This window comes from Streptomyces cyslabdanicus (genome assembly GCF_052663305.1).
Genome location: NZ_JBQRUW010000045.1, coordinates 1 through 55714 on the forward strand (window position 1 = coordinate 1; position 55714 = coordinate 55714).

At 71.3% G+C, this 55714-nt stretch carries 50 protein-coding genes and 4 pseudogenes (1 of these 54 cut by a window edge); 24 read left to right on the forward strand and 30 right to left on the reverse strand.

Annotated features, from left to right (window positions below):
- Window positions 1-43: 43 nt before the first annotated feature.
- The 3 genes from ACTYVM_RS26315 to ACTYVM_RS26325 are packed head-to-tail and all read right to left on the reverse strand — an operon-like array spanning window position 44 to window position 3728.
- The gene (locus tag ACTYVM_RS26315) at window positions 44-1369 is read right to left on the reverse strand and encodes a M20/M25/M40 family metallo-hydrolase (protein ID WP_445528337.1); all 1326 of its coding nucleotides are present in this window, start codon (window positions 1367-1369) and stop codon (window positions 44-46) included.
- Window positions 1366-2772, reverse strand: a complete 1407-nt coding sequence (locus ACTYVM_RS26320) for a cytosine permease (RefSeq protein ID WP_400037705.1) — start codon at window positions 2770-2772, stop codon at window positions 1366-1368. The genes ACTYVM_RS26315 and ACTYVM_RS26320 overlap by 4 nt, the downstream gene beginning before the upstream one ends.
- 2 nt (window positions 2773-2774) lie before the next feature.
- Window positions 2775-3728, reverse strand: a complete 954-nt coding sequence (locus tag ACTYVM_RS26325; protein ID WP_445528338.1) for a DUF1177 domain-containing protein — start codon at window positions 3726-3728, stop codon at window positions 2775-2777.
- Window positions 3729-3839: 111 nt separating this feature from the next.
- Between ACTYVM_RS26325 and ACTYVM_RS26330 the strand changes: the two genes are divergently transcribed.
- On the forward strand, window positions 3840-4700 hold the full coding sequence (locus tag ACTYVM_RS26330) for an IclR family transcriptional regulator (RefSeq protein WP_445528339.1): 861 nt from the start codon (window positions 3840-3842) through the stop codon (window positions 4698-4700).
- 29 nt (window positions 4701-4729) lie between these two features.
- Entirely contained in the window at window positions 4730-5458 is a 729-nt protein-coding gene (gene pepE, locus ACTYVM_RS26335; RefSeq protein WP_445528340.1) for a dipeptidase PepE, read from the forward strand.
- 38 nt (window positions 5459-5496) lie between these two features.
- Here the strand turns inward: pepE and ACTYVM_RS26340 are convergent, their stop codons facing one another.
- From ACTYVM_RS26340 to ACTYVM_RS26370, 7 genes are all read right to left on the reverse strand, one after another.
- Complete coding sequence (locus tag ACTYVM_RS26340; RefSeq protein WP_445528341.1) at window positions 5497-6261, reverse strand: ABC transporter ATP-binding protein; 765 nt, start codon at window positions 6259-6261, stop codon at window positions 5497-5499.
- Window positions 6258-7058: an ATP-binding cassette domain-containing protein gene (locus ACTYVM_RS26345; protein WP_445528342.1), complete on the reverse strand. Its 801-nt coding sequence runs from the start codon at window positions 7056-7058 to the stop codon at window positions 6258-6260. The genes ACTYVM_RS26340 and ACTYVM_RS26345 overlap by 4 nt, the downstream gene beginning before the upstream one ends.
- On the reverse strand, window positions 7055-7933 hold the full coding sequence (locus ACTYVM_RS26350; protein WP_445528343.1) for an ABC transporter permease: 879 nt from the start codon (window positions 7931-7933) through the stop codon (window positions 7055-7057). The genes ACTYVM_RS26345 and ACTYVM_RS26350 overlap by 4 nt, the downstream gene beginning before the upstream one ends.
- Complete coding sequence (locus ACTYVM_RS26355) at window positions 7930-8895, reverse strand: ABC transporter permease (RefSeq protein ID WP_445528344.1); 966 nt, start codon at window positions 8893-8895, stop codon at window positions 7930-7932. The genes ACTYVM_RS26350 and ACTYVM_RS26355 overlap by 4 nt, the downstream gene beginning before the upstream one ends.
- Entirely contained in the window at window positions 8895-10415 is a 1521-nt protein-coding gene (locus ACTYVM_RS26360; protein ID WP_445528345.1) for an ABC transporter substrate-binding protein, read from the reverse strand. Before ACTYVM_RS26360 ends, ACTYVM_RS26355 begins: the two co-directional genes overlap by 1 nt.
- 45 nt (window positions 10416-10460) lie before the next feature.
- Window positions 10461-11189, reverse strand: a complete 729-nt coding sequence (locus ACTYVM_RS26365) for a DUF1684 domain-containing protein (RefSeq protein ID WP_445528346.1) — start codon at window positions 11187-11189, stop codon at window positions 10461-10463.
- 179 nt (window positions 11190-11368) lie between these two features.
- Window positions 11369-11920, reverse strand: a complete 552-nt coding sequence (locus ACTYVM_RS26370; protein WP_445528347.1) for a DoxX family protein — start codon at window positions 11918-11920, stop codon at window positions 11369-11371.
- A gap of 205 nt (window positions 11921-12125) precedes the next feature.
- Here ACTYVM_RS26370 and ACTYVM_RS26375 point away from each other — a divergent pair, with 205 nt between their 5' ends.
- From ACTYVM_RS26375 to ACTYVM_RS26385, 3 genes are all read left to right on the forward strand, one after another.
- The gene (locus ACTYVM_RS26375) at window positions 12126-13382 is read left to right on the forward strand and encodes an amidohydrolase (RefSeq protein WP_445528348.1); all 1257 of its coding nucleotides are present in this window, start codon (window positions 12126-12128) and stop codon (window positions 13380-13382) included.
- Window positions 13383-13588: 206 nt separating this feature from the next.
- A complete protein-coding gene (locus ACTYVM_RS26380) occupies window positions 13589-13963 on the forward strand; it encodes a VOC family protein (protein ID WP_445528349.1) in 375 nt (124 codons plus the stop codon).
- A 343-nt stretch (window positions 13964-14306) separates the two neighbouring features.
- Window positions 14307-16697 (forward strand): ATP-binding cassette domain-containing protein, encoded by a 2391-nt coding sequence (locus ACTYVM_RS26385; protein WP_445528350.1) that lies wholly within the window; start codon window positions 14307-14309, stop codon window positions 16695-16697.
- Between the two features lie 198 nt (window positions 16698-16895).
- Here ACTYVM_RS26385 and ACTYVM_RS26390 read toward each other — a convergent pair.
- The 3 genes and pseudogenes from ACTYVM_RS26390 to ACTYVM_RS26400 form a co-directional block, all read right to left on the reverse strand.
- Window positions 16896-17009 (reverse strand): annotated as a pseudogene (locus tag ACTYVM_RS26390) (L-lactate permease); the annotation flags it as partial.
- A 15-nt stretch (window positions 17010-17024) separates the two neighbouring features.
- The gene (locus ACTYVM_RS26395; RefSeq protein ID WP_445528351.1) at window positions 17025-17198 is read right to left on the reverse strand and encodes an NAD(P)(+) transhydrogenase (Re/Si-specific) subunit beta; all 174 of its coding nucleotides are present in this window, start codon (window positions 17196-17198) and stop codon (window positions 17025-17027) included.
- A 257-nt stretch (window positions 17199-17455) separates the two neighbouring features.
- The gene (locus tag ACTYVM_RS26400) at window positions 17456-18217 is read right to left on the reverse strand and encodes an acyl-CoA dehydrogenase family protein (RefSeq protein ID WP_445528352.1); all 762 of its coding nucleotides are present in this window, start codon (window positions 18215-18217) and stop codon (window positions 17456-17458) included.
- Between the two features lie 231 nt (window positions 18218-18448).
- Between ACTYVM_RS26400 and frc the strand changes: the two genes are divergently transcribed.
- The gene (gene frc, locus ACTYVM_RS26405; RefSeq protein ID WP_445528353.1) at window positions 18449-19678 is read left to right on the forward strand and encodes a formyl-CoA transferase; all 1230 of its coding nucleotides are present in this window, start codon (window positions 18449-18451) and stop codon (window positions 19676-19678) included.
- 3 nt (window positions 19679-19681) lie between these two features.
- Window positions 19682-21837, forward strand: a pseudogene (locus ACTYVM_RS26410) (acetate--CoA ligase family protein).
- A gap of 126 nt (window positions 21838-21963) precedes the next feature.
- Here ACTYVM_RS26410 and ACTYVM_RS26415 read toward each other — a convergent pair.
- Both ACTYVM_RS26415 and ACTYVM_RS26420 read right to left on the reverse strand, forming a co-directional pair.
- Window positions 21964-22327: pseudogene (locus tag ACTYVM_RS26415) on the reverse strand (transposase); the annotation flags it as partial.
- 5 nt (window positions 22328-22332) lie between these two features.
- Window positions 22333-23034, reverse strand: coding sequence for an Lsr2 family DNA-binding protein (locus ACTYVM_RS26420; protein WP_445528354.1), 702 nt, complete (start codon window positions 23032-23034; stop codon window positions 22333-22335).
- Window positions 23035-23148: 114 nt separating this feature from the next.
- On the opposite strand from ACTYVM_RS26420, the gene ACTYVM_RS26425 reads away from it, so the two are divergent.
- Window positions 23149-24038, forward strand: a protein-coding gene (locus tag ACTYVM_RS26425; RefSeq protein WP_445528443.1) for an IS5 family transposase whose coding sequence is annotated in 2 segments (ribosomal slippage) — window positions 23149-23497 and window positions 23497-24038 — 891 coding nt in all. Because the reading frame shifts where the segments join, the coding sequence is not laid out codon by codon here.
- A gap of 265 nt (window positions 24039-24303) precedes the next feature.
- Here the strand turns inward: ACTYVM_RS26425 and ACTYVM_RS26430 are convergent.
- Complete coding sequence (locus ACTYVM_RS26430; protein ID WP_445528355.1) at window positions 24304-24987, reverse strand: GntR family transcriptional regulator; 684 nt, start codon at window positions 24985-24987, stop codon at window positions 24304-24306.
- A 290-nt stretch (window positions 24988-25277) separates the two neighbouring features.
- On the opposite strand from ACTYVM_RS26430, the gene ACTYVM_RS26435 reads away from it, so the two are divergent.
- Window positions 25278-25856, forward strand: a complete 579-nt coding sequence (locus tag ACTYVM_RS26435) for a flavodoxin family protein (RefSeq protein WP_445528356.1) — start codon at window positions 25278-25280, stop codon at window positions 25854-25856.
- Between the two features lie 287 nt (window positions 25857-26143).
- On the opposite strand, the gene ACTYVM_RS26440 is transcribed toward ACTYVM_RS26435, so the two are convergent.
- Window positions 26144-26512 (reverse strand): hypothetical protein, encoded by a 369-nt coding sequence (locus ACTYVM_RS26440; RefSeq protein ID WP_445528357.1) that lies wholly within the window; start codon window positions 26510-26512, stop codon window positions 26144-26146.
- Between the two features lie 282 nt (window positions 26513-26794).
- On the opposite strand from ACTYVM_RS26440, the gene oxc reads away from it, so the two are divergent.
- From oxc to ACTYVM_RS26465, 5 genes are all read left to right on the forward strand, one after another.
- Window positions 26795-28531 carry an oxalyl-CoA decarboxylase gene (gene oxc / locus ACTYVM_RS26445; protein ID WP_445528358.1) on the forward strand — a complete coding sequence of 579 codons (1737 nt, stop codon included), beginning with the start codon at window positions 26795-26797 and terminating at the stop codon, window positions 28529-28531.
- Window positions 28532-28680: 149 nt separating this feature from the next.
- Window positions 28681-29583 (forward strand): aminoglycoside phosphotransferase family protein, encoded by a 903-nt coding sequence (locus ACTYVM_RS26450; protein WP_445528359.1) that lies wholly within the window; start codon window positions 28681-28683, stop codon window positions 29581-29583.
- A 159-nt stretch (window positions 29584-29742) separates the two neighbouring features.
- Window positions 29743-29976, forward strand: coding sequence for a metallothionein (locus ACTYVM_RS26455; protein WP_400035879.1), 234 nt, complete (start codon window positions 29743-29745; stop codon window positions 29974-29976).
- 124 nt (window positions 29977-30100) lie between these two features.
- Window positions 30101-31228 (forward strand): CapA family protein, encoded by a 1128-nt coding sequence (locus tag ACTYVM_RS26460; RefSeq protein WP_445528360.1) that lies wholly within the window; start codon window positions 30101-30103, stop codon window positions 31226-31228.
- Between the two features lie 103 nt (window positions 31229-31331).
- A complete protein-coding gene (locus ACTYVM_RS26465) occupies window positions 31332-31529 on the forward strand; it encodes a hypothetical protein (RefSeq protein ID WP_400035875.1) in 198 nt (65 codons plus the stop codon).
- Between the two features lies 1 nt (window position 31530).
- Here the strand turns inward: ACTYVM_RS26465 and ACTYVM_RS26470 are convergent, their stop codons facing one another.
- From ACTYVM_RS26470 to ACTYVM_RS26480, 3 genes are all read right to left on the reverse strand, one after another.
- Window positions 31531-32994, reverse strand: a complete 1464-nt coding sequence (locus ACTYVM_RS26470; protein WP_445528361.1) for a dihydrolipoyl dehydrogenase family protein — start codon at window positions 32992-32994, stop codon at window positions 31531-31533.
- Between the two features lie 251 nt (window positions 32995-33245).
- The gene (locus tag ACTYVM_RS26475; RefSeq protein WP_445528362.1) at window positions 33246-34253 is read right to left on the reverse strand and encodes a 1-aminocyclopropane-1-carboxylate deaminase; all 1008 of its coding nucleotides are present in this window, start codon (window positions 34251-34253) and stop codon (window positions 33246-33248) included.
- A 63-nt stretch (window positions 34254-34316) separates the two neighbouring features.
- Window positions 34317-35033, reverse strand: a complete 717-nt coding sequence (locus tag ACTYVM_RS26480; RefSeq protein WP_445528363.1) for a GntR family transcriptional regulator — start codon at window positions 35031-35033, stop codon at window positions 34317-34319.
- A gap of 380 nt (window positions 35034-35413) precedes the next feature.
- Between ACTYVM_RS26480 and ACTYVM_RS26485 the strand changes: the two genes are divergently transcribed.
- The 3 genes from ACTYVM_RS26485 to ACTYVM_RS26495 all read left to right on the forward strand — a co-directional run bounded on the left by ACTYVM_RS26485 (window position 35414) and on the right by ACTYVM_RS26495 (window position 38664).
- Window positions 35414-36619 (forward strand): cytochrome P450, encoded by a 1206-nt coding sequence (locus ACTYVM_RS26485; protein WP_445528364.1) that lies wholly within the window; start codon window positions 35414-35416, stop codon window positions 36617-36619.
- 159 nt (window positions 36620-36778) lie between these two features.
- The gene (locus ACTYVM_RS26490) at window positions 36779-37399 is read left to right on the forward strand and encodes an isochorismatase family protein (RefSeq protein ID WP_445528444.1); all 621 of its coding nucleotides are present in this window, start codon (window positions 36779-36781) and stop codon (window positions 37397-37399) included.
- Complete coding sequence (locus ACTYVM_RS26495; RefSeq protein WP_445528365.1) at window positions 37396-38664, forward strand: MFS transporter; 1269 nt, start codon at window positions 37396-37398, stop codon at window positions 38662-38664. Before ACTYVM_RS26490 ends, ACTYVM_RS26495 begins: the two co-directional genes overlap by 4 nt.
- Before the next feature lie 123 nt (window positions 38665-38787).
- Here ACTYVM_RS26495 and ACTYVM_RS26500 read toward each other — a convergent pair whose 3' ends face one another.
- The 3 genes from ACTYVM_RS26500 to ACTYVM_RS26510 form a co-directional block, all read right to left on the reverse strand.
- Window positions 38788-39744, reverse strand: coding sequence for a LysR family transcriptional regulator (locus ACTYVM_RS26500; RefSeq protein ID WP_445528366.1), 957 nt, complete (start codon window positions 39742-39744; stop codon window positions 38788-38790).
- Window positions 39745-39876: 132 nt separating this feature from the next.
- Window positions 39877-40512, reverse strand: coding sequence for a hypothetical protein (locus ACTYVM_RS26505; RefSeq protein WP_445528367.1), 636 nt, complete (start codon window positions 40510-40512; stop codon window positions 39877-39879).
- Window positions 40509-42248 (reverse strand): PHP domain-containing protein, encoded by a 1740-nt coding sequence (locus ACTYVM_RS26510; RefSeq protein ID WP_445528368.1) that lies wholly within the window; start codon window positions 42246-42248, stop codon window positions 40509-40511. The genes ACTYVM_RS26505 and ACTYVM_RS26510 overlap by 4 nt, the downstream gene beginning before the upstream one ends.
- 381 nt (window positions 42249-42629) lie before the next feature.
- Between ACTYVM_RS26510 and ACTYVM_RS26515 the strand changes: the two genes are divergently transcribed.
- Window positions 42630-44057, forward strand: a complete 1428-nt coding sequence (locus ACTYVM_RS26515; protein ID WP_445528369.1) for an alpha/beta hydrolase — start codon at window positions 42630-42632, stop codon at window positions 44055-44057.
- Between the two features lie 72 nt (window positions 44058-44129).
- Here ACTYVM_RS26515 and ypfJ read toward each other — a convergent pair whose 3' ends face one another.
- Both ypfJ and ACTYVM_RS26525 read right to left on the reverse strand, forming a co-directional pair.
- Entirely contained in the window at window positions 44130-45014 is an 885-nt protein-coding gene (gene ypfJ / locus ACTYVM_RS26520) for a KPN_02809 family neutral zinc metallopeptidase (protein ID WP_445528370.1), read from the reverse strand.
- A gap of 178 nt (window positions 45015-45192) precedes the next feature.
- A pseudogene (locus ACTYVM_RS26525) lies at window positions 45193-45747 on the reverse strand (DoxX family protein); the annotation flags it as partial.
- 243 nt (window positions 45748-45990) lie between these two features.
- On the opposite strand from ACTYVM_RS26525, the gene ACTYVM_RS26530 reads away from it, so the two are divergent.
- Window positions 45991-46188, forward strand: coding sequence for an antitoxin (locus ACTYVM_RS26530; RefSeq protein ID WP_445528371.1), 198 nt, complete (start codon window positions 45991-45993; stop codon window positions 46186-46188).
- A 62-nt stretch (window positions 46189-46250) separates the two neighbouring features.
- Window positions 46251-47837, forward strand: a complete 1587-nt coding sequence (gene dacB, locus ACTYVM_RS26535; RefSeq protein ID WP_445528372.1) for a D-alanyl-D-alanine carboxypeptidase/D-alanyl-D-alanine endopeptidase — start codon at window positions 46251-46253, stop codon at window positions 47835-47837.
- A gap of 85 nt (window positions 47838-47922) precedes the next feature.
- Here the strand turns inward: dacB and ACTYVM_RS26540 are convergent, their stop codons facing one another.
- Window positions 47923-48438 carry a GNAT family N-acetyltransferase gene (locus ACTYVM_RS26540; protein WP_445528373.1) on the reverse strand — a complete coding sequence of 172 codons (516 nt, stop codon included), beginning with the start codon at window positions 48436-48438 and terminating at the stop codon, window positions 47923-47925.
- Between the two features lie 160 nt (window positions 48439-48598).
- Complete coding sequence (locus tag ACTYVM_RS26545) at window positions 48599-49825, reverse strand: MFS transporter (protein WP_445528374.1); 1227 nt, start codon at window positions 49823-49825, stop codon at window positions 48599-48601.
- Between the two features lie 77 nt (window positions 49826-49902).
- On the opposite strand from ACTYVM_RS26545, the gene ACTYVM_RS26550 reads away from it, so the two are divergent.
- Window positions 49903-50454, forward strand: coding sequence for a CGNR zinc finger domain-containing protein (locus tag ACTYVM_RS26550; protein WP_445528375.1), 552 nt, complete (start codon window positions 49903-49905; stop codon window positions 50452-50454).
- Window positions 50455-50795: 341 nt separating this feature from the next.
- Here ACTYVM_RS26550 and ACTYVM_RS26555 read toward each other — a convergent pair whose 3' ends face one another.
- The gene (locus ACTYVM_RS26555) at window positions 50796-51992 is read right to left on the reverse strand and encodes a LysR family transcriptional regulator (RefSeq protein WP_445528376.1); all 1197 of its coding nucleotides are present in this window, start codon (window positions 51990-51992) and stop codon (window positions 50796-50798) included.
- On the opposite strand from ACTYVM_RS26555, the gene thmT reads away from it, so the two are divergent.
- Window positions 51970-52167 carry a 2-hydroxymuconate tautomerase gene (gene thmT / locus ACTYVM_RS26560; protein WP_445528377.1) on the forward strand — a complete coding sequence of 66 codons (198 nt, stop codon included), beginning with the start codon at window positions 51970-51972 and terminating at the stop codon, window positions 52165-52167. The genes ACTYVM_RS26555 and thmT overlap by 23 nt on opposite strands.
- Window positions 52168-52197: 30 nt before the next feature.
- On the forward strand, window positions 52198-52329 hold the full coding sequence (locus ACTYVM_RS26565) for a hypothetical protein (RefSeq protein WP_445528378.1): 132 nt from the start codon (window positions 52198-52200) through the stop codon (window positions 52327-52329).
- A 51-nt stretch (window positions 52330-52380) separates the two neighbouring features.
- Here the strand turns inward: ACTYVM_RS26565 and paaK are convergent, their stop codons facing one another.
- Both paaK and paaI read right to left on the reverse strand, forming a co-directional pair.
- Window positions 52381-53727, reverse strand: coding sequence for a phenylacetate--CoA ligase PaaK (gene paaK / locus ACTYVM_RS26570; RefSeq protein WP_445528379.1), 1347 nt, complete (start codon window positions 53725-53727; stop codon window positions 52381-52383).
- On the reverse strand, window positions 53724-54209 hold the full coding sequence (paaI, locus tag ACTYVM_RS26575) for a hydroxyphenylacetyl-CoA thioesterase PaaI (RefSeq protein WP_445528380.1): 486 nt from the start codon (window positions 54207-54209) through the stop codon (window positions 53724-53726). The genes paaK and paaI overlap by 4 nt, the downstream gene beginning before the upstream one ends.
- A gap of 95 nt (window positions 54210-54304) precedes the next feature.
- On the opposite strand from paaI, the gene paaN reads away from it, so the two are divergent.
- Window positions 54305-55714, forward strand: partial view of a phenylacetic acid degradation protein PaaN gene (gene paaN / locus ACTYVM_RS26580; RefSeq protein WP_445528381.1) — the 5' portion only. Its footprint extends 303 nt past the window's final position; 1410 of the gene's 1713 nt are visible here — the first part of the coding sequence; its start codon is at window positions 54305-54307; its stop codon lies beyond the right edge, outside the window.

The following is a 55714-nucleotide window of genomic DNA, read 5'->3' on the forward strand; positions in this document are numbered from 1 at the left end:
CTCACCGAGCCGCACGGGGCGACGCGAAGGTGCGGTGGGCCGGTCAGCAGCTCTGCCACAGGCGGGTCATCACCCGGACGCCGAAGCGCAGGCCCTCGAGGGGGACGCGTTCGTCCACGCCGTGGAAGAGGCGGCTGTAGCCGAGGTCGTGGGGCAGTTTCAGGCCCTTGAAGCCAAAGCAGCGGATGCCGAGCTTCGTGAAGGCCTTCGCGTCGGTGCCGCCCGGGTTGCAGTACGGCACCGGATGCCCGTCCGGGTCCTCGGCGCGTACGGAGGCGCACATCGCGTCGACCAGGGCGCCGTCGAAGGAGGTCTCCATGGCGATGTCGTGGTTGACCCACTGCCGGGTGACCGACGGCAGGAGCAACGCGTCGATGGTGTCGACGAGTTCCTGCTCGTGCCCGGGCAGGAAGCGGCCGTCGACGCGGGCGGTGGCCCGGCCCGGGATCACGTTCGTCTGGTAACCGGCCGAGAACATGGTGGGGTTGGCGGAGTTGCGCAGCACCACCTGCATGAAGTCGGCGACCGGACCGAGCTTGGCGAGTTCCTTGTCGAGGTCCTCGGCGTCGAAGTCCATGTCGACGCCCTTCAGTCGTGCGGCCTCGGCGAGCAGCGCGCGCACCGGTTCGATCAGGCGGATCGGGAAGGTGTGGCGGCCGATGCGGGTGAGCGACTCGGCGAGGTCGGTAACCGCGTTCTCGTCGTTGGGCGAGGAGCCGTGGCCCGCGCGGCCGGTGGCCGTCAGTTCCATCCAGGCCATGCCGCGCTGGGCGTTCTCGATCGGGTACAGGCGCCGGGTGTCGTCGAGCGCGTAGCTGAACCCGCCGCCCTCGCCGATCGCCTCGGTGACACCGGCGAACAGCTCGGGCCGGTGCTCGACCAGCCAGTGCGCGCCGTACCTGCCGCCCGCCTCCTCGTCGGCGAGGAAGGCCAGGACGATGTCGCGGGACGGGCGGGTGCCGGTGCGGGCGAAGTGCCGGGCGGTGGCCAGCATGACCGCCACCGTGTCCTTCATGTCGATGGCGCCCCGGCCCCACAGGTAGCCGTCGCGGATCTCGCCGGAGAAGGGCGGGACCTGCCACTCGTCCGGGTCGGCCGGTACGACGTCCAGATGGCCGTGGACGAGCAGGGCCCCGCGGTCCGGGTCGCTGCCGGGGATGCGGGCGACGACGTTGGCGCGGCCCGGGGCGCTCTCCACCAGTTCCGAGTCGAGGCCCGCCTCGGCCAGCCACTCGACGACCCGGTCGGCGCAGGCCCGCTCGTTGCTGGTGGGGTTGGAGGTGTCGAAGCGGATCAGTTCCGCGCACAGTTCGATGACCTCGCGCTGGGCCTCCTCGGAGGCGGCGACGAGTGAGGGGGTGGTGCTCATGACGCTCCTACGGGGGCCGTGCCGGTGACGGCCGGGGGCTGCCCGGAGCCGTCGGCGGGTTCGTCGTCGAGGGTGGTGGTGCCGTACGTCCTGATCCAGCCGGCGAGCCCGAGCACGCAGTAGAGGACGAAGGCGGTCAGCAGGGAGTTGAGGGCGGGGATGCCGCCGTCGTAGAACTTGCCGACGCAGAACGCCGCGGCCCAGATGACCAGGGACATCGGCACCCAGACCGGTGAGGTGGCGGGCAGGGTCTGCGCCTCGCGGGTGGCGTCCAGCGGTCCGCGCATGCGGCGCACCACCCAGTACTCGGCGACGATGATGCCGCCGACCGGCGGGATGGCCACGCCCAGGACCGACAGGAAGTCGGTGAAGTGGGTCATGATGCCGACCGCGGACAGGAGGGTGCCGGCGAGGCCGAGGACGATGGTGACCGCGCCGCGGCGCAGGCGCTTGCGGAAGACGACCTGGAAGAAGTTCACGACGCCGAGCGAGGAGCCGTACAGGTTCCAGTCGTTGATCTTCGCCGTGGACATCAGGACGACCAGCACACCGAAGACGCCGGAGGTGGAGAGCACGATCTGGGAGACCTGGTTGCTGCCCACCAGGTGGCCAAGGACGACTCCGGTCATGCCGACGATGTACTCGGACAGGATCATGGACGAGGCGCTCTGCACGAAGACATGCGTGCCCTTCCTGTTGTAGCGGGTCATCTCGGGTGCGACGATCGCGCCGGTCATGAAGCCGCCCGCGATGGCGGTCGCGGCGACGGACAGCGGGACCGCCGGGCCGGGGGCCGGCGAGTGGATGAGGTCGGAGATCGAGTGCTTGCTCAGGGCGTCGGTGACGGACCAGGCGACCATCGCGAAGAACAGCGGGGTGACGATCTTCGCGAAGACCGCCATGTACCGGAAGCCGAAGACCACCAGGACGGTGATGGCCAGGCCCGCGACGACGCACCACAGCCAGGAGGGGCCGCCGACCAGCGCGGAGACGCTGTTGCCGAAGATCGTGTTCTGCACTCCGAACCAGCCGACGAGGCTGATCGAGATGACGAGGCTGACCAGCGCGGAGCCGTTGCGGCCGAAGCCGACCCAGCGGGTCAGCAGGGGGGTGGCGAGGCCCTCACGCATCCCGGCCAGGCCGATCGCGAAGATCACGACTTCCAGGATCACGGCACCGAGGGTGAAGGCGAGGAAGGCATTGCCGAAGGACATGCCGACGCCGATGGTGGCGCCGAGCGTGAACTGCGAGATCGATCCGGACTGGGCGAGCCACTGGAGCAGCATCGTCCAGAAGCCGAGCCGTTCGTCGCGCGGGACGCGGGCGAGGGAGTAGTCGTCGCTGCCCAGGGTTCTGTTCCCGGCGGTGTCCGGGGTGGCGGCGGTGTTCTGGTGAGCGGCCATGATCACGACTCCCTGGGTGCGCGGCCGAGGGTCTGCAGGTGCGCCAGCGAGCCGTAGCGGGACACGAGCTGGTCGAACTCCACGTCGTCGTGGAAGTCCAGGCGTCCGCCGCCGTAGGCCTTGGCGGTCTCGACGGCAAACCGGGCGGCGGCCGCGATGTCGGTCTCGTGGCTGGCGCCCGTCTGGCAGCCGGGCACCGCCGCGGCCGAGGTGACCGCGAGGCCGACGACCGGGGCGGCCGTCGCCGTGGCCGGCTGAAGGATCGAATTGATGTGGTGTACACCGTTACCGTACGGGGTGATGTCCTGCGTGGTCACCGGGTACGTGACCAACGGCTCACCGGTGACGACGGCCAGCAGCTCCCCCAGCCGCTCGCTGACCTTGAGCACCCAGCCCTCCTTGACGGTGGGCGACAGGGCCAGGCCCTTGTGGTTGATGATCCGGTTGCCCTTGGTGGTGTCGATGGAGAGCACCGCGTCCATCTCGTCGGTGACCTCGTGCCGGTTCATGGTGGCGATGTCGACCGGCGAGTCCATGAACGGCACCGGGTCGTGCGGCGCGGTCGGGGCGTTCGGGCAGATGTGGGTGGCCACGATCACGTCGCCGTCCAGCACGTCGCCGCGGCGGCGCATGTCCAGCAGCTTGGCGGCGGTGGCGAGCGCGGCGATCGCGCCGTCCGCGTCGGAGACCAGGCCGGTGATCTCCGGGCGGGCGCCCACACCGCCGAGCCGTCCGACCACGCCGAGGGTGCGCGAGGTGCCGCCGCCGCTGCGGCCGGTGCGGCCCGGCACACGCACGAGGACGAAGTCCGTGGCGCCCCGCTCACCGGTGACGGTGGTGACCTGGGCGCCGGAGCCGGCGGGGCCCGCCACGGAGTCGAGGTAGGCGGCGACTCGCTTGCCGTCGGCATCGGGATCGTCCAGCAGATCCACGATGTCCAGGACGTACTTCAACATGGGCAGCTTCTCCTGATCCGCACCTCGGGCGGTGCTGACAGAAGATTCGGGATCCGTTAACCTTCTTCGCAACTGTTTCCCGTTATCTGCAATTCAGGTCTGAATGGCGAGATGGGTGGAGAGACGGTCGTCCTGCGGAGAGGAGTTGCCGTGCCTGACATCCCCGTCGACCGGAAGACCCCGGCCGGGGCACTGCAGACGGTCGACCGGGCCCTGCTGGTGCTGCTGGCGTTCGAGCGCACACGGCCCGACTGGGGCGTGACGGAGGTGGCCACCGAGTTCGGCTGGGACACCTCGGTCGCGCAGCGGCTGCTGTCCACGCTGGCCGGGCGCGGCTTCCTGGTGTCGGATCCGGCGACCCGCCGCTACCGGATCGGTCCCGCCGCGCTGCGGCTGGGCCGTCTCTGGGAACGCTCCGGCTCGCTGGAACTGCTCGCGGAGCCCGTCCTGCAGGAACTGCGCGCGGCGACCGGGGACACGGTCCTGTTCTGTCTGCCCGACAGCTTCCACATGCGGTGCGTGGCGGCGGTCGAGGGCGAGGAGGGGCCGCTGCGGTACTACCCTCTGGTCGGCGAGCTGTACCCGGCGCACGCGGGGGCGACCAGCAAGTCGTACTACGCGTTCCTGGCCGACGAGCAGCGCCACCGGCTGTTCCGCAGCCGGCCCATGGCCCGGTTCACCGACCGCACGGTCACTGACCCCGACCAGCTGGAACGCGAGTTCCGCCAGGTGCGGGCGCAGGGGTACGCGTGGACGGTCGGCGAGTACGACGCGGGCATCGGCACCGTCGCCGTGCCGGTCTTCCTCGGCGCCGAGCCCTACGGCAGCCTCAGCCTGGGGGCCGCGAGTGAGCGCTTCCCGGACGGCCCCGAGGACCGGCTCGACGCGCTGCGCAAGGCGGCCCGCCTGCTGGAGCAGCGGCTGACGCACCCGCCCCAGCACCACCGCCGCCCGCGCACCCGCACGGCCTGACGCAACGAACCCATGGTGAGGAATTTCCCTTGAACCTGCTGCTCCTGTCCAACTCCACCCAGTACGGCCGCGGTTACCTGGAACACGCCCTCGACACCGTGACCGCGTTCCTGCCGTCCCAGGCACGGCTCGCGTTCGTGCCGTACGCGCTCGCCGACCACGACGCCTACACCGCCAAGGTGCGCGACGCGCTCGCCGGGGCCGGTATCGACGTGCGCGGGGTGCACGAGGGCGGTGACCCGGTCGGCCGGCTCGCCGAGGCGGACGCCGTGTTCGTCGGCGGCGGCAACTCCTTCCGGCTGCTGAGCGCCCTGTACCGGACGGGCCTGCGGGACGCGCTGATCAAGGCGGTCGGGGACGGGCTGCCCTACATGGGCGCCAGCGCGGGCACCAACATGGCCGCTCCCACGCTGCGCACCACCAACGACATGCCGATCGTCCAGCCCCCGTCCTTCGAGGCGCTGGGTCTTGTCCCGTTCCAGATCAACCCGCACTACCTCGACCCCGACCCGGGCTCCACGCACAAGGGCGAGACGCGCGAGGAACGCCTGACGGAGTTCCTCGAGGAGAACGACGTGCCGGTGCTCGGCCTGCGCGAGGGCTCCTGGCTGCGCGTGGCCAAAACCCGCGCCACGATCGGCGGCGAGAACGACGCGCGCCTCTTCCGCCGCGGCACGGCGCCGCGGGAGGTGCCGGTCGGCTCGGACGTGTCCGAACTGCTCACCGTCACACCGGAGTACGACACACCGGCGCGGTAGGCCGGGGAGACCCCCCGGGGGCGGGACGCGGTGGTGGTTCAGGACGGCAGGCGCGGCACGCTGTCGAGCAGGCGGCGGGTGTACGGGTGCGCGGGTCGGCCCAGAACCTGGGCGGTGTCGCCGTGTTCGACCACGCGGCCGCGTTCCAGGACCGCGGTGCGCTCGCACAGGGAGGCGACGACCGACAGGTCGTGGGAGACCATCACGAGGGTCAGTCCCTGCTCCTGCTTGAGCTCGGCCAGCAGGTCGACGACCTTGACCCGGGTGGTGACGTCGAGCGCGCTCACGGGTTCGTCGGCCAGCAGGATCCGCGGGGTGCAGACCGTGGCGCGGGCGATGGCGATCCGCTGGCGCTGGCCGCCGGAGAACTCGTGCGGATAGCGGTCCGCCGCGTCGGCCGGCAGGCCGACCCGCTCCAGGGCCGCGGCCACCTTCGGCCGGGCCGTGGCGCGGCTGTCGATGCCGAGGGAGAGCAGCGGCTCGGCCACCGTCGCGCCGATCCGGCGGCGCGGGTCGAGCGAGGAGTAGGGGTCCTGGAAGACGCACTGGACGCCGCGCCGGAAGCGGCGCATCTGTTCCCGGCTCCGCGGGGACAGTTCGGCGCCGTCGAAGCGGACCTGGCCCGCCGTGGGGCGGGCGAGGCCGAGCAGCAGCCGCAGCAGCGTGGTCTTGCCGGCCCCTGACTCGCCGACGAGCGCGAGACTGTGTCCGGCCTCGACCTCGAGGGAGACGTCCTCGACCACGTTGGCCGTACTGCCCCGGTAGCGCAGCGCGACGCCGGACAGTTCGAGTACGGGGGTCATGGCGCGCTCCTCAGGTCCAGGGCGGATTCCAGGCGCCGGGCGCTCGCGACGAGGGCCTTGGTGTACTCCTCGCGGGGTGCGCCGACGATGGCGTCGACCGGGCCCTCCTCCACGGCCCGCCCGTCCTTCAGGACCAGGGCGCGGTCGGTCACCTTGGCCACCACGGCGAGGTCGTGGCTGACGAACAGCACCGCCATGTCCCGTTCCCGGACCAGCCTGTCGATGAGTTCCAGCATCTCCGCCTGCACGGACACGTCCAGGGCCGTGGTCGGCTCGTCCGCGATGAGCAGTTTCGGTGCGCAGGCCAGCGCCATGGCGAGGGCCACCCGCTGGCGCTGCCCGCCGGAGATCTCGTGCGGGAACGCGCGGGCGATGCGCTCGGGGTCGGGCAGCCGGACCTGTGCGAGCGTGTCGGCCACGGCCCGCTGGAGGTCCTTGCCCTTCAGGCCGGTGCGCCTGCGCAGGGGCTCTGCGATCTGGCGGCCCACGCGCATCAGCGGGTCGAGCGCGGTGAGCGGCTCCTGGAAGACGACGGCCGCGTCCCGGCCGCGCAGGGAGGTGAGCCGCTTCTCGGGGGCGCCGATCACCTGGGTGCCGGCGAGTTCGACGCTGCCGGTGGCGGTCATGCCGTCGGGCAGCAGACCGAGCACGGCGAGCGTGGTCAGGGACTTGCCGGAGCCGGACTCGCCGATGAGGCCGAGGCGTTCACCGCCGGCCACGGTGAAGGACAGGTCGTCGACCAGGGTCCGGCCGTCGCCGGTGCGGACGGTCAGCCCGCGTACGTCGAGGAGGTTCACGCGCGCCTCCGGCGGGTGGCCGGGTCGAGGGTGTCGCGCAGGCCGTCGGCGACGAGGTTGACGCCGATGACGAGCAGGACGAGCAGGATGCCGGGGGCGAGGGCGCCCGCCGGTGCGGTGGTGAAGGTGGCCTGGGCCTCCTGGAGCATCCGGCCCCACGAGGCGTTCGGCGGGGGCGCCCCGAGCCCGAGGTAGGACAGTCCGGCCTCGGCCAGCACGGCGAGCCCGAACTGGAGGGCGAGGTTGACCACGAGGGTGGGCCAGATGTTGGGCAGGACGTGGCCGACCACGGTCCACGGCCAGGAGGTGCCGGAGGTGCGGGCGGCGGTGATGTAGTCCCGCGCCAGAACGCGTTTGACGAGGATGCGCACCAGCCGGGCGACGACCGCGCTCTGCGCCAGGCCGATCGCGAGGACGGCGGAGCCGAGGGTCGCCGAGCGGGCGGCGACGATGAGCATCGCGAGCAGCAGCGTCGGGAAGGCGATGAGGATGTCGAGGAACGCCGAGAGCGTGTCGTCGAGCCAGCCCTGTGCGAACGCCGCGAGCACGCCGAGGGTGACGCCGATCGCGGCGGCGAGGAGCACCGACCCCAGGCCCGCCTGGACGGCGATCCGGGATCCGGTCATCACCTGGGTGAACAGGTCACGCCCGAGTTTGTCGGTGCCCAGCAGATGCCCGTTCCCAGGACCGGCCAGCCGTCCGCCGGAGGTGTCGTCGGCGGGGTAGGGCAGCCAGAACAGGGAGACCAGGGCGAGCAGGGCGATGAGACCGGCCAGGACGCAGCCGACGACGAGCGTGGCGGAGCGCCGAGAGCCCCGTCCGCGCGCCGACGTCTTCTCCGGGCGGGCGGTGGGCAGCGTGTCCTGCTGGGTCATCGGGCACCTCCGGAGAGTCGGCCGCGCAGGCGCGGGTCGATGATCCGCTGGACGAGGTCGGCGACGAAGCCGATGATCAGCACGGCGAGGGTGGAGACGAACAGCACGCCCTGGATGACGGGGTAGTCGTGCTGCGCGATGGCGGTGGCGAGCAGGGAGCCGAGTCCGGGCAGCGCGTACACCGATTCCACGACGACCGCGCCGAGCAGGGTCGAGGCGAGTTCGATGCCGAGCACGGAGATGACCGGTACGGAGGCGTTGCGCAGGCCGTGGCGCCACATCGCCCCGCCGAAGGACGAACCCAGGGCGCGGGCGGTGCGCAGGTGGTCGCTGCCGAGGACGTCGAGGGTGGCGGAGCGGACGTAGCGGATCAGCGACGCGCTCATCACCAGGGCGATGGTGACGACCGGCAGGACGAGGGAGCGGATCGCCTCGGCGGGCTCCGACCAGCCGTCCGGGGGGAAGCCGCCGGCCGGAAGCCAGCCGGCGTTCAGTGCGAACACGGCGATGAGGATCATGCCGAGCCAGAACACCGGGACGGCGATGCCCAGTTGGGACACACCGCTGAGCAGCGCGCCGTACCAGGTGTGCCGCTTGTGCGCCGCGACGAACCCGGCGGGCACGGCGAGGACGACGGCGAGGGTGAACGCGGCCAGGGTCAGCGGCACGGTGACGCTCAGCCGGGAGGCGACCTCGGGCCCGACCGGCAGCGAGCTGACGAAGGAGGTGCCGAGGTCGCCGCTCGCCAACTGCCCGAGCCAGTGGACGAACTGCTCGGGCAGCGGCTTGTCGGACCCGATGGAGTGCCGTGCCGCGGCGATCTGCTCCGGGCTCGCACCCACCGCGGTGAGTGCGTTGGCCGGGTCGCCGGGCAGCATGCGCAGCAGGACGAACAGCACCACGCTCGCCAGGGCCAGCGACACCAGGAGGAAGGCGAAGCGGCGCAGGAGATAGCGGGCCATCAGCCCTTCTTCTTGATGTCGTAGGCGTAGAACTGCGAGTTGAGGCCGTTGAGCGGGTAGCCGGACAGCTTGCTGCTGGCGACGACGATCTGCGGGTACAGGTACAGCCAGTCGCTGGCCGCGTCCTCGGCGGTCTTGCGGTTGACCTTCTTCAGCAGCTCGGTCTGCTCGGCGGCGGTGGGGGCCTCTTCGGCCTGGTTCACCCACTGGGTGACCTGCTTGTTGTCGTAGCCCCAGTAGAAGTCGGGGTTGCCGTACCAGACGAGGTCGCGGTCGTTGACGTGCTCCTGGAGCGTGGCCGTGAAGTCGTGGTTCTTGTAGACCTTCGTGTACCACTCGTCCGGCGTGATCGTGTTGATCCTGACGGTGACGCCGACCTTGGCGAGTTCGGACTTGATGAAGGTCGCGGCGGTGGGGTGCGGGTCGTAGTTCGGGGTGTCGAGGGTGAAGCTGAAGCCCTTGGCGTAGCCGGCCTCGGCGAGCAGCTTCTTGGCGCGCGCCGGGTCGTAGGCGTTGACCTTGGTGAGGTCCTCGTACCAGGGGTCGGTGGGCGGCACCATCGAGCCGATGAGCTTGCCGTAGCCGCCCCAGACGGACTCGAGGAGCTTCTTGTCGTCTATGGCGGAGGACACGGCCTGGCGCACCTTGACGTCGGTGAACGGCTTGGCCTTGTCGTTGAAGGCGAGCAGCAGCTTGGTGGTGGAGTCGCCGTCGTTGACCTTGTAGTTCTGGTTGCTCTTGAACTGGTCCAGGGCGTCGGGCGACTGCTCGCTGGTGACTACGTCGACGGCGTTGGTCAGCAGCGCGTTGTTCAGCGCGGTCGCGTCCTTGTAGTAGTGGAAGACGACCTTCTTGTTGCCGGCTGCCTTGCCCCAGTAGCCGGGGAACCGGTCCAGGCTAAGGGCGGAGCCGCGGGTCCACTTGTCGAGCTGGTAGGGGCCGGTGCCGTCCTCGGTCGTCTTCAGGTTCTTGGCCTGGGAGTTGATGATCCAGACGTAGGAGAGGTTGTAGACGAAGGAGATCGACTTCTTCGACAGGGTGACCTTGACGGTCCGCGCGTCGGGGGTGGCGATGTCCTTGATGACCTCGAGGTTGGCCTTGCGGGCGGACTGGGAGTCGTCCGCGATGACCTTCTCCAGGCTGTACTTGACGTCTTCGCTGGTGAGCGCCTTGCCGCTGTGGAACTTCACGCCGTCGCGCAGGGTGAAGGTGTAGGTGAGTCCGTCACCGCTGACCTTGTAGTCCTGGGCGAGGAGCTTCTCGACCTTGCCGTCGTCGGTGAGCTTGAACAGCCCCTCGTAGACGTTGCCGTTGAGCGCCTCGGTCACGCCCTGGCCGCCGCCCGCGGTGTTGTCGAGGTTCTGCGGCTCGTAGAGCGAGCCGATGTTGACGGTGGCGTCCTTGTTCCAGGCGCCGCCCGAGGCGCTGCCGCCGGAGCCGGAGCCGCCGCAGGCGGTCAGGGTGAGGGCGAGGGCGGCCGCGGTGACGGTGGCGTACAGGGACGTCTTCTTGATGCTCATGGGTGAGGGCGCTTTCGTGCTGTGGTGCGGGAGGCTGCGGGGCGATCAGTGCTGGGCGGGGAAGCCGCCGCGGAAGACGGGGAGCTTCTCACCGGCCTCGACGGGCAGGTGGAAACGGTTCTGCCGCGGCGGCATCGGACAGTTGTACTGATCGGAGAATCCGCAGGGCGGCACGAAGGCACGGTTGAAGTCGAGCAGGACGCGGTCGTCGTCCTCGGTGCGCTGGACGAAGAGGAAGCGGCCGGCGCCGTAGGTGGTGTCGCCGTTGGTGGGGTCGCCGAAGACGAGCAGCAGGGTGCCGTCGTCGTCGAAGGCGCTGAGGGTGTGGGCGCGGCCGTCGACGGTGAGCGTGATGTCGCCGGGGACGACGAGGTCGCGGGTGCCGCCGTTGTCCCGGATGTGCTCGAAGGGCACGCGCCGGGCGCCGGGCACGGGCGTGTAGGTCGCCTCGAGCACCCAGGCCGGGTCGTAGGGGAACACGTCGACCCGCTCGAAGTGGCGGATGGCGTCCGAGTCGGCGTCCCAGAACCGCAGGCCGTGCTCGGGCTCGCCGGTGACGAGGTCGGTGCGCTGGAGCGTGGTGACGGTCACCGTGTGCGGCTGCCCGGCACGCGCGGCCTCGGCGTCCGGGCGTTCACCAGCCGGCAGCCAGCGGGTCTCGACGAGGGCGAGGTTGCCCGTCGGCGAGGTGAGGGCCCGATGGCGCTCGGACCGCCATGCGTCCCACTCCCCCGCGGGGTCGGCAGTGGGCTGGTCGGTGAGGGGGTGGGACATGTCAGGACTCATTCGCGCAGCGTTCGTCGGCATCACGCCGCAGATGTCACGCCGCGTGAATTGATGGCCAAAGCGTCACCTTTATCTTCTATAAGACTCTCTAATGTCAAATGAGATCCACAGGTCGGACGGCGGGCCGGGCGACAGACCGGGCACGGCCTGCCGTCCGGAGCCCGGCGTCAGTGACGCAGCAGCAGGGTGACGCCGGCCACGACGGCGCCGAGCGCGAGCGCGGCGACACCGTGGGTGACGCGGTGCGAGCGCAGCCCGGGCAGCAGGCGGTCCACGGCGATCCGGCCGGGCCCGGTGAGGGCGAGCGCCACTGCGGACAGGGCGATGAGAAGCTCGTACTCGACGCCCTGCGGGGCGAAGAAGCCGCCACCCCACTTGACGGAGATCGCGTTGACCAGCGTGCCGGCTACGGCCGCGGCGGCGAGCGGGGTGAGCAGGCCGAGCACGAGACCGAGCCCGCCGAGGGTCTCACTGAGCCCGGCCACGACGGCGAACGCCCTGGGTGAGGGGTAGCCGGAAGCGGCGAAGAACTGCCCGGTGCCGTCGACACCACCTCCGCCGAACCAGCCGAACAGCTTCTGGGTGCCGTGCGCGGCCATGGTCAGACCGAGCGCGAGGCGCAGGACGAGCAGGCCGGCGTCGTAGGCATGGACGGGGGCCGCCGAGGCCTCTTCCGGCGCGGCGGCGGGGCGGGACAGGGCGGCGTCAGGAGTGGTCAAGGTGGGGGCTCCTCGCGGGTCGGGCGGCGGGGTCCGACGGCGCTGGGCGACGGGACCCCGGTTCACTTGAATCTTCAAGCTAACCCGGATGGTGCCAGTGCTTCAACTTTCAAGCAGCCTGGCGTGGCGCCGACCGGGCTGCCGCGCCCCCGGGCATGTGGTTACGTCGGAGGTGTCGGCCTCCGCCGGCCGAAGGGGCATCACGATGACCGCACACGACGCGACCCGGCAGGTCCTGGCCGGTCTGGACACCGCCCTCACCGAGGACCTCGAAGCGCTCTACCAGGACCTGCACGCCCACCCCGAGCTGTCCTTCGAGGAGCACCGCACGGCCGCCGCGGTCTCCCGCCGCGCACGGGACCTCGGGTACGAGGTCACCGAGGGCGTCGGGCGCACCGGCGTCGTGGCCAGGCTGGTGAACGGCCGGGGCCCGACCGTGCTGCTGCGCGCCGACTTCGACGCGCTGCCCGTCACCGAGCGGACCGGACTGCCGTACGCGTCGACGAACGAGGGCGTCATGCACGCCTGCGGCCACGACGTGCACGTCACCTGCCTGTTGGGCACCCTGGCGCTCCTGGCGGGCGCCCGCGACCGGTGGTCGGGCACCGTGCTGGCCGTGTTCCAGCCGGCCGAGGAGCTGGGCCAGGGCGCCCAGGCCATGGTCGACGACGACCTGTACGCCCGGTTCGGCACCCCCGACGTCGTCCTCGGCCAGCACGTGATGTCGCTCCCGGCCGGCACCGTCGCCTGCCATCCCGGTCTCGCCTTCGCCGCCACCGACGCGCTGGAGGTGCGCATGTTCGGGCGCGGAGCCCACGCGTCCATGCCGGAGGCGGCGATCGACCCGGTGGTGATGGCGGCCTCCACCGTGATGCGGTTGCAGACCGTGGTCTCCCGCGAGATCTCCTCCGCGGACCGGGCCGTGGTCACCGTCGGCGCCCTGCAGGCCGGCACCAAGGACAACATCATCCCGGACGAGGCCCGGCTCCAGCTCAACATCCGCACCTACACCCCGCAGGTCCGCCGGACCGTCCTGGGCGCGGTGGAGCGCATCGTCCGCGGCGAGGCGGCGGCCGCCGGGGCGCAGCAGGATCCCGAGATCAGCACGCTGCACACCTTCCCCCTGATGGTCAACGACGAGGAGGCGTGCGCCCGCACCATGGCCGCCGTCGGTGACGTGATCGGCCAGGACAGACTTAGCGACCCAGGCGCCTCCTCCGGCAGTGAGGACGTCGGCATCCTCGGCACCAGCGCGAACGTGCCGGTCTGCTACTGGCTGCTCGGCGGCGTCGATCCCGGCGTCTACGCCCGGGCGGAGGCTGCGGGCACCACGAGCCGTGACATCCCGCAGAACCACTCGCCGTTCTTCGCGCCCGTCATGCGGCCCACCCTCACCAACGGCGTCACGGCGCTGACCACCGCGGCCCTCGCGTGGCTCGGCCCGGCCCCGCATTCCGCGTGAGCCACCCGCACGGAAGCCGGATCGAGTAGGGTCACCCGATGTGAACACCGGACCGGCGATACGCCACTCACGGATGGGCCACCCGGTGGTGGGCTGATCGCACCGCGGGTGCGCAGCAGGCACCCCCTGGGTTCGGCACGCGGACCTTCCCGTGCTCGGCAGCACGACGAATCCGTTTCCATGCCGAACCACAGTCAGGTCAGCGAATGACAGCCACGTTCAACCACACCATCATCGCCTCCAAGGACCGCGAGGAGTCGGCCCGCTTCTTCCGAGAGCTGCTCGAAGTGGGGGCGGCGCCGTCCTGGGGCCCGTTCACCAACATCCGGCTCGCCGACGGCGTGCTGCTCCAGTTCGCGGAGCCGCCGGTCGAGATCCAGATGCAGCACTACGCGTTCCTGGTCGACGACGACCTGTTCGACCGGGCGTATCAGCGGCTGTGCGACCGCGGCATCGAGCACTGGGCCGATCCGCACCTGCAGTGCCCCGGCGAGATCAACCACGAGCACGGCGGCCGAGGGGTCTACTTCAAGGACCCCGCCGGTCACGGGATCGAGCTGATCACCCGCCCCTACCTGTAACCGGGAAAGGGGCCGGTCGGGCACCCGCTGCGGGTGCCCGACCGGCCGGGTCAGGAACCGGACGCCCGGCCGGACGGGTCAGGAATGGAGAAGCGCCGGGCGCCGGGCTGTCGGTAGCGTGGGGCGAGCCGTCGGCGATCACGGGGATGAGCTGCGCGGATGCGCCGACTTCCCGGCTGGGCGGGTGCGCGGGGGCGAAATGCGTGGATAATGCCTTGGTTCTCGCGCGGAGCGCGACCCGGTGGGCGTCGGCAGGACGCACGTCCCGCCGGCCCGGCACCGCCGCTCAGGCGGACATCCACCGTCGCCGCGAAGGCGGCCCAGCCTCACAGATGGAGACACGATGAGCAAGGCCACGAAGGCGGACACCCCGTCGCCCGAGCCGCACGCTGCGGACAGCCACGATCTGATCCGCGTGCACGGCGCGCGCGAGAACAACCTCAAGGACGTCAGCATCGAGATCCCGAAGCGGCGTCTGACGGTGTTCACCGGAGTCTCCGGCTCGGGCAAGAGCTCACTGGTGTTCGACACGATCGCCGCCGAGTCCCAGCGGCTGATCAACGAGACCTACAGCGCCTTCGTGCAGGGCTTCATGCCGACGCTGGCCCGGCCCGAGGTCGACGTCCTCGACGGGCTGACGACCGCGATCATCGTCGACCAGCAGCGGATGGGCGGCGACCCCCGCTCCACGGTCGGCACCGCCACCGACGCCAACGCGATGCTGCGCATCCTCTTCAGCCGGCTCGGGCAGCCGCACATCGGCTCGCCCAAGGCGTTCTCCTTCAACGTGCCCTCGATCAGCGGGGCGGGCGCGGTCACCGTGGAACGCGCCGGGAAGACCGTGAAGGAGCGGCGCAGCTTCAGCATCACCGGCGGCATGTGCCCGCGCTGCGAGGGCCGGGGCACGGTCTCCGACATCGATCTCACCCAGCTCTACGACGACTCCAAGTCGCTCACCGAGGGCGCGCTGACCATCCCCGGCTACAAGCCGGGCGGCTGGAACTACCGGCTCTACAGCGAGTCCGGCTTCTTCGACGCGGACAAGCCGATCCGCGAGTACACCAAGCAGGAACTGCAGGACTTCCTGCACCGCGAGCCGACCAGGATGAAGATCGCGGGCATCAACATGACCTACGAGGGTCTGATCCCGAGGATCCAGAAGTCGATGCTCTCCAAGGACCGGGAGGCGATGCAGCCGCACATCCGGGAGTTCGTGGACCGGGCGATCACCTTCACCGACTGCCCCGAGTGCGGGGGCACCCGGCTCAGCGAGGCGGCACGGTCGTCGCGGATCGGCGGGACCAGCATCGCGGACGCCTGCGCGATGCAGATCAGCGACCTGGCCGCATGGGTCCGCGGCCTGGACGAGCCCTCGATGGCGCCGCTGCTCGCCACGTTGCAGCAGACCCTCGACTCGTTCGTGGAGATCGGCCTCGGCTACCTCTCGCTCGACCGCCCGTCGGGCACGCTGTCGGGCGGCGAGGCGCAGCGCGTGAAGATGATCCGCCACCTCGGCTCCTCGCTCACCGACGTCACCTACGTCTTCGACGAGCCCACCACCGGCCTGCACCCGCACGACATCCAGCGGATGAACGGCCTGCTGCTGCGGCTGCGGGACAAGGGCAACACCGTGCTCGTGGTGGAGCACAAGCCGGAGACCATCGCGATCGCCGACCACGTCGTCGACCTCGGTCCCGGTGCCGGTACGGCGGGCGGCGCCGTCTGCTTCGAGGGCAGCGTCGACGGTCTGCGGGCCAGTGGCACCCTCACCGGCCGCCACCTCGACGACCGGGCCTCCCTCAAGAAGACGGTGCGCACGCCCACCGGCACGCTGGAGATCCGTGGCGCCGACGCGCACAACCTGCGCGGCGTCGACGTCGACATACCGCTGGGGACGCTCGTCGTCGTCACCGGTGTCGCCGGTTCCGGCAAGAGCTCGCTCGTGCACGGGTCGATCCCGGCCGGCGCCGGTGTGGTGTCGGTCGACCAGGGCTCGATCCGCGGCTCCCGGCGCAGCAACCCGGCGACGTACACCGGGCTGCTCGAACCGATCCGCAAGGCCTTCGCCAAGGCCAACGGGGTGAAGCCGGCGCTGTTCAGCGCCAACTCCGAGGGCGCCTGCCCCACGTGCAACGGCGCCGGCGTCATCTACACCGACCTGGCGATGATGGCCGGCGTGGCCACCACGTGCGAGGAGTGCGAGGGGAAGCGGTTCGACGCGTCGGTCCTCGAGTACCACCTCGCCGGCCGTGACATCAGCGAGGTGCTGGCGATGCCGGTGGCGGAGGCCGAGGAGTTCTTCGGCGCCGGGGAGGCCCGCACACCGGCCGCGCACCGCGTCCTCGGCCGGCTCGCCGACGTCGGGCTCGGCTACCTCACCCTGGGACAGCCGCTCACCACCCTGTCCGGCGGCGAGCGGCAGCGGCTCAAGCTGGCCACCCACATGGCCGAGAAGGGCGGCGTCTACGTCCTCGACGAGCCGACCGCCGGTCTGCACCTCGCCGATGTCGAGCACCTGCTCGGCCTGCTCGATCGGCTCGTCGACTCCGGCAAGTCGGTCATCGTCGTCGAGCACCACCAGGCGGTCATGGCGCACGCCGACTGGATCATCGACCTCGGTCCCGGTGCCGGCCACGACGGCGGCCGGGTCGTCTTCGAGGGCACGCCGGCCGACCTCGTCGCCGCCCGCTCCACCCTCACCGCACAGCACCTCGCGACGTACGTCGGCGTCTGACCTCGGTTCGGTTGCCCCGTGGGCGGGTTCGCGCGCGTACGCCGCGACCCGCCCCACGGAGCCGCTCCGGGTGCCGGGTGGTCTCAGGCCCGCGGACGGGAGACGTACCGCAGCGCGGGCGGGATCAGCATGCTCGTGGCGAAGACGGTGAGTCCGGCGACCGACAGGGCCGCCATCCGGTGGGTGAGCGATCACCACCGCGTGGAGCGGACGGGCACCGATGCCGACCAGCAGCGGGGCGCACACCGCGATGGGCACGCCGAAACCGGTGATGCCCTGGAGGAAGGAGGCGAAGACCCAGCCGATCGCCATGACCGGCCGCCCCCGTCACAGGGCCTTGAGTTCCTCGGTGATCTCGGCGACGGAGGACTTCGCGTCGCCGAAGAGCATCGACGTCCTGGCGTCGAAGTACAGCTCGTTCTCAATGCCGGCGAACCCGGGGTTCATCGAGCGCTTGAGCACGATGACCGACCTGGCGTGGTCCACGTTGAGGATCGGCATCCCGTAGACGAGCTGGGGTTCGAGCGGGCGGCCGGGTTGGTGACGTCGTTCGCGCCGATCAGGGCGAGGTTGCCGTCGCGGTCCTCGCCCGCCACGATCCGGTCGATCACCTCGGCCCCCCGTACCGAACCGACGCGGCAGGGCACGGACAACTCCGCAGCATAATCGCCTACTTGCAGTTTGTATACAGTGTTCAGGATCATGGAGCGTTCCGTTCCAGACCCCACGAGACAGCGCTGGACACCCCGAGCCGGTGGCTATGCGTGCACCTCGACCCCGATCGGCCGGGCGACCGCCGCACCCGGGGCCGGCAGTGCGGCCAGCCACGGCAGCACCGTGTCCAGCATGGTGTTGATCCCGGCGCCGCTCAGCCCGAGCATCGCGCCCGCCGGCACCAGGACGGGGTCGGCGCGGACCGTGGACGAGGCGCTGCCGCGCGGGCCCTCCCCGTCCGGCCGTGCGGGCGCGAACAGCCCGGGGGCGTCGGCCGGCGCCAGCCAGAGGGTCAGCCCGTCGCACCCGTCGCACCCGTCGGCCGGACGCGAGGACCACACGTAGCTGTCGACCTCCCCCGCCGCGGCCACGTGGCGCTTCCGGGCGCGCAGCGCCACCACGTCCCCCGTGCGCGTCGCCGTCGAGGGCGGGCCGGAGGGCGTGCCGCGCCCACCGGACTCGACGGCCTCCGCCAGGGCGAGGGTGCTCAGGTGGTGCCCGGTGGCGATCCTCCGGCGCACCCAGTGGATGCCGTGGGCCTCGATGACCGCGACGGCCGCGTAGTGGGACCTGAGCACGGCACCGGTGGCCGGGCAGGCCCGGGACACCTCGGCCACCACCTCGGCGGCCTCCGCCAGGCCGAGGCCCTGGCCGCCGAGGTCGGCGGAGACGGTGAGCGCCAGCAGCCCGCAGCGCCCCAGCGCGGCAACCGAGGCCCGGGGGAACGCGCCGTGCGTGCGGACCCGTTCGGCCCCGGGCTCGACGACGCTGCTCATGACGCGGGTAAGAGCGGTGCGGTACGACATGGGGCGGCCCCTTGAAGTCACTTCCCACGCAGATTGCATACAGTATGCTCTCGGCCGGAGGGGTCGACCACCCCCGAGTGCGCGAATCCGCGGCCCGGGCGAAATCACGCGCAGGCGACTGGACAGGCGCCACCCGATCGGCCGATGATTGCATACAGTATTCGTTGCCTGTATGCAGGAGATGTTCGTACGGCCAGACGCACCCATCCGTGTACAAGTGAGGTGATCCCCATGACCAGGGCTCTTGAGGGCGTGCGCGTCCTCGACATGACACACGTCCAGTCAGGCCCCTCCGCCACCCAGTTGCTCGCCTGGCTCGGTGCGGACGTCGTCAAGCTGGAGGCGCCGACCGGCGACATCACCCGCAGGCAGCTGCGAGACCTCCCCGACGCCGACTCCCTCTACTTCACGATGCTCAACTGCAACAAGCGGAGCATCACCCTCAACACCAAGACCGACCGCGGCAAGGAACTCCTCACCGAGCTGATCCGCCGCTCCGACGTGATGGTCGAGAACTTCGGACCGGGCGCCGTGGACCGGATGGGCTTCACCTGGGACCGCATCCAGGAGATCAACCCACGGATCGTCTACGCCTCCATCAAGGGGTTCGGCGAGGGCCCGTACACCACCTTCAAGGCGTACGAGGTCGTCGCCCAGGCCACGGGCGGCTCGATGGCGACCACGGGCTTCGAGGACGGGCCGCCGACGGCCACCGGCGCGCAGATCGGCGACTCGGGAACCGGGGTCCACCTGGTGGCCGGCGTCCTCGCGGCGCTCCTCCAGCGCGAACGCACCGGGCGGGGCCAGCGGGTCAACGTGGCCATGCAGCACGCGGTGCTCAACCTCTGCCGGGTGAAACTGCGCGACCAGCAGCGCCTGGCGCACGGCCCGCTCGCCGAGTACCCGAACGAGGACTTCGGCGAGGACGTGCCGCGCTCGGGGAACGCCTCCGGCGGCGGCCAGCCCGGCTGGGCGGTCAAGTGCGCGCCGGGCGGCCCCAACGACTACGTGTACATCGTGGTGCAGCCGCCCGGCTGGAAGCCCATCACCGAGCTGATCAACCGCCCCGAGCTGGCCGAGGACCCCGAGTGGGCCAGCCCCGAGGCCCGGCTGCCGAAGCTGGACAAGATGTTCCAGCTGATCGAGGAGTGGAGCAGCACCCTGCCCAAGTGGGAGGTGCTGGAGGCCCTCAACAGCCACGGCATCCCGTGCGGCCCGGTCCTGTCCACCAAGGAGATCATCGAGGACGAGTCGCTCGCCGCCAACGAGATGATCGTCCCGGTCGAGCACCCCGAGCGCGGCACCTTCAGGACCGTCGGCTCGCCGCTGAAGCTGTCCGACTCCCCCGTCACCATCACCGGCTCCCCGCTGCTCGGCGAGCACAACCAAGAGGTCTACGCCGGCGAACTGGGCCTCGACGACGAGGAACTGAAGCTCCTCAAGGCGAACGGAGTGATCTGAGCGATGCCCCTGAACCATGCCTCAGCCGACCGCGACACCGTGGCGAAGGCGCTCGCCGCCGTGCGTGCCGAGGGCCGCAGCGCCCTGACCGCGCCCGAGGGCAAGCGGATCGCCGACGCGTACGGCATCGCCCCCCCGGCGAGGCCCTGGCTCACGACGCGGACGAGGCGGTGGCCCACGCCGGCGCCTTCGACGGGCCGGTCGTCCTGAAGATCGTCTCCCCCGACATCCTCCACAAGACCGACGCCGGCGGGGTGGTCGTCGGTCTGCACACGGCGCAGGAGGTGCGTGCGGCGTTCGAGCGGATCGTCCGCAACGCCAAGGCGTACGACCCGAAGGCCCGGATCACCGGTGTGCAGGTGCAGCAGATGCTGCCGCCGGGCCAGGAGGTCATCATCGGGGCGGTCACCGACCCCACCTTCGGCAAGGTCGTCGCCTTCGGCCTGGGCGGGGTGCTGGTCGAGGTGCTCAAGGACGTCACCTTCCGGCTGGCGCCGGTCGCCGAGGACGAGGCCGCCTCCATGCTGGACTCGATCGGGGCGGCCGAGATCCTGCGCGGCGTGCGCGGCGCGGCCGCGGTGGACCGCCGGGCGCTGGCCGAGCAGATCCGCAGGGTCTCCCAACTGGTCACGGACTTCCCGGAGATCGCCGAGGTGGACCTCAACCCGGTGATCGCCACGCCCGAGGGGGCGCTCGCGGCCGACATCCGCGTGATCCTCGCCGAGAACGCGCCGGCCCCGCGGCCCGGTTACAGCCGTAAGGAGATCCTGACGGCGATGACACGGCTGATGCAGCCGCGGTCGGTGGCGGTGATCGGCGCGTCCGCCGAGGTCGGCAACATCGGCAACTCGGTGATGCGCAACCTCGTCGACGGCGGGTTCGCGGGCGACATCCACCCGGTCAACCCGAAGGCCGACGAGATCGCGGGCCGCAAGGCCCAGGCCTCCGTCCTGGACATCCCGGGCGAGGTGGACGTGGCCGTCTTCGCGATCCCGGCGAAGTTCGTGCCCGCCGCGCTGGAGGAGGTCGGCGCCAAGGGCATCCCCAACGCCGTCCTGATTCCGTCCGGGTTCGCCGAGACCGGCGAGCACGAACTCCAGGAGCGGATCGTCGCCATCGCCCGGGAGCACGGCGTACGGCTGCTGGGACCGAACATCTACGGCTACTACTCGCCGTGGCAGGACCTGTGCGCCACGTTCTGCACGCCGTACGACGTCAAGGGCCCGGTCGCGCTGACCTCCCAGTCCGGCGGCATCGGCATGGCGATCCTCGGCTTCGCCCGCACCACCAAGACCGGTGTCTCCGCGATCGTGGGTCTCGGCAACAAGTCGGACATCGACGAGGACGACCTGCTCACCTACTTCGGCGAGGACTCGAACACCAAGTGCATCGCGATGCACCTGGAGGACCTCAAGGACGGCAGGGCGTTCGTCGAGGCCGCCCGCGAGACCGTGCCGAAGAAGCCGATCGTGGTGCTCAAGGCCGGGCGCACCTCGGCCGGGGCGAAGGCCGCCGGCTCCCACACCGGGGCCCTGGCGGGCGACGACGCCGTCTACGACGACATCCTGCGGCAGGCCGGCGTCATCCGCGCGCCGGGCCTGAACGAGATGCTCGAGTACGCGCGGACGCTGCCCGTCCTGCCCACCCCGCAGGGGGAGAACGTCGTCATCATCACCGGCGCGGGCGGCTCCGGCGTGCTGCTCTCCGACGCCTGCGTGGACAACGGGCTGAAGCTGATGGAGATCCCGGACGACCTCGACGAGGCGTTCATGCGCTACATCCCGCCGTTCGGCGCGGCCGGGAACCCGATCGACATCACCGGCGGCGAGCCGCCCTCCACCTACGAGGCGACGATCCGCCTCGGCCTGGAGGACCCGCGGGTGCACGCCCTGATCCTCGGTTACTGGCACACCATCGTCACGCCGCCGATGGTCTTCGCCGAACTGACCGCGCGCGTGGTCGCCGAGGCACGGGCCAAGGGGATCCACAAGCCGGTGGTGGCCTCACTCGCCGGGGACACCGAAGTGGAGGCGGCCAGCGCCCACCTCTTCGAACACGGCGTCGTCGCCTACCCCTACACCACCGAACAGCCGGTGGCCGCTCTGGGCGCCAAGTACCGCTGGGCCAGGGCCGCCGGACTGCTTCCGGCCGACGGGTGATCGCACGGCGGTCCGCGGGTTGACCCGACGGCCTCTCGACAGGCCTTCGACGGGGCTTTCCACGGTCAGGGGGCGCCCCCTTCACGGTGGCGCCCCCTGACCGTTGCCGCCGGGCGATGCGGGCTCCTAAGGCGTGTCTGACAAATGATCACCTGGCTGGTTCTCTGAGCCAGAGGATCAGGGAGGCCAGGATGATTCCGGCTCGGTAGCGGTCGGCGAGTTTGTCGAAGCGGGTCGCGATCGCGCGGAACTGCTTGAGGTGGGCAAAGCATCGTTCGACCACGTTGCGATCGCGATAGATCTCTTTGTCGAAGGCAGGCGGGCGGCCTCCCAGGCGTCCACGCCGTCGGCGGTTGGCCGCCTGGTCGCGGCGCTCGGGGATCGTGGCGGCAATGCCCCGGGCCTGCGGGAGGGCCCCGGCCATCATCGGGCTGGGCGCCACCGTCGCCGTCACGGGCCGTGCCGACGGCCGTTGACGGCGGCCGGATCCGGTGGTCACCTCCGTGAGACCTCGTACGCCTCACGGATGCTCGAGGGGACCCGCCCGCGGTCGTTCACGACCATGCCGTGGGCGCGGGCCCAGCGGCGTACCGCCTCGTCCTCCGGCCGGGGCTCGTCGCGCTTGAGGGGCCGCGCGGGCGCGCCGGGGCCGCTCCAGTCCCCGGTGGAGACTCCCTCCAGCAGGTCCGCCGCCTGATGAAAGAAGGCGGACAGCGAGGCGTACACCCCTTCCTCCGGCACGCACGCCTCGGCCCACGTTCCGATCGTCCCCTCGGCCGTGTCCAGGAACGTCCCGTAGAGGCCGTCGCGCTCGGCGGCAATCGGCAGCCACTCCTGGCGCCAGAGCGGGCAGTCGGGGTCTTCGGACGGTTCCATCCGCTCCATGTCCAGCTGGTGGAGGTAAACCCGCTGAATGTCCTCCAGGCCGAGCAGGAGGTGCCCACCGGGAACGGGCACGTCGCACCCCCGTTCCACCAGGGTTTCCCGGGGATCGGTGCGCTCGTCGGCGTCCACGTCGTTCGCCAGGAGCCACTGCCACAGATCCGCCGGCAGTTCCAGCCCCATGCGCTGTTCGGCCCGCCTGATGGCCTCCGGGCTTCCGGGACCGCCGAGGGCGGCGAAGACCCCGGGGTCGTTCCGCTTGAGCCATGTGGCCACCCGGGCCCACGCCTCCCGTACGTCTCCTGCCTCACGCATCGGAGTTCCCTTCGGGTGCGACGGCCGTTGAACACACATGGGAGAACCGTAGGCGTGGCCACTGACAAGGACGCTCGACCCGGGGATCCCAGGGTCCGTCCGATAATTGATCTTGTGGCAGGTCGAGGCGAGTTGACGGACGCGGTGTGGGAGCGGATAGAGCCCCTGTTGCCGCAGGTGGACGGGCGTGGCCGTCCGTGGCGTGATCACCGGCAGGTGGTCAACGGCGTGCCGTGGCGGCTGCGGACCGGGGCTCCGTGGCGCGATCTCCCGGAGCGGTACGGGCCGTGGCAGACCGTTTACGAGCGGTTCGCCCGCTGGGAGGCGGACGGCACGTGGACGACGCTGCTGGAACACGTCTGGGTCCGCGACGACTCGGTAGGCCAAGTCGAGTGGACCGTCGCCGTCGACTCCACGATCAACCGGGCCCACCAGCACGCAGCCGGCGCCCGCAAAAAGGGGCCACAGACGGGGACGAACTGGAAGATCCGGGCCGCTCTCAGACGCGCCAGGCCCTCGGCCGGTCCCGCGGCGGACTGACCACCAAGGTCCACCTCGCCGTCGACGGCCGCGGCCTGCCTCTGTCGATCGTGCTCACCCCGGGCAACATCAACGACGCCACCGCGTTCGGCCAGGTCCTCGACGGGATCCGCGTCCCGCGCTCCGCCACGGGCCGCCCGCGCACGACACCGGAGCGGGTGCTGGGCGACAAGGCCTACTCCAGCCGGGCAATCCGTCACCTGCTGCGGCGCCGGGGCATTGCCGCCACGATCCCCGAGCGCCGCGACCAGGCGGCCAACCGCCGACGGCGTGGACGCCTGGGAGGCCGCCCGCCTGCCTTCGACAAAGAGATCTATCGCGATCGCAACGTGGTCGAACGATGCTTTGCCCACCTCAAGCAGTTCCGCGCGATCGCGACCCGCTTCGACAAACTCGCCGACCGCTACCGAGCCGGAATCATCCTGGCCTCCCTGATCCTCTGGCTCAGAGAACCAGCCAGGTGATCATTTGTCAGACACGCCTTAGTGCCGCGGCGGGCAACGTTTGCCCGTCAAGGAGCGGCGTCCGGTGCGTGCTCTGGGGGTCCCCCCTGCTCGAAGAGCTTGGGGGAGTGCCGGCCGGAAGTCCTCGTACTGGATGTACTCGGGCTTTCGGCCGGTGCGGCGAGTGGGGGTCCCCCCTGCTCGAAGAGCTTGGGGGAGTGCCGGGCGTCGCGACGGGGCAAACGTTGCCTGTCGCGGCACTAGTTCGCGTCCGCACCGCCCGGTGTCACTCCTCGGAGCCGGCGTGCTCGTGGTAGGTGACGCGGGTCTGCTCCGTGTGCGCCCGCATCAACCGCTGCGCGCGCTGCTCGTCACCCGCCTCGATCGCGTCGATCAACTCGCGGTGCTCGCGCCAGGAGTGCTCGCCGCGGGTCCGCGCGATCGGCGTGTAGAACCAGCGCATCCGGCGGTCCACCTGCGCGGACAGTTCGGCGAGCACGGAGTTCGCCGCGAGTTCCATGACGTACGCGTGGAAGGCCGCGTTGGCGGCGACCACCGCGTCGATGTCGTCGGCCCCCAGGGCCCGCTCGCCCTCCTCGCACAGCTCGCGCAACCGCGCCGGCGCCTCGCCTCCGGCACCGGCCGCCGCCAGCCGCGCCGCCTCGGCCTCCAGCAGGCCGCGTACGACGAGCAGTTGGTCGGCCTCGTCCTCGGTGGGCTCGTGCACGAACGCGCCCTGGGCCGGGCGCAGGTCGACCCATCCCTCGGTGTTGAGCCGCTGGAGCGCCTCGCGCACGGGCTGGCGGGAGACGCCGAGCTGCCCGGCGAGTTCGGTCTCGACCAGGTGCTGACCGGGCTTGAGCACTCTGGTGATGATGAGTTCGAGGAGGGCCTCGTAGACCCGCTCACGCAGCGGACCCGGCCGCTCCAGCTTCGGTACGGTTCCGCTCGGCAAACCCGCGGACAGCATGGCTTCCATCCCCTGATCAGCGGCCCGACCGAGCCTGGGAGTGAGATTGACTTTCGTCTACAGTCTACCGACGCACCACCACTCACAGGACACACACGGACTGTGACCCAGTTCACATCGACCGGTGTCCCGTGCGCGCCTGCCTCCGGGTCACCGGAGCGGAGGCCTCCCTGGCTCCCCGCTCAAGGCGGGCACGGCATGGGCGGTCCGCCGCGGTGGCCCCGGCGGAAATACCGCGGAGCCGGGTGAGGTTGAGGGTGGCGGCATCGACCGCGACGACTGGAGCTCACGTGACCCGTTCGTTCCTCTTCCTCCTCGCCGGCGCCCGACCGGACGGCAACACCGAGCTACTGGCCCGGGCCGCGGCGGAGCAGCTGCCGAGCGGCACCGAACAGCGCTGGCTGGACCTGGCCCGACTGCCCTTGGCCGACTACGTCGACGCCCGGCACTCCGACGTGCCCTGGCCGCAGCAGGAGAACGAGGAACTGCTGCGGCAGGCGACACTCGCCGCCACCGACATCGTGATCGCCTCCCCGTTGTACTGGTACTCGATGTCGTCGTACGCCAAGCGCTACTTCGACTACTGGTCGAAGTGGCTGACCACCCCGGACCCGGGCTTCAGGACGACGATGCGCGGACGCACCCTGTGGGGCGTGACGGCGATGGCGCACCGCGAAGAGGTGGTCGCCCAGCCGCTGGTCCACACACTGCACCACACCGCCGCTTACATGGGCATGCACTTCGGCGGCGTGCTGCTGGGCAACGGCTCCCGGCCGGGGCAAGTACGCGCCGACGAGCGAGCGGCCATGCGCGCCAAGACGTTCTTCGCCCAGGAAGCGTCACTCGCCCGCTTCCCCTTCGAAGGGTGACAGATCCACCCGCCCTGGGCGCGGACGGGAACGGCCCGCCCAAGACGCCACGCGTTGTCGCCCCACTCCTGCGGACGACTCGGCCTTGAGCAGACCCGCGCCAATGATCAAGGCGGCCACCGTGAATCCGGCGGCGGCCAGGAAGGCCACGTGGTAGCCGCCGACCAGCGATTCCGCCTCGGTCTTTCCCTGACGAGCTCGTGCACGGTTGGCGGTGAGGCACCCAACCGCAGCCCGAAATCGATGCGGTCGAAGGGGCCGGCAGGCCGTGCCGCCGGCCCCTTCCGTCATGCCGCGAGGGCGCTCCGCAGTGGGCGGCGCGGTGCGGCCGGGGTGTCCGCGGGGCCGACGCGGTAGGTGGTCCTGGTGGAGTCGACGAGGGGCTCGCCGAGCGTGATCCGTCCGCTGGAGTGCAGCATGTCGCACAGGTCGGTGGGCAGCGCGACGTAGCAGCTTCCCCGGCCGGTGCGGGGGTCGAACGGCTGCCAGTAGCTGTACCTGCGACGTCCGCCCGCGTGCACGGTGAGGAACACCAGCGTGCCCGGGTCGGAGATGATGCGCAGAAGGTCAGCACCCGTGGGGATGAGGTGGGCGGCACCGGCACGGCTGTGGTGGTGCAGGACGACGGCGTGGGCCGGGCCGGGTATGGACTGCATCAGCGGTGGCCTTCCTCGAGGCTGGGACTGAAGATCACTTACCCAGCTCGGGCGATGTTGATCTCTCTTTCCCGCGGCATTTTCCAGCATGTCACTGACAATGCGGCGGCGACACGCCGCACCGACGCCCGGTCGGCCACGGTGCGCGATCACACGACGGCCCCCGAAGGACGCGGGCCGGGAACGCCCCACCCCGCGAATCCTTGCCAGTGCCTCTCAGCTCGGGGATACTGAATACAGTATTCCAGAAGCCATTCGTGACGTCCAGGAAGGATCCCGACCATGACCAACGCTTCCGTGCCGGAAACAGGGCTGGGGGACGCTGACGATCCGGCCGCTCTCACCGACGGGATCCACCTGGTCATCGAGGCGCTCAGGCGCAACGGCGTCAAGAACGTCTACGGCGTCGTCGGCATCCCGATCACCGACCTGGCGCGCGTCGCACAGGCATCGGGCATGCGCTACATCGGCTTCCGCCACGAGAGCGACGCCGGACACGCGGCGGCGGCGGCCGGGTTCCTCACGAAGAGGCCGGGCATCTGCCTGACGGTCTCCGCCCCTGGCTTCCTCAACGGACTCGTGGCCCTCGCCAACGCCACCACGAACTGCTTCCCCATGGTCCAGATCTCCGGGTCCAGCGAGCGGCACCTCGTGGACCTCCAGCGGGGCGACTACGAGGAGATGGACCAGCTGGCGGCGGCGAAACCCTTCGTCAAGGCGGCCTACCGGGTCCACCGGGCCGAGGACATCGGCCGCGGGGTGGCGCGCGCGATCCGCACCGCGGTCTCCGGACGCCCCGGAGGGGTCTATCTGGACATCCCGGCCGCGGTGCTCGGAGAGGTCATCGACAAGGAGCAGGGTGCGGCGTCGCTGTGGGAGGTCGTCGACCCCGCTCCGCGTCAGCTGCCCGAACCCGCCGCCGTGGACCGCGCGATCGACCTGCTCGCCGGCGCGGAGCGGCCCCTGGTCGTCCTCGGCAAGGGCGCGGCGTACGCGCAGGCGGACGACCAGATCCGGGAGTTCGTCGAGACGACCGGCGTGCCATATCTGCCCATGTCGATGGCCAAGGGCCTGCTGCCCGACGACCATCCGCAGTCGGCGGCCACCGCCCGCTCACTGGCCCTGCGCAGGGCGGACGTCGTGATGCTCGTCGGCGCGCGCCTGAACTGGCTGCTCGGTCACGGCGAGGCACCGCAGTGGGACCCGTCCGCCACGTTCATCCAGGTGGACATCGCGGCCACGGAAATGGACAGCAACCAGCCCATCGCGGCCCCGCTCGTCGGCGACGTCGCGTCGGTGATGGAGGCCCTGGTCGAGCGGAGCAAGCCCGGCCGGATCCCGGCCGCGCAGGAGTGGCGGGAGGAACTCGCGGCACGCTCCGCGCAGAACGCGGTCAAGATGGCCAAGCGCCTTCAGGCCGCGAAGACCGCGCACCCGATGAAGTTCCTCGGCGCGCTCCAGGCGATCCGCGACGTCCTCGGGGACCACCCCCGTGCCTACGTCGTCAACGAGGGTGCCAACGCGCTCGACCTCGCGCGGAACACGATCGGCATGCGGACACCGCGCCACCGGCTGGACAGCGGTACCTGGGGTGTCATGGGCATCGGCATGGGCTACGCCATCGCCGCCGCCGTCGAGACCGGAGACCCCGTGGTCGCCATCGAGGGCGACAGCGCCTTCGGGTTCAGCGGCATGGAGATCGAGGCCGTCTGCCGCTACAACCTGCCCGTCGTCACCGTCGTCCTCAACAACAGCGGCGTCTACCGCGGCGACGAGGCCTCCACCTCCGCTGACCCGGCGCCCACCGCCCTCAAGGCCCGCCACGACCTCATGATCCAGGCGTTCGGCGGCAAGGGCTACCAGGCGACGACACCCGACGAGGTCGCCACCGCCCTGCGGGAGGCCCTGGCCTCGGGCGCCCCGGCGCTCATCGACTGCGTGATCGACCCCTCGGACGGGACCGAGAGCGGCAACATCGCCCACCTCAACCCCAAGGGCATCACCGTCCAGCGACCCTGAAGGAACGCCGCCGCACCCCGGTGCCGACCCGCACCCCGGCGGGTCGGCAGGGGGATCCTCGGCCCGACTGTCTCGCGACCAATCGCCGGATCACGAGCGGAGCCGGAATCGGCACCCGTGCCTGCGCCTGCGCCGTACCGTGGCTTCGCATGACCGACGCCGAGATCAAGATCACCGCAGACCTGGTCCGTGACCTGTTGCAGGAGCAGCATCCGGACCTGGCGGGGCTGGCCATCCGCGAGGTGGCGGGCGGGTGGGACAACCAGCAGTGGCGCCTCGGGGACGAGTTGGCCGTGCGCATGCCGCGCACAGCACAAGCCCCGGACCTCCAGCGCAAGGAGTGCCGATGGCTGCCCGTCCTTGCCCCGCGCCTGCCGCTTCCCGTCCCGACCCCCGTCCGGACAGGTGAACCGTCCACGCGTTTCCCGAAGCCCTGGACCATCATGACGTGGGTCCCCGGCGAGCCACTGGACCACACCTCCATCAGCCGCGGCGACCACGCGGCCGACACACTGGCGGGCTTCCTCAAGGCACTCCACGTGGAGGCGCCCGAAGAGGCGCCGATCAGCGAGGACCGCGGCGACCACCCCAAGAAGTGCACGGACGGCTTCGACCACTTCTTCGACGCCGTCGTCCCCGACGACCTCGCCGACGACGTCCGGGCCGTGTGGGACGACGCCGTCGCCGCGCCCGAGTGGCAGGGCCTGCCGGTCTGGGTGCACGGCGACCTGCATCCCGCGAACGTCGTCGTCTCGGACGGGACACTCTGCGGCGTGATCGACTTCGGTGCCGTGTTCGCCGGCGATCCGGCGTGGGACCTCGCGGCCGCCTGGGTCGTCCTTCCCGCGGGCGCCGCCGCGCGCTTCTTCGACGTGTACGGGCGTGCGGACGAGGCGACGATCCGGCGCGCCCGCGGGCTGGCCGCGCTGAAGAGCCTGTTCCTCATGGCGATGGGCCAGAGCGGAGACCGGGGCCTTCCCGGCGGCAAGCCGACATGGGGACCCGCCGGCCGGGCAGCGCTCGACCGCGTACTGAGAAGCGGTCTGCGCTAGGGACACGGGTGTGGGTCCGTCGGGGTGGTTGTGCCGCGTCGGCCGGTCCGGCCGGTGCCATTGGTGGAATACGGCTCGGGACACGCGACCCGGTCTTCGGGACCCGCGACCCGATCCGACGCCGAGGCACCGGTCCGGCACAGCGAGGAGTGAAGGCTCATGGCAGTGTGCGAGGTCTGCAACAACGACTACGAGTTGGCGTTCGAGGTGCGCGCGCAAGGCGCCGTCCACATCTTCGACAGCCTCGAGTGCGCGGCCCAGCGGATCGCCCCGACCTGCGACAACTGCGACTGCCGCATCCTCGGGCACGGTCTTCAGGCCGACGGGCGCTTCTTCTGCTGCGCCAACTGCGCACGCGTGCGTGGAGTCGCGCAACTCGTCGACCACGCCTGACCGCCGGGGGGCGGGCCGGCCGGCGGCGTGCTCCTCGGGCCTGCTCGGGGCGCGCGCAGCCCCGGGCGTCACGCCCGCTTCGGGTCCGGGCGGTCGCGTGCCGCCCGGCCACTACTGTGGGGGTATGCGCGACGGCGTGGTGACGCTGTTCCTGTGCGGCGACGTGATGCTCGGCCGCGGCGTCGACCAGATCCTCCCGTGCCCCGGCGATCCGGCCCTGCGGGAGCCCTGGGTCCGCGACGCCCGGTCCTACGTCGAGCTGGCGGAGGCGGCGTGCGGCCCGATTCCCGCCCCGGTTCCACCCGAGTGGCCGTGGGGCGAGGCCCTCGCCGTGCTGGCGGCCGCCGCCCCGGACGTACGGATCCTGAATCTGGAGACGTCCGTGACCCGCAGCGACGCGTTCGCACCGGACAAGGACATCCACTACCGGATGCACCCGGCCAACCTGCCCGCCCTCGCGGTGGCCCGGCCCGACGTCTGCGTCCTGGCCAACAACCACACGCTGGACTTCGGCCGCGCGGGGCTGCTGGAGACACTGGACTCCCTGACCGGTGCGGGACTGCCGGCCGCGGGCGCCGGCCGGGACGCGCAGGCGGCGTACGCGCCCGCCGTGCACCCGGTCGCGGACGGCGTCCGGGTGGTGGTGTTCTCCCTCGGGATGACGTGCGGTGGCATACCGTCGAGCTGGGCGGCGACAGCGGACCGAGCCGGTGTCGCGTACGTCCCCGCGGCGACGGCGGAGGCGGCCGCGGCGGTCGTCGGGCGCGTACGGCGGGTACGGTCTGCGGGCGACATCGTGGTCGTCTCCGTGCACTGGGGGTCCAACTGGGGCTACCACGTCCCCCGCGAGCAGATCCGCTTCGCCCGCGCGCTGGTCGACGGCGGTGTCGATGTCGTCCACGGGCACTCCTCGCACCACCCCCGTCCCGTCGAGGTGTACCGCGACCGGCTGATCCTCTACGGTTGCGGCGACTTCGTCGACGACTACGAGGGCATCTCCGGCTACGAGCAGTACCGCGACGACCTGCGGATCGCCTACTTCGCCTCGCTGACGGCGGGCACGGGACGGCTCGCGGACCTGCGCATGGCGATCCTGCGGGCCCGGCGGATGCGGCTGGAGCCCGCCCCCGAAGAGGACCGCGCATGGCTGCGGGCGGCACTCGGCCGGATCAGCTCGGGCGTGGCCGTCACCCCGGAGCCGGACGGCACGCTCCGGGTGGCACGGGCGACGACGACCGCGCGGCAGCCGTGAGGCCCGTGCGGCGCCCTGGACGCACTGCGCGCCCCACCGCAGGTGATCGGCCTGCGTCCGCGCCGGCCTGCCTCGGCCGGGCACCGGACGTACCGTCGGACCCATGGACGAGATGCCCCGGCGCATCGACCCGTCGACGGACCGGACCGCGGCGGCGCTCCTGCTCGGCTGTCGTCCCGAAGAGGTCGGCTACTGCCCCCGCTGCCACGGACTGACCCACCGCTACGGGCGTGACGCCCACGTCCTGTGCCCGGCCTGCGAGGCGGCCGCGACCGCGCCCCCCGAACGTTCCTCCGGCTGACTCAGCCCTGGTCCTTCTGCCGGGCGGCGCGGGCGAGGAGGAAGAGCCAGATCTCGCTGACGGTCGGGAAGCAGGCGACGGCGTGCCTGAGCCGCTTGAGCGGTACCTCGCCGGCGACCGCGACGGTCGCCGAGTGCAGCAGTTCGCCGACCCCGGGGCCGACGAAGGTGACTCCCAGGAGGACGTCGCGGTCGAGGTCGACCACCAGCCGGGCGTGGCCCTCGTAGTCGTCGGCGTAGAGGTCGGCGCCCTGGGCCGCGTCGAAGTCGAGGTCGACGGTCCCGACGCGGTGTCCGGCGGCGGCCGCCTGTTCGGCGGTCAGGCCGACGGAGGCCGCCTCGGGGTCGGTGAAGAAGACCTGGGGGACGGCGTGCCGGTCGGCGGTGGTGGCGTGGTCGCCCCAGTCGGCGTCGTCGAGCGGGCGGCCGGCGGCGCGGGCGCCGATGGCGTCGCCCGCGGTCCGGGCCTGGTACTTGCCCTGGTGGGTGAGCAGGGCGCGGTGGTTGACGTCGCCCAGGGCGTAGAGCCATGCGCCGTCGACACCGCGGACGAGGCAGGTGGTGTCCACCTCCAGCCAGGAGCCGGGGGTGAGGCCGACGGTGTCCAGGCCGATGTCGTCGGTGGCGGGACGGCGGCCGGTGGCGAACATGACGTCGTCGGCCTCCAGTTCGCCGCCGTCGTCGAGGGTGAGGGTGACCGGCCCGGTGGGATCGGGGCGGCGCACCGCGGTGACCTGCGTGCCGATCCGTACGTCCGCGCCCGCCCGGGTGAGGCCGCGTTCGATCAACTCGCCCGCGAAGGGTTCCATGCGGGGGACGAGGCGACGGCGGGCGAGCAGGGTGACCCGGGAGCCGAGGCCCTGCCAGAGGGTGGCCATCTCCACGCCGACTCCCCCGCCGCCGACGATGGCGAGCCGGGCCGGCACGGTGCTGGAGTCGGTCCCGGTCCGGTTCGTCCAGGGCCGTGCCTCGTCGAGGCCGGGGATGTCGGGCAGCGCCGCCCGGCTGCCGGTGGCGACGGCGACCGCGTGCCGGGCGGTGAGGGTCTGCCGCGCGCCGTCGTCCCGGGTGACGGTGACCCGCCGGGGACCGTCGAGCCGGCCGTGCCCGCGGAAGAGGTCCGCGCCGATGGACTTGATCCCCTCGGCCTGTCCGCTGTCGTCCCAGTCGGCGACGTAGTGGTCGCGGCGGGCGAAGACCCGGGCGGTGTCGAGCCGGCCGGTGACGGCCTGCCGGGCGCCGTCCACGCGGCGGGTGTCGGCGACGGTGATGACCGGCCGCAGCAGCGCCTTGCTGGGGACGCACGCCCAGTAGGAGCATTCACCGCCGACGAGTTCCCGCTCCACGACGGCCACGGTGAGGCCGGCGGCGCGGGCGCGGTCGGCGACGTTCTGGCCGACCGGACCGGCGCCCAGCACGATCACGTCGTACGTGGCGCTTCCCCGGTTCGCGCGTGTTTCGGTCATCGCTACCTCGCTGGTGGTCATGCGGACGCGGCCCCTGTCGTACATCCCACCTGCGCCCTGCGCCTCACGACGAGCCGCCGTAAGTCCCACCTTTGGCCGCACCCTCCTCCCCCCGACCCGCCCCGGCCGGGCCTCCGGCCACCTCCCCGGCCCCCGGGTCGCGCACGGCTGCCGCCCTGCCGCCGCCCCGGGTGCGGGTGCGACGGGGGGTGGCGCCGGGGGGCTGGAGAAGGGGCGCGGGTTGGGTGGGGTCAGTGGAAGGCGCCGCTGTAGGCGTTGAGGGCGGGCTGGCCGCCGAGGTGGGCGTAGAGGACGGTGGAGTCCTTGGGGATGTCCCCGCGGCGGACGAGGTCGATGAGTCCGGCCATGGACTTGCCCTCGTAGACGGGGTCGATGATCATGCCTTCGAGGCGTCCGGTGAGGCGGATGGCGTCCAGGGTGGACTGGACGGGGATGCCGTAGAGGTCGCCGGCCCAGCCCTCCAGGACGGTGATCTCGTCGTCGCGCACCTCCCGGCCGACGCCGATGAGTTCGGCGGTGTTGCGGGCGATCTTCGCCACCTGGGCACGCGTCTCGTCGATCTTGGCCGAGGCGTCGATGCCCAGCACACGGCGGGGCCGGTCCTGTCCCGCGAAGCCGGCGATCATGCCCGCGTGCGTGCTGCCGGTGACGCTGCACACCACGATCGTGTCGAAGAAGACCCCGAGTTCGCGTTCCTGCCGCTCGACCTCGTAGGCCCAGTCGGCGAAGCCGAGCCCGCCCAGGGGGTGGTCGGACCCTCCGGCGGGGATGGGGTACGGAGTGCCGCCCGCGGCCCGGACGTCCTCCAGGGCCTGGTGCCAGCTGTCCTTGAACCCGATGCCGAACTCCGCCTGGACCAGGCGCACGTCGGCGCCCATGAGCCGGGACAGCAGAATGTTGCCGACCTTGTCGTTGACCGCGTCCGGCCAGTCCACCCAGCTCTCCTGGACCAGGACGGCCTTCAGACCCACCTTCGCCGCGACCGCGGCCACCTGCCGGGTGTGGTTGGACTGGACGCCGCCGATGCTGACCAGGGTGTCCGCGCCCTTGCGGAGCGCGTCGGGGATCAGGTACTCGAGCTTGCGGGTCTTGTTGCCGCCGAAGGCCAGCCCGCTGTTGCAGTCCTCCCGCTTGGCCCAGATGCGGGCACCGCCGAGATGGTCACTGAGCCGGTCCAGCGGGTGGACGGGGCTGGGGCCGAACAGCAGGGGGTGGCGCTCGAAGGACTCGAGGGACATCCGGGGCTCCTTGCGGGGTGCGTCCGTCGTGGGGATGTGGGTCCTGCCTGGGTTCTGCAGGGGTCAGCGTGGGGAGGCGTCGCCGCCGGGTCCGCCGTCCGGCTCGTCGGCGTCGGAGTCGGCGAGCGCCGTGTCGAGCAGCGGCAGCAGCGTCTGCCAGTTGGCGCGGGTGGCGGCCACGGCCCCCTCGACGTCCCCGGCCTCGCACAGCGCGATGATCCGGTCGTGCTGTGCGACCGAGCCGCGGCCGCTCAGCGAGGAGAAACGCAGCCTCTCCACCCGCCGCAGCACCGGGGTGAACTGCTCCAGGACGGTACGGACGGCCGGGTTGGCGCAGGCGGTGACGGCGACGCCGTGGAAGGCGTCGTCGGCGTCGATCGCCGCGTCGACGTCGCCCCGGCGCAGGGCGTCGGCGAAGCGCGCGTTGGCCTCACGCATGGCGTCCAGCTCGGCGGCGGACAGGTCGGGCATCGCCTCGCGGACGGCGAGTTCGTGCATGGCCGCCGTCACCGACTGGGCCGCCCGCGCCGCCCGGACGTCCAGGGGACTGACCATGGTGTAGCGGCCGGGCTTCGTCCGCACCAGGCCGGCCTGCTCCAGACGCGTCAGGGCCTCCCGCACCGGGGTGCGGCTGACGCCCAGCCACTCCACCAGGTCACTGTCGTTGAGGCGCTCCCCCGGTGCGAGCGTGCCGTCGACGATGGCGTCCCGGATGGCCCGGTAGGCGTTGTCGCGGAGAAGTGACCTGGAGACGAGCCCGCGGCTCTGCGGCACTGGCATGCAACATATTGCACGCCGCATGACAGAGGGGTGTCAAGAGTGTGGACCCACGGGCTCCTTCCGCGGCCGGCCGGCGCCACCGTCGTGTGCGGGCTTGTTAGCCCACCTGGCTGGACTGGCGGAGCGGGTCACCGGTCCGTACCGGCTCGCGTGTTTCCATCGTCAGCACGGAGGCAAACGACAGGGGGCCGCGGCGGCCCCGGCGCCCGCACTCACCGGGGTGCCGGCCGGCGCGCGCTCCGTCCGCCGTCCCGGAGGGCCGCGCGCACTTCGGGGACCGGGTGCCGCCGCCTCCGTCGTTCTCCCACCGCTCGCCGGGCGCCTTCGCCGGGCCGTGGACACCACCGACGCCGTACCCCGTGCCCCAAAGGAACCGACTGATGACCACGGACAACGAGACGGCCATCTGCCCGTTCGACTTCAGCGAAGCCCTGGAGTTCGACCCCTCCCTCGCGGAGCTGATGCGTCACGACACCCCCACCCGGATCCGGCTGAGCTACGGCGACGCGGACGCCTGGCTGGTCACCGGCTTCGACGCGGTCAAGCAGGTGACCACCGACCACCGGTTCAGCAGGGCGGGCATCATCGGCCGCGACTACCCCCGGATGACGCCCGAGCCCATCGTGTCGCCCGAGTCGATCAACGTGATGGACCCGCCGTACAGCAGCCGCGTACGCCATCTGGCCTCACAGGCCTTCACCCAGCAGCAGGTGGAGAACATGCGGCCCCGGATCGTCCGGCTCGCCGACGATCTGCTGGACGGCATGGAGAAGGAGGGCCCGCCGGCGGACCTGATCCGGCACCTGTCCGACCCGCTCCCCCAGCACACCGTCCTGGACCTCCTCGGCATCGAGCGGGGGGAATGGCCGCGGATCCAGAAGGCGGTGCACCAACTGCTCGTGGTCGGCGCGGACACCAAGGAGGACGCGGCGCGCGCCAAGGCGGAGCTGACGGCCTACTTCGGCGAACTCGTCGTACAGCGGCGCGAGTCGCCCGGCGACGACATCATCAGCGCGATGGCCGCGGCGCGGGACGGCAAGGAGCAGCTGGACGACCGGGAACTGGCGGTCATGACGCTCATGCTGGCGCTCAGCGGCCAGGACACGGCGACCTGCGAGATCAGCGACATCGTGTATCTCCTCCTGACCCGGCCCGAGCTGGCTGAACGGCTCAGGAGCCGGCCCGAGGCCCTGAGCGACGTGCTGCACGAGTTGCTCCGCCACATCCCCTTCCGCAAGGGGGTCGGCATCCCCCGGGTGGCTCTCGAGGACGTGCAGCTGGGCGGTGTGCTGATCCGGGCGGGCGACTACGTCCACGTGTCGTACCTGACGGCCAACCGCGACCCGGAGCGCTACACGGACCCGCACGACATCGACGTCGACCGGCCGAACTGCCCCCATATGACGTTCGGCTGGGGCGGGCACCGGTGCATCGCCATGCCGTTGGCCATGGCAGAGCTCGAAGTGGCCGTCGGGCGGCTCATGGAGCGCTTCCCCGGGCTGCGGCTCGCGGTGCCGCCGGAGGAGGTGCGCTGGGACGCGAAGACGATCCGGCGGTTCCCCCTGGAGCTGCCGGTGGCCTGGTAGGGAGGCCCGCCGGGCAGGGCGACGCGGACGGGCGACGGTATAAAGAATTCCTATAACTGGCAGGGTGCGTTTCACGGTTAGGCTCTGTGCCCAATCTCCGGGCCATGCTCTCCGGCCTTCCGTATGCGAAACGCAAGAGGAGTTCATCCGTTGAACGCGATGTGGCGCGTGAATCCGCAGAAGACGGCTCTGCTCGTGATCGACATGCAGAACGACTTTGTTCTCGAGGGGTATCCGATGGAAGTGCCGATGGCACGCCACCGGATACCCCGGATGCAGGAGGTCGTCGCCGAGTGCCGGACGGCCGGTATTCCGGTCGTCTACACCCAGCACATTCTGCTGGACACATTCAATGTGTCTCCGCTGGAATCCACCTACAACCCGGCGCTGCTGAGCGCGGGCATGCGCGAGGGAAGTTTCGGTGCGCAGGTCGTCGACGACCTGAAGCCGGAGGCCGACGACGTCGTCGTGGTCAAGCACCGCTACGACGCCTTCCACAACACTCGGCTGGAGAACGTGCTGACCAGCATCTCCGGCCTGCGTGAGGTGGACACCGTGATCATCATCGGCACCCTCACCGAGGTCTGCTGCGACTCCACCGCACGCGGTGCCTACATGCGGGACTTCAAGGTGGCCTTCGTGGGTGACGCCACCGGGGCGCTCAGCGAGGAGGCGCAGGCGGCCACGGAGAGGACGATCGGAACGTTCTTCGGCCGTGTGCTCACCACCGCGGAACTGGTCGCGGAAATCCGCGCGAACCGTGAGGGGAGAGCGGCATGAAGCCCAGAGAATACGACGTCCGCTACGAACGCTCGGCCGTCGTGCTGCTCTCCCTCGGATTCGGTCTCGTCGGCCTGGACCGCTGGATCATCAGCCCGCTTTTCCCCTCGATGATGAAGGAACTCGGGCTCGACTACCAGGACCTGGGCAACATCATCGGTGTTCTCGGTCTGGCCTGGGGATGTTCCTCCCTTCTCATCGGCGGCCTCTCCGACCGGCTGGGCCGGCGCAGGATCCTGGTCGGCTCGATCGTGTTCTTCTCGGTCTGCTCACTGCTGACCGGGCTCGTCGGCGGACTCGTCAGCCTTCTGCTGGTGCGGATCGTCATGGGCGTCACCGAGGGCGCCTTCACCCCGACCGCGGTGGCCGCCACGGCGGAGGCGTCCCGGCCGGAGCGCCGCGGACTGAACATGGGCATGCAGCAGAGCACCTTCGCCCTGTTCGGTGTCGGCCTGGGCCCGATCATCGCCACCCAGTTGCTGCGGATCCTGCCCAGCTGGCACTGGGTCTTCGGTCTCATGCTGATCCCCGGACTGGTCCTGGCCTGGTTCATCCTCCGGACCATTCGCGAGCCGCACCAGCTGCCGGCCTTCGAATCCGCCGTCTCCCCCGTCTCCCAGGACCGGACCCGCTGGCTGGACCTCTTCCGCTACCGGAACATCCGGCTGGCGATGCTCGCCCTGTGCGGCGCGATGACGTGCATCTTCGTGCTGAGCGCCATGGTGCCGAGCTATCTGGTCGACCACCAGGGCATCGGGACCAGCCAGATGGGCGTCATCGCCTCCGGCATCGGGTTCGGCGCGTTCGCGGGCCAGCTGGTCATCCCGGGGCTGTCCGACCGGTTCGGCCGCAAGCCCGTGGTCGTCGTCGCGCTGCTGATGGCGATGTGCATGCTGGTCGGCTTCATCCTCCAGGGGCCGGTCGTGCCGCTGCTGTTCCTGCTGCTCTTCTTCGTCGCCTTCGGAGCCAACGGATGCCTGGCCCTGCTCGCCGGAACCGTGACCGTGGAGTCCGTCCCCGCCGGTCTGATGGCGGCCGCGGCCGGCACCGTCATGGGTGTCGCGGAGATCTTCGGCGGTGGCGTGGCCCCGTCCGTCGCCGGTTACCTGGCCCAGCACCACGGCATCCACACCGTGCTCTACCTGGCACTCGGCGGACTGCTCCTGTGCGTGGTGGCCGCCTCCTTCCTCCAGGAGACGGCGCCGAAGAAGACCGGCCGCACCGGCCACGAGGCCGCCCCCGTCACGACGGCCGCGGCCGGCTGACCGGCACGCGCCCCGGCACGAGCCGAGGGCCTGCCCGGGAACCGGACGGCCCGCGTGCCGACGCGTGTCATCCGGTCCCGGGCAGCTAGTGCCGCGACAGGCAACGTTTGCCCCGTCGCGGCACTAGGGCCTCTCGTTCGGGGCGCCGGGCGGGTCCTCCTCGAGGAACCGCGCGACGGACGCCGCGAAGGCCCCGGTCACCCCGTGGTCCCGGCCCGCGTCGCTGATTCCCACCGTGACGTTGATCCGCGGAAGCAGTCCGGGGAGCCGGGCCGAGGGAAGGTCCGTCGCCCGCTGCCCCCGGTCGCCGAGGACGACACCGGCCGGGACCACGGTGATGCACTCCCCCAGGCGGATCAGCGCGTGCATGGTCCGGTAGTCGTCCACCACATGGAAGCGGGAGATCTCGTACGTCTCGATCAGCGTGGTCGTGATCCTCGCATGGTGGGTCAGCACCGGATTGTCGAACAGCACGAACCGGTAGCGGGACAGCAGCTCCTTCACGGCGGGGGCGCTGACCTCCTCCAGGACCGTCCCCGGCGGATGGACGAGCGCCATGTCCTCGATGCCGACGACCTCGGTGTGAAAGGGGTGGTCCGCTTCCGTGGAGTAGAAGAGTCCGGCGTCCAGCTGGTTGAGTTCCAGCAGGTCGATCACCGTCGTGGCCGGCCGGCTGGTCACCCGGAACTCGTCCGCCCCGTACATGTCCAGCGCGCTGCTCACCACGGCCCGCACGGACCGCTCCGACAGCCAGTTGTCCACCCCGAACACGACCTTGTGCGGATGGCCGGCCACCTCGGCGAAGCTCCGCGGCCGGGACGGGTCCTTCTTCCCCAGGACCGCGGAGGCGTTGGACAGGTCCCGGATGAGCTGGGCGGCGTACGGCAGGAAGTAGGCGCCCTGCGGAGTCAGCACCGCGCCCTTCCACCCCCGTTCGAACAACGCGAAACCGAGGCTGTCCTCCAGCCGCCGCAGCCGCTGGCTCATCGCCGGCTGCGAGACGTACGAGTCGGCGGCCGCCTTGGAGATACTGCGGTGCTTGGCCACGGCCAGGAAGGAACGAAGCGCCTCGAGATCCACGGTTGCCCCTCCTTCGACCACGACACGGGGCTCGACGGATTGGACCCTACTGCCCCGCGGACCCGTTGTGACCTGGTGGGACCGCGAGGCGGAAGGACTTCTTCCGGCGCGTGCCGCCGACCGGGCCCGCCGTCAGCCGTGATCGGCGCAGCAGGGCGTGGGGTCGGGCACCTCGAAGGGGGCGAGGAGGCCGCCCGCGGCGGGCACGAGCGGCAGCACGAGCTGTCCGTCCTGCCACAGGGGGCGCACATGGTCGCGCGTCGTCACCGGGGTGTCCGGATCCGGGCCGCCGCCGGAGCCGGACGGAGCGCCGACGACGGTGACCCGGTCGATCGCGGAGTTCTGGAGGAGGAAGCGCAGCGGGACCGTGCCGACGAGGTGCCCCACGCCGGGGTAGACGACGGCACGTCCCTGTTCGCGGGTGTGCTGCTCGGCCGCCGCCAGGGCGGCGCCGTCCGCGTAGGCGGCCGGGCCGTGCCTCAGGACGCCGAGGGCGGCGCCGGACGGTGGCCGGTCCTCGGCCGCGAGGAGGGTGACGAGCCGGTGCCACACCGACGAAGCGGTGTCCGCGTCCGGCAGTGCCAGGGAGACGGCCAGGTGCGGTCGTTCGCCGCCGCGGACCGGGTGCGTGCAGGCGACGGTGGCGTCCGGCAGGCCGAGCCGCGCCACCAGGTCCTGGGCGAGGTGGTCGGCGCCGCGCAGGTCCGCCGACCCGGCGTCCACACCGATCACGGTGGGGACGCCGGGCCGGCCCGTTGTACCGGTCATGCGGGCAGGACCCACATCGGGTTGGAGTAGAACCACAGGTCCTTCCACGGGTCGGCGTCGCCGAGCACGTCCATCGCCGGTCCGGCCGGGTCCACGGCGGCACCGCGCAGGCCGACCGCCGTGCGGTTGCCGTCGGTGCCGCGCAGCCGCACGTACACCGGCTTGTCCACACGGCCGAGGGAGTACGTCAGCCGCACCGAGCCGGTGGACTTGTTCACCTCGAAGGACTTGACGACCTTGGTGTCCGGGGTGATGAACGCGTCCTTGTCGGAGACGCGGCCGGTGACGTCGCCCTGGATCACGTCGACCCGGGCCAGCTTCGGCACGAACTGCGCCCAGTTCGGGCCGCCTGCGAGGCTGATCTCGACGACCAGGTCGACCTGGCTGCCGCGGCGGACGTGCAGTGCGTCGCCGAGGGTGACGGACTTGCCGCCGGAACGCAGTTGCGCGTCGAGGCCGCTGATCAGCCCGCCGTGGTCGACCCAGACGCGGCCGGCGCGGATGCCGTCCATGACCGCCTGGTAGGAGAAGGAGGCGGCACCGACGTGCGTGCGGGAGTACTGGCCGGGCCAGAAGTCGCCGTCGCCCAGGTTCAGCGCGCCGCCGTGGACGGGGTCGTCGTAGCGGCCGTTGGCGTCGAAGTCGCTGCCCGGCCCGCGGACGGAGGAGTCGGCGTAGACGCTGTGGGAGTCGGAGTTGGCGGTGATCCACCAGGGCTTGCCCTCGGCCAGCAGGCTGTCCCACAGACCGCCCACGGTCGCGGTCATCCAGTCGAAGCCGCCCCAGGTGCGGTAGCTCTCCAGCGGGTAGCCGGAGAAGGAGTCGGCGCCGGGGCTGCCGTCGTAGTAACCCCGGCCCGAGCCGGGGCCGCCCGGCGCGGGCAGGCCCGCGGCCTGGTGGCCGGGGGCGCCCTCCATGCCGACGGCGATCGTCGGCTGCGCGTCGCGCCAGGCGCGGATCTCGTGCGGGGAGTCGATGCCCTTGCGGGCCGGGTGGTTGGCCAGGAACAGGGCGTCCTTGACCTTGCGGCGCTTGACCTGATCGGCGAGGAAGTCGACGCCCGCGATGGCGAGCGCCTCGTTGGCGGAGTTGTTCGCGGTGGCGCTCTTCACCACCCCGTCGAAGGAGTTCTCGAACTCCTTCAGCACGGCCACCTCGTTCGAGCCGGGGTGGACGAAGACGGTGCCGTGCTCGGCGGCCGGGATGTTCCACTCCAGCCCCTGGAAGACCAGCGTGTCGGTGATCTGCCCCCGGGCGGCGACGATGTCGGGGTTGACCTTCTCCACACCGATCTTGGCGTGTGCTTCGCTGCCGTGGTCGGTGATGACCATCCAGTCCAGGCCGTGCGCGTTGGCCTGGCGCACGTGGTCGACGACCCGGTACTTGCCGTCGGAGCTGTACTGGGTGTGGATGTGGTGGTCGCCGGACAGCCACACGTATCCCCCGGAGCGGGCGGACTGCGAGGACTGCTGGTTCTGGTTCTGGTTCTGGCCCTGGTCGCCCTGGGACTGGGACGCGGCCGCCTGTCCGGCACCGGCGAGCACACTGCCCGCCGCCAGTCCGGCGCCGAGCAGCCCGGTACGGCGCAGCATGGACCGGCGGGACAGCTGGTCGGGCGTCAACTCCGCGTCGGGGACCTCGAGATCGAGCGCCGGAGGCAGGGATCCGCCGTCCGTGCCGTGCCCGTGGTCGTGGTGGTGGTGATGCCCGTGGGCATGACTGTGGCCGTGGCCCATGTCCGAACTCCTGCCGTCCGTCCGTTCAAAGCATGTTCGAGCGGCGCCCATGCTGGGCCGTCGCCACCAACACGGTGCGAACGACCGGTGACATCCCCGGATACGACAGGCGGCATCCCCACCACGGTCGCGCGACGCCGGGCGCGCGACCCACGGATCGGTGTCCGTCGCCGGGCGCCGGCTCCGATTTCTCGCACGGAACCTCGCGCCGGCGGGGCTGTTGGGCGCAGGCTGGTGCAGCGCCGTAGGCCGGACACCGGGATGTGGGAGGAAACGGGGATGCGGAGGAGACGGGGCACGGCGGAGATGCCGACGACACGGGCCGACGACACGGGGGTGCGGGGGATGCGGAGTTGGCGAGGGATCAGGGGTTGGCGGGGGATGCGGAAGGTCCCCGGCGGGCGCGGGAACGGGAGACCCGGGAGGCGGGGTGCGGCCGTACTGGCCGCCGTCAGCCTGCTGACGCTGTCGGGGACGTGCACGTCCGCGGCACAGGACCGGTCGGACGCGGCGCCGGCCGGGGGGAACGGGGGACTCTCCGGCGCCGCGGCCTGCTCGGGGCTGAAGGGTTTCACCTGCGCCACCCTGACCGTCCCGCTCGACCACAGCGGCGGTGTGCCGGGCCGGCTGGGCCTGAAGGTCGCGATGGCGGACAACGTCAACGCCCCCAAGGGGGTACTGCTCTTCCTGACCGGCGGTCCGGGCCAGCCGGGCGTGCCGTTCGTCGGCCAGCTGCGCGAGAAGCTGACGCCGGTTCTGAAGGACTACCGGCTCGTCATGATCGACCAACGCGGCACCGGCGACGCCGCGTTGCGGTGCCCGCGGTTGCAGCAGGAGATGGGGTCGTCCGACCTGACCCCGCCCACGGCCCGGGCGGTGACGGACTGCGCCGCCGCCATCGGCGCCAACCGCCGCTTCTACAGCACCGGTGACACGGTCGCGGACCTGGACCTGCTGCGCCGGGCCCTGGGCGTGCGCACGATGACGCTCGACGGCGTGTCGTACGGCACGTACACCGCGGAACGGTACGCCCTGGCCCATCCGCAGCACGTGGCCCGGCTGGTCCTGGACTCGGTGGTGCCGCAGACCGGTTACGACCCGATGGACCGCGCCGCCCTGCGCGCCGCGCCGCGCGTGCTGGCGGCGGCCTGCCGGGCGACGGGCTGCACCACGGACCCGGCGGCCGACCTGGCCGAGGTGATCACCCGGTACGGCAACGGCATCGACGTGATGGACGCCCTGACCACCTGGGAGTTCGTGGACCCGGACTACACGGCGGTGATCGACGCGCTGCACTCGGCGGCGAACGGCGACCCCGGACCGCTGCGGGGCCTGATCGCGGGCGTGCGGGAGGGAAGCGCGGCGAGCGCCGAGGAGCTCAGCCAGGGGCTGCACGCCGCCACGCTGTGCCTGGACGGGCGTTACCCCTGGGGCAGGGCGGACGCTCCGTCAGCCGGACGCCGGGAGGCGCTGGGGAAGGCCGGTGCGGAGCTGACACCGGCCGACTACGGCCCCTTCGACTCCGCCACGGCGACCGGCCTCGGTTCGATGCTGAGCTGTCTGCACTGGCCGCGCACGCCGGTGCCGCCGCTGCCGCCGGAGCACCGCAGGCTGCCGGGCGTGCCGGTCCTGCTGCTCGGCGGTGACCGGGACCTGTCGACCCCGCTGGAATGGCTCCACGACCAGAAGAGGCTGACGCCGCGGGCCCAGGTCGTGGTGGTGCCGGGTGCGGCGCACTCGGTGCAGAGCCGGGCGGCCGACGACAGGGGTCGCCAGGCGGTGTTCGCGTTCCTGCTGGACCGGCGCTGACGGCGATGCCCGTACGTACGGCGAAGGCCCCGGCCGGGAGGGAACCCGGCCGGGGCCTTCGCCTTCGCGTCGTCAGATGGCGCCGGAGAAGGTGTCGCACTGGGCCGGAGAGCCCGTGGTGTACCCGACGGTGAACCAGTGGACCCGCTGCTGCGAGCTGCCGTGGGTCCATCCCTCCGGGTCGACGCGGCCCTGGGTGCGTTCCTGGATGCGGTCGTCGCCGACGGCCTCCGCGGCGCCGAGGGCTTCGCGGATGTCGGAGTCGGTGAACGGCTTCTCGAAGAAGCCGGTGGTGACGGCGTTCTCGGTCCAGACCCCGGCGTAGCAGTCGGCCTGGAGCTCCAGCCGGACCGAGCCGCTGTCGGCTCCCGTGCGGTCCCGGCCGACGCGGTTCATGGTGCCCAGCAGGTTCTGTACGTGATGCCCGTACTCGTGGCCGATGACGTACGCCTGCGCGAAGGGGCCGCCCTTGGCGCCGAACCTGTCCTCCAGTTCACGGAAGAAACCGAGGTCGAGATAGACACGGTGGTCGGCCGGGCAGTAGAACGGGCCCATGGCGGAGCCGGCCCGGCCGCACCCCGTGTTCCACGTGCCGGAGACCAGGTCGGTTCCGGCCTTGGTGTAGGACTGCTGGTAGTGCTCGGGAAGAGCGCCCTGCCAGTAGCGCTGGATACTGTTGACCACGCCCACCACACGGCATTTCTCCGACTGGTTGGCGTCGCTGCCCTTCTGGCACTTCGCGACCAGGTCCTCTCCCTGCTGCCGGGTGGCGGAGTTCGAGCCGCCGCCACTCAGGAGCCCCGCCGGGTTGACGCCCAGGAGCAGTGCGACGACCACCACGACGACGCCGATGACGCCGCCGCCGATGGTGAGCCCGCCTCCCGGAAGGCCCCCGCCGCCGCTGCCCCTGTCCTCGACCTGAGAAGCATCAAGATCCACGTCATCGCGGAATTCCATGGGTCGTTCGTCTCCCGGGAGTTGGTGATCACCCCATTCTGCCCGGTCACATGGACTGGTCGTGTCAGGGCGGGCGATGACGTCCCACCGGTCGTCGGACCACGGCGCTCAGCCGGCCCCGGACCCGCACGGTTCCACGAACCGCGGGGTCTTCGGCCGGTCCCGGCGCCGCGGGTAAGAGACTGAGCGTGATCGCGGCGGCCGCGCCGCCCAGGCCCAGGGCGACGGCCGCCTCCCTCCAGCCACCCGAGCCCCATCGGAAGAACCGGTCGACGGCCAGCCGGCCCGGGCCGAGGGCGGCGATCCCGAGGGCGACGACGGCGATGCACACGTTGTACTCCACACCGCCCTCCGCCTCCCACAGACCCTGGGCGCCGGTGACGGTCGCCATCGCGTTGATCATGACTCCGATCAGGGCGGCGGCCGCGAGCGGGGTCAGCAGCCCGCAGGCGAGACCGAGGCCGCCCAGGAACTCCGACAGACCACCGATCGCGGCGAACAGCCGTCCCGGGCGGTAGCCAAGAGCGGCGAACCCCTGCCCCGTCGCGGTCAGGCCGCGCCCCCCGAAGAGCCCGAACAGTTTCTGCGCGCCGTGCCCGGCCATCAGCAGCCCGAAGGTGAGCCTGATGAGCAGCAGACCGCAGTCGGCGACGGTCACCGTGACCGCGGCGGCCTGCGGCCCCACCGGTTCCGTGCCACGGGAGGGACGGAACAGAATGCGGTTCGTCAACATGGGAGTGCTCCAGTAGGAACGCCGGAACGGGCGTTACCCCCGACTCGGACGCGCCGAGTCACCGGTCGGGTGAGCCGCGCGCACAGCGCGTGGCCACCCCAGTACCGATCCTTCCGCAGCGGGTGCGGTCGTGCATCTGGTCCCGCGCCCCTGTCGCCCCAGTACCTCACGACGAGGTGCCGGGCCCGCGTCATGAGATCATGGAGCCCGACTACTACAGCCCCGTAGAGGAGTGGCACGCGCATGTTCGACCAGCTGAAGAGCCTGAAGGGCAAGGTCGAGGGCATCGCCGAAGCCCACGGCGACAAGATCTCCGACGGCCTGGAGAAGGTGGGCGACTTCATCGACGGCAAGACCGGCGGCAAGCACAGCGGCACGATCGACACCGTCGTCGACAAGGCACAGGACGCCGTGGGCAAAATGGGCAAGCACAAGGGCTGAGCACCCGGCCGCACCCACGGGGGTCTGTTGCCGTCGCCCGGGATCCGGGATGCTCCTGTGACATGAGGAGACCCGTGAGACGCACCACCGGTATGCGCCACTGGATCTGGCCCGCCGTCGCCGCCGTGGCCGCGGCGACGTTCAGCTGGAGCTCGCCCGCGAGCGCGGACGGTGACCGGACCGGGCTGCCGGAGGCCATCGACACGATCCTCGGCGACGCTCGCATGGACGGCGGCGCCGCGAGCGTCGTCGTCGCCGACGCGACGACCGGCGCGGTCCTTTACCAGCATCTGCCGAGCGGGCGGCTCATGCCCGCCTCCAACACCAAGTTGCTCACCTCGGCCGCGGCCATGGCGCTGCTCGGCCCCGGCCACCGCTTCACCACCGACGTCCTGTCGACCGGTGCCCGGCACGGCTCTGTGCTCAACGGCGACCTGTATCTGCGCGGCACCGGCGATCCGACCCTGCTCGCCGAGGACTACGACCGGCTCGCCGCCGCGCTCGCCGACTCGGGGGTGCGGCGCGTCACCGGGCGCCTGGTCGCCGACGACACCCGCTTCGACGACCAACGGCTCGGCCGCTCCTGGGCCTCCGACGACGAATCCTCGTACTACTCGGCGCAGACCTCCGCGCTGAGCGTCGCCCCCGACACCGACTACGACACCGGCACGGTCATCGTGCAGGCGGAGCCGGGAGACAAGCCCGGCGACCGGCCGCGGGCCGCCGTCACCCCGGCCAATCACTACGTCCACCTCGACGTGCGCGCGACCACCGTCGACCGGGGCGGCCCGAGCGACCTCACCGTCGAGCGGCAGCACGGCACCAACACCGTCACCATCAGCGGCACCCTGCCTGTCGGCGGCGCCACCGCCAAGGAGTGGGTCAGCGTCTGGGAGCCCACCGGCTACGCCGCGGACGTCTTCCGCGACGCGCTGGCCGCGCACGGTGTGCGCGTCACCGGGGCGACCCGACTCGGCGAGGCGACCCCCCAGGGCGCGCACAGGCTCGCCACACACGAGTCCATGCCCCTCAAGGAGTTGCTGATCCCGTTCCTGAAGCTGTCCAACAACATGCACGCCGAGGCACTGACCAAGGCGATCGGCTACGAGACCTCCGGGCGCGGCACCTGGGATGCGGGCCTCAGCGGCATCAGCGGCTACCTGAAGCGCGTCGGCGTCGACCCGGGCAAGCTGCGCCAGGTCGACGGTTCCGGGCTGTCCCGGATGGACAGCGTCCCCGCGGACCAGCTCGCCAAGCTGCTCCTGTCGGTGCGCACCGAGCCCTGGTACGCCGACTGGTACCGGGCCCTCCCGGTGGCCTGTGACCCGGACCGCTTCGTCGGCGGTACGTTGCGCTCGCGTCTGTGCGGCACGCCGGCCGCGCTCAACGCACGTGGCAAGACGGGGTCGTTGACGGGCGTGTCGGCCCTGTCGGGTTACGTCACCGACGCGGGCGGACGCGAACTGGTCTACAGCGTCGTCCTCAACAACTATCTCGTCGGCTCCGTCGAGAGCATCGAGGACGCCATCGTGGTCACCCTCGCCTCGTCCGACGAGAACCGGGCGCTGACAGTGCGGCCGAAGGCCCTCCGGAGCACGGAGAGCAACGGGGACCTGGAGTGCTCGTGGCGCAAACCGGTGCGGTGCTGAGACACCCCTGGGCGCTCGCGCGGACTGCCGGGCGGTCCGCGCCGAGCGGGGCCGGGGCTCAGCACGGGCCGCGCCGGGCCGCTCATCACGGCTCGCTCGCGGTCAGATGACGGACCAACACGCGGATGGTGCTGCCGTCGTCCTCTGTGATGTCCCGGACATGCTCGAAACCGATTCCGTCCAGCAGGGCCAGCGAGGCCTTGTTCGGTGCGGCTACGGTGGCGTAGACCTCGGTCAGCCCGAGGGTGTCGAAGCCATGGGCGACGATCGCCTCTGCCACCTCGGTCCCCAGGCCGAACCCCCATGCCGCCGGGGCCAGAGCGTAGATGATCTCGTGGCCTGCGACGACGTCGGTCGGCTTGATCTCGGCATGCCCGACCAGGAGTCCGTCCCGACGGACAGCCCAGACATCGAACAGTTCCCGGGCGTAGACCTTCGTGAAGATCCGCCCGAACAGGGCCCGGTCTGCTGCTTCGGAAGCAGGGCCGTCACCCATCCACCGCGACACCCTGGTGTCCTGGAACAGGGCGACGAAGTCCTCTTCGTCCTCAGAAACATACGGCTCCAGCAGCAGCCGCTCGGTGCGCAGAGTTGGGGTCACGGGCGGCGACGCTACCCACGCGGCATCCAGGCCGGCAAACGACTTTCACCTACGCCGAAACGCCTTCCCAGCACCGTCTGGCCCGATCGGCCGGCATCTGACTGATCATCTCCCGCGTTTCTGTCAGGCAGCGCCGGTCCGCGAACCGGGCGGACCGCCCCTACGCGGCGCCCGAAACCCTGCGGCGCACCGGTCCCGCGCCATTGCAGAGACTGGGTGACTGCGGCGTCACCCGGAGGTGGAGCGCGGCGAGCAGCAGGCAGAGCGCGGCCATCGTGGACCACAGCGTGGTCGTTCCCGCGCCGGCCAGCAGCTGGGTACCGAGGAGGGGAGCGAGCGTCGCGGCGATACCCCAGCTGGTACCGAAGACGGCCAGGTAACGGCCGCTTCCGCCGGGCGGCGCGAGGTCGGTGACGAGTGCGTAGACGCGACCCATGACCAGGAGGTCGCCGAGACTCCACACAGCCGCCGAGGCGAGCAGCGTGGGCAGGGTGCGGGAGAGGGCGTAGCCGGCCAGCCCTGCGGCCAGGAGGAGATGGGCGAGGGCGAGCGCGGCGGGCGTCGTGAGCCGGCTCGTCCAGGGAAGCCGGATCAGCGGCTGGGCGAGCACGGTGGTGGCTGCGGCGGCGGTGAACAACAGCCCGGCGTCGGCGGCGGGCAGGCCCTGCCGCGCAAGCGCGAGCGGCAGGGTCATCACGGTCTGCTGATTGATCAGGGCGTAGGCGGTTCCGGTGGCCAGAACGCCCAGCAGCCTCCGGTCCCGCAACGGTCGCACGGCGGTGTCGTCCTGTTTCACTGCGGGCGGAGCCGGACGGTCGCGGGGAAGGGCCAGACCGATCAGCAGCGCACAGGCCAGGCAGCTCGCGGCGTCGCTGACGAAGAGCCAGCGCAGGTCCCAGCGCCCCAGCAGGGCGGCGAGCAGTCCGGCGCCCATGCCGCCCGCCGCGAGCGCGGCGCTGAACAAGCTGAACGCGCGCACCCGTTGTGGCTCGGGCACGGACCCGCCGATGATCGCCTGGCTCGGCGGCTCGTAGAGCTCGAAGGCCAGCCCGAGCACCACAGCCCCGGCGACCGCGCACGTGAGCGACGAGGAGGCCGCGATCGCCAGCTGAGCCACGGCGCATCCGCAGAGCCCGAGCACGATGGTCGTACGCGGGCCGATCCGGTCGGCCAGCCCTCCCCCGGCCAGTCGCGAGGGGATCGTCGCGAGCCCGAAGACGGCGCTGACCAGCCCGGCGGTGGTCAGGCTCGCCCCATAGTCGGTGCAGATCAGCGCGGTGAGAAAGGGAAGCGAAAAGGCCCCGAGTTGGTTCACGACCCGGGCGAGCAGCAGCAGGCGGACGGTGCGGGGCAGCGGTTCCGGGCGCAGCACGGCACCTCCTGTCACTGGTGAAGTGTGTAATGTCAGTGACGGGTACCGTAGGCAAGGGAAAGGTAACTGGTCAAGTGCTGTTCGACAGTCACATGAGGGCTCTGCTTGACGCTTCGGTGGCGCTCGTCAACGCGCTGACCGACGGCGAGGCGCGCGGTCGTCCCTACGTCGCCCCCGAGGGCGCCGAGCGGGTCGGCGCGGTCCGCGTGGCACTCTCCGCCGGGACAGACCTGGAACTCGGCGAGGCCGACCGCTTGGCCGACACCGCCCGCGCCCTGCGTACCGTGTTCGAGGCCGTGGCCGCCGACAACCTCGACGATGCGGCCCCCGCCCTCAACGCGCTGCTGCGTGAGACCGGCGCCCGCCCCCAACTCGACCGGGCTCCCGGAGAGCCGTGGCAGGTCCACTTCCACGGCGCCGACGATTCCTATGCCGTCGGTTGGAGCGCCGGCTGCGCCACCGGCCTCGCCATGGCCCTCGGCGGGGACTGTGCCGGGCGCCTCGGGGTCTGCGCAGCACCGCGCTGCGACCGGGTCTATGTGGACATCTCCCGCAACGCCGGGCGCCAGTTCTGCTCGACGGCCTGCCAGAACCGGGTCAAAGCAGCGGCATTCCGTGCGCGGCGCGCGAGCGACGACACGTGAACCTCAACCCTTTGCCTGTGCGAACCGGGGACCCTGCCCTCCAGTCCGGCCGGCCCCGCGACGCATCCGGGTCGGCCGGCTCGGCGGCGGGCACCCCGGCACCCGGCCGGACCACGTCGGTGGCGACAAGACACCCCATGCGGTTGCCGGGTCAAGCCGCCGCAACCGCCGCTACCTCTACGAGCGTCCTCCTCGCAACTACCTGACAGGCCGCGCGCGCCACCTACAGCGAGGCCCGCTCCTCCGCACTCAACACCATCGCCGCCGACCCCGAGCTCGGCCCGATTCCAGGCCATGCGCACCGCCCGGAACTGAGCCGCCAGGGCCCACACCGGACACGCCTAGGGGAGGTGGTAGCCCGGCCCGCCCGTGACTCGGGATTCGGTCGGCTCGACTGCGGCTGTGACTGTGGCTGTGGCTGTGGCTGTGGCTGTGGCTGTGGCTGTGGCAGCCAACAGCTCGTCCAGGACGACCCGGACGGCGGGATGCTGGGTGCCACTGCGACGGGTCGCGGCAAAGACCGAGCGGGTCACGGGCACGGTGAGCGGGTGGAGCACCACGCCTGAAACAATGTGGCGTACCGCCATCCGGGGCACCAGTGCCACGCCGATTCCGGCCGCCACCATGGCCAGGACGGCCGGGAAGTCCCCGCACTCAGCGATGATCCGTGGGACGAACCCCGCATTGCCGCACGCGCGTTGGGACATCTCGAAGCAGGTCGTGCGATGCGGGGCACTGATCCAGGCGCGGTCGGCGAATGTGGCCAGGTCGGCTGGTTCAGCGACCTCCACGCCTTCGTGAGCCCCTGTCGCACCGGGCAGGGCGACCACCATCGGGTCGGTGGCAAGCTCGTGGCGCTCGCACCCCGGGGGCAGCGCCGCGGGCAGGAAGTCGTAGGTGTGCGCGATGGTGAGCTCCACCTCGCCGCGGCGCAGCGCGGTCAGGCCGTCCGACGGATCCATCTCGGTCAGGCGCAGATTCAGACGGGTGCCGTGGCGCGCCGTGAGTCCCGTCCAGGCTCGGGGGAGCAGCGCGGCCATCGCGGATGGGAAGGCGGCGATCCGGACCGTGCCGGAGACCTCGGCTCGTAGCGCGACAAGGTCCGCCTCGGCAGCCGCCATCTGGTCCAGCATCACCTCGGCGTGGGCCACCAGCACCCGCCCGGCCTCGGTCAGCCTCAGTTTGCGGCCGTCCCGTTCGAGGAGACGGGTGCCGACTTCCCGTTCCAGCGCGGTGAGCTGCTGGGAGACGGCGGGAGCAGTCAGATGAAGCGCCTCGGCGGTGGCAGAGACGGTGCCGTAGCAGGCGAGGATGTGGAGCAGGCGAAGCCTGCGCATCTCCAACACAAAAGCGAACCTTAGCAATTCGCGTGAAAAACCTACATGGACGTTTAACCGTCGAATCGGCAGACTCGGAGGCGTCGCGGCGCACACCAGCGGCCCACGCAGGCGGGCCCAGACCCGCGACGCGCCCCAGCGGCATGTACCAGCCACTCGTACCGGAAGGAGCACACCCATGCCGATGATCACCGTGGACATGCGTGAAGGCCGCACCGTGGAGCAAAAGCGGGCCCTCGTCCAGCGCCTCACTGACGCCTTCGTCGAGACCTGCGATTGCCCACCGGACGGCGTCTGGATCGTGCTGCGCGATGTGTCGACGGACAACTGGGCGATCGGCGGCCGGCTCCAGTCCGACGGTCCCGTCGAGGCGTGAGGGCTCCCGCTCAGGCGGGGAAGTGTTGGGGTGCCAGGTCGCCACGCGGCGACCTGGCCCGCCCTCGGCACCGGCTTCGGGCTCGCCCGGACCGTCGCGCTGCGCGACACCGCCCGGGATACACCCGTCGGCGCCCGTCTCGGGCAGAATCCGGCGCCCTGACCGTCACGCCGCGGCCGGTGAGCACCGGCCCGCTGCGGTCAGGGCCGGTGCTCACCCCTTGCGCAGATCACGGACCCGGCGGATCTTGCCCACCGAGCGCTCCAGGCTCTCCGGGTCGACCACGCGCACCTCGACGCTGATGCCGACCGAGTCCTTCACGCCCTTGGTGATCGCCCTGGCGGCCGTCTCGCGCTGCTCCGGGCCGGCGCCGGGGCGGGCCTCGATGTGGACCGTCATGTGGTCCATGCGGCCGCGCCGGGTCAGCTGGATCTGGAAGTGCGGGGCGACGTCGGGCACGCGCAGCACGACCTCCTCGATCTGGCTCGGGAAGACGTTCACACCCCGCAGGATGATCATGTCGTCGCTGCGGCCGGTGATCTTCTCGATGCGGCGGAAGGCCGGGCGTGCGGTGCCGGGCAGCAGGCGGGTGAGGTCACGCGTGCGGTAGCGGATGATCGGCAGGGCTTCCTTCGTCAGCGAGGTGAAGACCAGTTCGCCGCTCTCGCCGTCGGGCAGCACGTCACCGGTGATCGGGTCGACGACCTCGGGACAGAAGTGGTCCTCCCAGACGTGCAGTCCGTCCTTGGTCTCCACGCACTCCTGCGCCACACCCGGGCCCATGACCTCCGACAGGCCGTAGATGTCGACGGCGTGGATGTCCATGCGCTCCTCGATCTCGCGGCGCATCGCCTCCGTCCAGGGCTCGGCGCCGAAGATGCCGACCTTCAGGGAACTGGTGCGCGGGTCCACGCCCTGCCGCTCGAACTCGTCGAGCAGGGTCAGCATGTAGGAGGGCGTGACCATGATGATCTCGGGCTCGAAGTCCCGGATGATCTGCACCTGGCGCGCGGTCATGCCGCCGGACGCGGGGATCACGGTGCAACCGGCCCGCTCGGCTCCGTAATGCGCGCCGAGGCCGCCGGTGAACAGGCCGTAGCCGTAGGAGACGTGGACCTTGTGGCCGCGCCGGCCACCCGCCGCGCGGATGGAGCGGGCGATGAGGTCGGCCCAGGTCGACAGGTCGTTGTCGGTGTAGCCGACCACGGTGGGGCGGCCGGTGGTGCCACTGGAGGCGTGGATGCGCCGGACCTCGGACATGGGGACGGCGAACATCCCGAAGGGGTAGGTGTCGCGCAGGTCGGCCTTGGTCGTGAAGGGGAAGCGGGCCAGGTCCTCGAGGGAGCGGCAGTCGTCGGGCGTCACGCCGGCCTCGTCGAACTTCCTGCGGTACAGCTCGACGTTGTCGTAGGCGTGCCGCAGCGTCGCCTTCAGACGGCTGAGCTGCAGCTCACGGAGCTCGTCGCGGGTCAGGCGCTCGCCGCTGTCCAGCAGCTCGTCCGGGAGGGGCTGTCCCAGCCGGGGCCCCTGTCCCACCGGGGCCGTGACTTCGCTGCTCATGGCGACTCCTTCGTCTTCTCGCTTCGTAGGCTGCGGCTGCGCCCGCGGAACTCCGCGATCACCTCGCCCTCCCGACTCCCGCCACCGTCCTCGGCGGACCGCGCTTCGCGCGGGCTGTCGTCGATGCGCCGGACGCTCACGTCGTAGATCCCGCTGCGGCCGTACCGGGTGCGCTCGCAGGCGGTCGCCACAAGGACGTCGCCCTCATGGGCGGGGGCGACGAAGACGATGTCGGCCGCTGCCGCGACCGTCACGGGGCCGTGACTGTTGCAGGCGCAGGCGAACGCCGTGTCGGCGAGCAGGAAGAGAAAGCCGCCGTGGGCGATCCCGTGCCCGTTGACCATCGCCGGCGTCACGGTCATCCGCACCTCGGCGATCCCCTCGCCGTGGTGCGTCAGTTCGATGCCGAGATTCCGGGAAGCCAGGTCCGCGGCGAACATCGTCTCCACCGGACCGCGATCCACGTCCGTGGCCTGCGTCACGTTTTTCACCACCTTGTGTACCGACCGAACATTCGGTTAGCGTCGGCAAAGCCAAGTAATCAAGCATCACCACTGCCTGTCAAGAGGTGGACCGCATGCCCCACACCACTCCCGAGCCTGTCGACTTCTTCGCCCGCCACCGAGAACTGCTGGAGACGGCGGTCGCGGCCACCGGGAGCCGGGACCACTGGACTCCGTACCCGGAGTCGCCCAGCAAGTCGGTGTACGGAGAGGAGGCACCGAAGCTCGGTGAGGCCGCCTTCCGGGACCAGCTGGGCAAGCAGTTCGAGCTGCCCGGGCACCCCGGTGAGGGGACCGTGCGGGCCGCCGAGACCTCCCCCTACGGCTTTGCGCTCGACATCGGCTACCCCCACGTCGCGCCCGAGGAGGCGGTGGCCGCCGCCAAGGCCGCCACGGGTCCGTGGCGCGAGGCGGACCCCGATGTACGCGCCGGCGTCGCCGTCGAGATCCTGGCCCGGCTGAACGCCGCGAGCTTCGAGAACGCGCACGCCGTGCAGCACACCACCGGACAGGCCTTCGTCATGGCGTTCCAGGCGGGCGGCCCGCACGCGCAGGACCGCGGCCTGGAGGCCGTCGCCTACGCCTGGGCGGAGCAGAAGCGGCACCCGCGCTCGGCGCGCTGGACCAAGCCCCAGCGCAAGGGCGGGGCGCTGGTGATGGACAAGAAGTTCACGCCGGTCGGACGCGGAGTCTCGCTGCTGATCGCCTGCAACACCTTCCCCACCTGGAACGGCTATCCGGGCCTGTTCGCCAGCCTGGTCACCGGCAACCCCGTGGTCGTCAAGCCGCACCCGGGCGCCGTGCTGCCGCTGGCGCTCACCGTGCGCACCGCCCGCGAGGTCCTGAGCGAGGCCGGCTTCCACCCCGATCTCGTGATCCTGGCCGCCGAGGAACCCGGGGAGCGGACCGCGGGCTTCCTCGCGCTCCACCCGGACGTGCGCCTCATCGACTTCACCGGCTCCACGGAGTTCGGCGACTGGCTCGAGACCAACGCCCGCCAGGCCGCCGTGTACACCGAGAAGGCGGGTCTGAACACGGTCGTCCTGGACTCCACCGACGACTACCGGGGGTTGCTGGGCAACCTCGCGTTCTCGCTGTCCCTGTACAGCGGGCAGATGTGCACCACCCCGCAGAACCTGCTGATCCCCCGCGCCGGCATCGCCACCGACCAGGGCGTCAGGAGCGCCGACGAGTTCGCCGCCGATCTGGGGACCGCGCTGGACAAGCTGCTCGGCGACCCGGCCCGGGCGGCCGGCACGCTGGGCGCCATCGTCAACGACGGCGTGCTGGACCGGCTGGAGAAGGCGGCGGCGGTGGGCACCACGGTGCACGCCTCGCAGCCGGTGGAGCACCCCGACCACCCGAGGGCCACCGTCCGTACGCCGCTGGTGGCGCGCCTGGACGCGGAGGCGGACGAAGAGACGTACACCCGCGAGTGGTTCGGGCCCGTCTCGTTCGTCATCGCCACCGACTCCACCGAGCAC

What these genes read in the sequence shown, in the direction of transcription:
- ACTYVM_RS26315 (WP_445528337.1), bottom strand. Translation starts at nt 1,369, where the DNA reads ATGAGCACCACCCCCTCACTCGTCGCCGCCTCCGAGGAGGCCCAGCGC.
- ACTYVM_RS26320 (WP_400037705.1), bottom strand. Translation starts at nt 2,772, where the DNA reads ATGGCCGCTCACCAGAACACCGCCGCCACCCCGGACACCGCCGGGAAC.
- ACTYVM_RS26325 (WP_445528338.1), bottom strand. Translation starts at nt 3,728, where the DNA reads ATGTTGAAGTACGTCCTGGACATCGTGGATCTGCTGGACGATCCCGAT.
- ACTYVM_RS26330 (WP_445528339.1), top strand. Translation starts at nt 3,840, where the DNA reads ATGGGTGGAGAGACGGTCGTCCTGCGGAGAGGAGTTGCCGTGCCTGAC.
- ACTYVM_RS26340 (WP_445528341.1), bottom strand. Translation starts at nt 6,261, where the DNA reads ATGACCCCCGTACTCGAACTGTCCGGCGTCGCGCTGCGCTACCGGGGC.
- ACTYVM_RS26350 (WP_445528343.1), bottom strand. Translation starts at nt 7,933, where the DNA reads ATGACCCAGCAGGACACGCTGCCCACCGCCCGCCCGGAGAAGACGTCG.
- ACTYVM_RS26355 (WP_445528344.1), bottom strand. Translation starts at nt 8,895, where the DNA reads ATGGCCCGCTATCTCCTGCGCCGCTTCGCCTTCCTCCTGGTGTCGCTG.
- ACTYVM_RS26360 (WP_445528345.1), bottom strand. Translation starts at nt 10,415, where the DNA reads ATGAGCATCAAGAAGACGTCCCTGTACGCCACCGTCACCGCGGCCGCC.
- ACTYVM_RS26365 (WP_445528346.1), bottom strand. Translation starts at nt 11,189, where the DNA reads ATGTCCCACCCCCTCACCGACCAGCCCACTGCCGACCCCGCGGGGGAG.
- ACTYVM_RS26375 (WP_445528348.1), top strand. Translation starts at nt 12,126, where the DNA reads ATGACCGCACACGACGCGACCCGGCAGGTCCTGGCCGGTCTGGACACC.
- ACTYVM_RS26380 (WP_445528349.1), top strand. Translation starts at nt 13,589, where the DNA reads ATGACAGCCACGTTCAACCACACCATCATCGCCTCCAAGGACCGCGAG.
- ACTYVM_RS26385 (WP_445528350.1), top strand. Translation starts at nt 14,307, where the DNA reads ATGAGCAAGGCCACGAAGGCGGACACCCCGTCGCCCGAGCCGCACGCT.
- ACTYVM_RS26395 (WP_445528351.1), bottom strand. Translation starts at nt 17,198, where the DNA reads ATGCCGATCCTCAACGTGGACCACGCCAGGTCGGTCATCGTGCTCAAG.
- ACTYVM_RS26400 (WP_445528352.1), bottom strand. Translation starts at nt 18,217, where the DNA reads ATGTCGTACCGCACCGCTCTTACCCGCGTCATGAGCAGCGTCGTCGAG.
- frc (WP_445528353.1), top strand. Translation starts at nt 18,449, where the DNA reads ATGACCAGGGCTCTTGAGGGCGTGCGCGTCCTCGACATGACACACGTC.
- ACTYVM_RS26420 (WP_445528354.1), bottom strand. Translation starts at nt 23,034, where the DNA reads ATGCGTGAGGCAGGAGACGTACGGGAGGCGTGGGCCCGGGTGGCCACA.
- ACTYVM_RS26430 (WP_445528355.1), bottom strand. Translation starts at nt 24,987, where the DNA reads ATGCTGTCCGCGGGTTTGCCGAGCGGAACCGTACCGAAGCTGGAGCGG.
- ACTYVM_RS26440 (WP_445528357.1), bottom strand. Translation starts at nt 26,512, where the DNA reads ATGCAGTCCATACCCGGCCCGGCCCACGCCGTCGTCCTGCACCACCAC.
- oxc (WP_445528358.1), top strand. Translation starts at nt 26,795, where the DNA reads ATGACCAACGCTTCCGTGCCGGAAACAGGGCTGGGGGACGCTGACGAT.
- ACTYVM_RS26450 (WP_445528359.1), top strand. Translation starts at nt 28,681, where the DNA reads ATGACCGACGCCGAGATCAAGATCACCGCAGACCTGGTCCGTGACCTG.
- ACTYVM_RS26455 (WP_400035879.1), top strand. Translation starts at nt 29,743, where the DNA reads ATGGCAGTGTGCGAGGTCTGCAACAACGACTACGAGTTGGCGTTCGAG.
- ACTYVM_RS26460 (WP_445528360.1), top strand. Translation starts at nt 30,101, where the DNA reads ATGCGCGACGGCGTGGTGACGCTGTTCCTGTGCGGCGACGTGATGCTC.
- ACTYVM_RS26465 (WP_400035875.1), top strand. Translation starts at nt 31,332, where the DNA reads ATGGACGAGATGCCCCGGCGCATCGACCCGTCGACGGACCGGACCGCG.
- ACTYVM_RS26470 (WP_445528361.1), bottom strand. Translation starts at nt 32,994, where the DNA reads ATGACCGAAACACGCGCGAACCGGGGAAGCGCCACGTACGACGTGATC.
- ACTYVM_RS26475 (WP_445528362.1), bottom strand. Translation starts at nt 34,253, where the DNA reads ATGTCCCTCGAGTCCTTCGAGCGCCACCCCCTGCTGTTCGGCCCCAGC.
- ACTYVM_RS26480 (WP_445528363.1), bottom strand. Translation starts at nt 35,033, where the DNA reads ATGCCAGTGCCGCAGAGCCGCGGGCTCGTCTCCAGGTCACTTCTCCGC.
- ACTYVM_RS26485 (WP_445528364.1), top strand. Translation starts at nt 35,414, where the DNA reads ATGACCACGGACAACGAGACGGCCATCTGCCCGTTCGACTTCAGCGAA.
- ACTYVM_RS26490 (WP_445528444.1), top strand. Translation starts at nt 36,779, where the DNA reads ATGTGGCGCGTGAATCCGCAGAAGACGGCTCTGCTCGTGATCGACATG.
- ACTYVM_RS26495 (WP_445528365.1), top strand. Translation starts at nt 37,396, where the DNA reads ATGAAGCCCAGAGAATACGACGTCCGCTACGAACGCTCGGCCGTCGTG.
- ACTYVM_RS26505 (WP_445528367.1), bottom strand. Translation starts at nt 40,512, where the DNA reads ATGACCGGTACAACGGGCCGGCCCGGCGTCCCCACCGTGATCGGTGTG.
- ACTYVM_RS26510 (WP_445528368.1), bottom strand. Translation starts at nt 42,248, where the DNA reads ATGGGCCACGGCCACAGTCATGCCCACGGGCATCACCACCACCACGAC.
- ACTYVM_RS26515 (WP_445528369.1), top strand. Translation starts at nt 42,630, where the DNA reads ATGCGGAAGGTCCCCGGCGGGCGCGGGAACGGGAGACCCGGGAGGCGG.
- ypfJ (WP_445528370.1), bottom strand. Translation starts at nt 45,014, where the DNA reads ATGGAATTCCGCGATGACGTGGATCTTGATGCTTCTCAGGTCGAGGAC.
- ACTYVM_RS26530 (WP_445528371.1), top strand. Translation starts at nt 45,991, where the DNA reads ATGTTCGACCAGCTGAAGAGCCTGAAGGGCAAGGTCGAGGGCATCGCC.
- dacB (WP_445528372.1), top strand. Translation starts at nt 46,251, where the DNA reads ATGAGGAGACCCGTGAGACGCACCACCGGTATGCGCCACTGGATCTGG.
- ACTYVM_RS26550 (WP_445528375.1), top strand. Translation starts at nt 49,903, where the DNA reads ATGAGGGCTCTGCTTGACGCTTCGGTGGCGCTCGTCAACGCGCTGACC.
- thmT (WP_445528377.1), top strand. Translation starts at nt 51,970, where the DNA reads ATGCCGATGATCACCGTGGACATGCGTGAAGGCCGCACCGTGGAGCAA.
- ACTYVM_RS26555 (WP_445528376.1), bottom strand. Translation starts at nt 51,992, where the DNA reads ATGTCCACGGTGATCATCGGCATGGGTGTGCTCCTTCCGGTACGAGTG.
- paaK (WP_445528379.1), bottom strand. Translation starts at nt 53,727, where the DNA reads ATGAGCAGCGAAGTCACGGCCCCGGTGGGACAGGGGCCCCGGCTGGGA.